At 44.0% G+C, this 57,671-nt stretch carries 54 protein-coding genes and 1 riboswitch (2 of these 55 only partly in view); of the genes, 15 read left to right on the top strand and 39 right to left on the bottom strand.

The window, feature by feature from the left end; genetic code table 11:
• On the bottom strand, positions 1-99 hold the 5' end (the start) of the coding sequence (locus ICE93_RS04170) for a heavy metal translocating P-type ATPase (protein ID WP_216185860.1). 2,082 nt of this gene lie to the left of the window's left edge; the window shows 99 of its 2,181 coding nt (coding positions 1-99); it begins with the start codon at positions 97-99; its stop codon lies off the left edge, out of view.
• A 98-nt stretch (positions 100-197) separates the two neighbouring features.
• Between ICE93_RS04170 and cadR the strand changes: the two genes are divergently transcribed.
• Positions 198-596, top strand: a complete 399-nt coding sequence (cadR, locus tag ICE93_RS04165) for a Cd(II)/Pb(II)-responsive transcriptional regulator (protein WP_015421828.1) — start codon at positions 198-200, stop codon at positions 594-596.
• A gap of 362 nt (positions 597-958) precedes the next feature.
• Here the strand turns inward: cadR and ICE93_RS04160 are convergent, their stop codons facing one another.
• From ICE93_RS04160 to ICE93_RS04075, 18 genes are all read right to left on the bottom strand, one after another.
• Positions 959-1,327, bottom strand: a complete 369-nt coding sequence (locus ICE93_RS04160; RefSeq protein WP_015421829.1) for a hypothetical protein — start codon at positions 1,325-1,327, stop codon at positions 959-961.
• A gap of 15 nt (positions 1,328-1,342) precedes the next feature.
• Complete coding sequence (locus ICE93_RS04155) at positions 1,343-4,465, bottom strand: efflux RND transporter permease subunit (protein ID WP_015421830.1); 3,123 nt, start codon at positions 4,463-4,465, stop codon at positions 1,343-1,345.
• 10 nt (positions 4,466-4,475) lie between these two features.
• The gene (locus ICE93_RS04150) at positions 4,476-5,516 is read right to left on the bottom strand and encodes an efflux RND transporter periplasmic adaptor subunit (protein WP_216185858.1); all 1,041 of its coding nucleotides are present in this window, start codon (positions 5,514-5,516) and stop codon (positions 4,476-4,478) included.
• A complete protein-coding gene (locus ICE93_RS04145) occupies positions 5,513-6,085 on the bottom strand; it encodes a hypothetical protein (protein ID WP_216185856.1) in 573 nt (190 codons plus the stop codon). The genes ICE93_RS04150 and ICE93_RS04145 overlap by 4 nt, the downstream gene beginning before the upstream one ends.
• Before the next feature lie 13 nt (positions 6,086-6,098).
• Positions 6,099-7,382: a TolC family protein gene (locus ICE93_RS04140; protein ID WP_015421833.1), complete on the bottom strand. Its 1,284-nt coding sequence runs from the start codon at positions 7,380-7,382 to the stop codon at positions 6,099-6,101.
• 70 nt (positions 7,383-7,452) lie between these two features.
• Positions 7,453-7,788: a hypothetical protein gene (locus ICE93_RS04135; RefSeq protein WP_015421834.1), complete on the bottom strand. Its 336-nt coding sequence runs from the start codon at positions 7,786-7,788 to the stop codon at positions 7,453-7,455.
• Positions 7,789-8,216: 428 nt separating this feature from the next.
• Positions 8,217-9,569: a hypothetical protein gene (locus ICE93_RS04130; protein ID WP_216185854.1), complete on the bottom strand. Its 1,353-nt coding sequence runs from the start codon at positions 9,567-9,569 to the stop codon at positions 8,217-8,219.
• A 168-nt stretch (positions 9,570-9,737) separates the two neighbouring features.
• Complete coding sequence (locus ICE93_RS04125) at positions 9,738-9,980, bottom strand: hypothetical protein (protein WP_062310554.1); 243 nt, start codon at positions 9,978-9,980, stop codon at positions 9,738-9,740.
• Positions 9,981-10,231: 251 nt separating this feature from the next.
• On the bottom strand, positions 10,232-11,389 hold the full coding sequence (locus tag ICE93_RS04120) for a DUF4238 domain-containing protein (protein WP_216185852.1): 1,158 nt from the start codon (positions 11,387-11,389) through the stop codon (positions 10,232-10,234).
• A gap of 837 nt (positions 11,390-12,226) precedes the next feature.
• Positions 12,227-13,207 (bottom strand): tripartite tricarboxylate transporter substrate binding protein, encoded by a 981-nt coding sequence (locus ICE93_RS04115; RefSeq protein WP_216185850.1) that lies wholly within the window; start codon positions 13,205-13,207, stop codon positions 12,227-12,229.
• Between the two features lie 26 nt (positions 13,208-13,233).
• Complete coding sequence (locus ICE93_RS04110; protein ID WP_216185848.1) at positions 13,234-14,838, bottom strand: AMP-binding protein; 1,605 nt, start codon at positions 14,836-14,838, stop codon at positions 13,234-13,236.
• A gap of 1 nt (position 14,839) precedes the next feature.
• Positions 14,840-15,808, bottom strand: a complete 969-nt coding sequence (locus ICE93_RS04105) for a tripartite tricarboxylate transporter substrate binding protein (protein WP_216185846.1) — start codon at positions 15,806-15,808, stop codon at positions 14,840-14,842.
• A gap of 35 nt (positions 15,809-15,843) precedes the next feature.
• Positions 15,844-17,040: an acyl-CoA dehydrogenase family protein gene (locus ICE93_RS04100; protein ID WP_216185844.1), complete on the bottom strand. Its 1,197-nt coding sequence runs from the start codon at positions 17,038-17,040 to the stop codon at positions 15,844-15,846.
• A 13-nt stretch (positions 17,041-17,053) separates the two neighbouring features.
• Positions 17,054-17,845, bottom strand: coding sequence for an enoyl-CoA hydratase (locus ICE93_RS04095; protein WP_216185842.1), 792 nt, complete (start codon positions 17,843-17,845; stop codon positions 17,054-17,056).
• A gap of 42 nt (positions 17,846-17,887) precedes the next feature.
• Positions 17,888-18,340, bottom strand: a complete 453-nt coding sequence (locus tag ICE93_RS04090) for a PaaI family thioesterase (protein ID WP_216185840.1) — start codon at positions 18,338-18,340, stop codon at positions 17,888-17,890.
• A 107-nt stretch (positions 18,341-18,447) separates the two neighbouring features.
• A complete protein-coding gene (locus tag ICE93_RS04085) occupies positions 18,448-19,026 on the bottom strand; it encodes a peroxidase-related enzyme (RefSeq protein ID WP_216185838.1) in 579 nt (192 codons plus the stop codon).
• 46 nt (positions 19,027-19,072) lie between these two features.
• A complete protein-coding gene (locus tag ICE93_RS04080) occupies positions 19,073-20,056 on the bottom strand; it encodes an MDR family oxidoreductase (RefSeq protein WP_216185836.1) in 984 nt (327 codons plus the stop codon).
• Between the two features lie 52 nt (positions 20,057-20,108).
• Complete coding sequence (locus tag ICE93_RS04075; protein ID WP_216185834.1) at positions 20,109-20,747, bottom strand: TetR/AcrR family transcriptional regulator; 639 nt, start codon at positions 20,745-20,747, stop codon at positions 20,109-20,111.
• Positions 20,748-20,819: 72 nt separating this feature from the next.
• Between ICE93_RS04075 and ICE93_RS04070 the strand changes: the two genes are divergently transcribed.
• The 3 genes from ICE93_RS04070 to gorA are packed head-to-tail and all read left to right on the top strand — an operon-like array spanning position 20,820 to position 23,852.
• Positions 20,820-21,800, top strand: a complete 981-nt coding sequence (locus ICE93_RS04070) for a tripartite tricarboxylate transporter substrate binding protein (RefSeq protein ID WP_216185832.1) — start codon at positions 20,820-20,822, stop codon at positions 21,798-21,800.
• A 49-nt stretch (positions 21,801-21,849) separates the two neighbouring features.
• A complete protein-coding gene (locus ICE93_RS04065) occupies positions 21,850-22,494 on the top strand; it encodes a glutathione S-transferase family protein (protein WP_216185830.1) in 645 nt (214 codons plus the stop codon).
• Positions 22,491-23,852, top strand: coding sequence for a glutathione-disulfide reductase (gorA, locus tag ICE93_RS04060; RefSeq protein WP_216185828.1), 1,362 nt, complete (start codon positions 22,491-22,493; stop codon positions 23,850-23,852). Before ICE93_RS04065 ends, gorA begins: the two co-directional genes overlap by 4 nt.
• Positions 23,853-23,912: 60 nt before the next feature.
• Here gorA and ICE93_RS04055 read toward each other — a convergent pair whose 3' ends face one another.
• Genes ICE93_RS04055 through ICE93_RS04045 form a run of 3 tightly spaced genes read right to left on the bottom strand, consistent with a single transcriptional unit; the run spans position 23,913 to position 26,660 of the window.
• Entirely contained in the window at positions 23,913-25,103 is a 1,191-nt protein-coding gene (locus ICE93_RS04055; protein ID WP_216185826.1) for a CaiB/BaiF CoA-transferase family protein, read from the bottom strand.
• A complete protein-coding gene (locus ICE93_RS04050; protein WP_255554485.1) occupies positions 25,093-25,851 on the bottom strand; it encodes a CoA-transferase in 759 nt (252 codons plus the stop codon). The genes ICE93_RS04055 and ICE93_RS04050 overlap by 11 nt, the downstream gene beginning before the upstream one ends.
• Positions 25,848-26,660, bottom strand: a complete 813-nt coding sequence (locus tag ICE93_RS04045) for a CoA transferase subunit A (RefSeq protein WP_255554484.1) — start codon at positions 26,658-26,660, stop codon at positions 25,848-25,850. Before ICE93_RS04045 ends, ICE93_RS04050 begins: the two co-directional genes overlap by 4 nt.
• A 328-nt stretch (positions 26,661-26,988) precedes the next feature.
• On the opposite strand from ICE93_RS04045, the gene ICE93_RS04040 reads away from it, so the two are divergent.
• Together ICE93_RS04040 and ICE93_RS04035 are read left to right on the top strand one after the other, a co-directional pair.
• Complete coding sequence (locus ICE93_RS04040; RefSeq protein WP_216861303.1) at positions 26,989-27,633, top strand: response regulator transcription factor; 645 nt, start codon at positions 26,989-26,991, stop codon at positions 27,631-27,633.
• Between the two features lie 77 nt (positions 27,634-27,710).
• Positions 27,711-28,952 carry an FAD/NAD(P)-binding oxidoreductase gene (locus ICE93_RS04035; RefSeq protein ID WP_216185822.1) on the top strand — a complete coding sequence of 414 codons (1,242 nt, stop codon included), beginning with the start codon at positions 27,711-27,713 and terminating at the stop codon, positions 28,950-28,952.
• 544 nt (positions 28,953-29,496) lie between these two features.
• On the opposite strand, the gene ICE93_RS04030 is transcribed toward ICE93_RS04035, so the two are convergent.
• The 3 genes from ICE93_RS04030 to ICE93_RS04020 all read right to left on the bottom strand — a co-directional run bounded on the left by ICE93_RS04030 (position 29,497) and on the right by ICE93_RS04020 (position 33,425).
• Positions 29,497-30,756, bottom strand: a complete 1,260-nt coding sequence (locus ICE93_RS04030; protein ID WP_216185820.1) for a D-amino acid dehydrogenase — start codon at positions 30,754-30,756, stop codon at positions 29,497-29,499.
• 151 nt (positions 30,757-30,907) lie between these two features.
• Positions 30,908-30,996, bottom strand: a riboswitch (glycine riboswitch).
• 226 nt (positions 30,997-31,222) lie between these two features.
• Positions 31,223-32,227: a tripartite tricarboxylate transporter substrate binding protein gene (locus ICE93_RS04025; protein ID WP_255554483.1), complete on the bottom strand. Its 1,005-nt coding sequence runs from the start codon at positions 32,225-32,227 to the stop codon at positions 31,223-31,225.
• 34 nt (positions 32,228-32,261) lie between these two features.
• Positions 32,262-33,425 (bottom strand): M20 family metallopeptidase, encoded by a 1,164-nt coding sequence (locus ICE93_RS04020; protein WP_255554482.1) that lies wholly within the window; start codon positions 33,423-33,425, stop codon positions 32,262-32,264.
• Positions 33,426-33,453: 28 nt separating this feature from the next.
• Here ICE93_RS04020 and ICE93_RS04015 point away from each other — a divergent pair, with 28 nt between their 5' ends.
• Both ICE93_RS04015 and ICE93_RS04010 read left to right on the top strand, forming a co-directional pair.
• Positions 33,454-34,287, top strand: a complete 834-nt coding sequence (locus tag ICE93_RS04015; protein WP_255554481.1) for an IclR family transcriptional regulator — start codon at positions 33,454-33,456, stop codon at positions 34,285-34,287.
• A gap of 15 nt (positions 34,288-34,302) precedes the next feature.
• Entirely contained in the window at positions 34,303-34,572 is a 270-nt protein-coding gene (locus ICE93_RS04010; RefSeq protein WP_216185818.1) for a LuxR C-terminal-related transcriptional regulator, read from the top strand.
• Positions 34,573-34,689: 117 nt separating this feature from the next.
• Here ICE93_RS04010 and ICE93_RS04005 read toward each other — a convergent pair whose 3' ends face one another.
• Genes ICE93_RS04005 through ICE93_RS03995 form a run of 3 tightly spaced genes read right to left on the bottom strand, consistent with a single transcriptional unit; the run spans position 34,690 to position 37,617 of the window.
• A complete protein-coding gene (locus ICE93_RS04005) occupies positions 34,690-35,856 on the bottom strand; it encodes a CaiB/BaiF CoA-transferase family protein (RefSeq protein WP_216185816.1) in 1,167 nt (388 codons plus the stop codon).
• Positions 35,853-36,818 carry a tripartite tricarboxylate transporter substrate binding protein gene (locus ICE93_RS04000; RefSeq protein ID WP_216185814.1) on the bottom strand — a complete coding sequence of 322 codons (966 nt, stop codon included), beginning with the start codon at positions 36,816-36,818 and terminating at the stop codon, positions 35,853-35,855. Before ICE93_RS04000 ends, ICE93_RS04005 begins: the two co-directional genes overlap by 4 nt.
• Before the next feature lie 16 nt (positions 36,819-36,834).
• Positions 36,835-37,617, bottom strand: a complete 783-nt coding sequence (locus ICE93_RS03995) for an enoyl-CoA hydratase/isomerase family protein (RefSeq protein ID WP_216188258.1) — start codon at positions 37,615-37,617, stop codon at positions 36,835-36,837.
• Between the two features lie 58 nt (positions 37,618-37,675).
• Here ICE93_RS03995 and ICE93_RS03990 point away from each other — a divergent pair, with 58 nt between their 5' ends.
• A complete protein-coding gene (locus ICE93_RS03990) occupies positions 37,676-38,317 on the top strand; it encodes a GntR family transcriptional regulator (RefSeq protein ID WP_216185812.1) in 642 nt (213 codons plus the stop codon).
• Between the two features lie 569 nt (positions 38,318-38,886).
• On the opposite strand, the gene rpoD is transcribed toward ICE93_RS03990, so the two are convergent.
• The 4 genes from rpoD to rpsU form a co-directional block, all read right to left on the bottom strand.
• Entirely contained in the window at positions 38,887-41,346 is a 2,460-nt protein-coding gene (rpoD, locus tag ICE93_RS03985) for an RNA polymerase sigma factor RpoD (RefSeq protein ID WP_216185810.1), read from the bottom strand.
• A gap of 232 nt (positions 41,347-41,578) precedes the next feature.
• Positions 41,579-43,546, bottom strand: coding sequence for a DNA primase (dnaG, locus tag ICE93_RS03980; protein WP_216185808.1), 1,968 nt, complete (start codon positions 43,544-43,546; stop codon positions 41,579-41,581).
• A gap of 36 nt (positions 43,547-43,582) precedes the next feature.
• A complete protein-coding gene (locus ICE93_RS03975; protein WP_216185806.1) occupies positions 43,583-44,029 on the bottom strand; it encodes a GatB/YqeY domain-containing protein in 447 nt (148 codons plus the stop codon).
• A 121-nt stretch (positions 44,030-44,150) separates the two neighbouring features.
• Positions 44,151-44,363, bottom strand: coding sequence for a 30S ribosomal protein S21 (gene rpsU / locus ICE93_RS03970; RefSeq protein ID WP_011903537.1), 213 nt, complete (start codon positions 44,361-44,363; stop codon positions 44,151-44,153).
• Positions 44,364-44,440: 77 nt separating this feature from the next.
• Between rpsU and tsaD the strand changes: the two genes are divergently transcribed.
• Positions 44,441-45,514, top strand: a complete 1,074-nt coding sequence (gene tsaD / locus ICE93_RS03965; RefSeq protein ID WP_216185804.1) for a tRNA (adenosine(37)-N6)-threonylcarbamoyltransferase complex transferase subunit TsaD — start codon at positions 44,441-44,443, stop codon at positions 45,512-45,514.
• 24 nt (positions 45,515-45,538) lie between these two features.
• Here tsaD and folE2 read toward each other — a convergent pair whose 3' ends face one another.
• The 4 genes from folE2 to xseB are packed head-to-tail and all read right to left on the bottom strand — an operon-like array spanning position 45,539 to position 49,473.
• Positions 45,539-46,366 carry a GTP cyclohydrolase FolE2 gene (gene folE2, locus ICE93_RS03960; RefSeq protein WP_216185802.1) on the bottom strand — a complete coding sequence of 276 codons (828 nt, stop codon included), beginning with the start codon at positions 46,364-46,366 and terminating at the stop codon, positions 45,539-45,541.
• Positions 46,367-46,391: 25 nt separating this feature from the next.
• On the bottom strand, positions 46,392-48,293 hold the full coding sequence (gene dxs, locus ICE93_RS03955) for a 1-deoxy-D-xylulose-5-phosphate synthase (protein WP_216185800.1): 1,902 nt from the start codon (positions 48,291-48,293) through the stop codon (positions 46,392-46,394).
• 44 nt (positions 48,294-48,337) lie between these two features.
• Entirely contained in the window at positions 48,338-49,240 is a 903-nt protein-coding gene (locus ICE93_RS03950; RefSeq protein ID WP_216185797.1) for a polyprenyl synthetase family protein, read from the bottom strand.
• Entirely contained in the window at positions 49,240-49,473 is a 234-nt protein-coding gene (gene xseB / locus ICE93_RS03945) for an exodeoxyribonuclease VII small subunit (RefSeq protein WP_216185795.1), read from the bottom strand. The genes ICE93_RS03950 and xseB overlap by 1 nt, the downstream gene beginning before the upstream one ends.
• 162 nt (positions 49,474-49,635) lie before the next feature.
• Here xseB and ICE93_RS03940 point away from each other — a divergent pair, with 162 nt between their 5' ends.
• Positions 49,636-50,742 carry an SRPBCC family protein gene (locus tag ICE93_RS03940; protein WP_216185793.1) on the top strand — a complete coding sequence of 369 codons (1,107 nt, stop codon included), beginning with the start codon at positions 49,636-49,638 and terminating at the stop codon, positions 50,740-50,742.
• A gap of 57 nt (positions 50,743-50,799) precedes the next feature.
• The gene (locus tag ICE93_RS03935; RefSeq protein WP_216185791.1) at positions 50,800-51,630 is read left to right on the top strand and encodes a sulfurtransferase; all 831 of its coding nucleotides are present in this window, start codon (positions 50,800-50,802) and stop codon (positions 51,628-51,630) included.
• Between the two features lie 13 nt (positions 51,631-51,643).
• Here the strand turns inward: ICE93_RS03935 and ICE93_RS03930 are convergent, their stop codons facing one another.
• The 3 genes from ICE93_RS03930 to polA are packed head-to-tail and all read right to left on the bottom strand — an operon-like array spanning position 51,644 to position 56,171.
• Entirely contained in the window at positions 51,644-52,417 is a 774-nt protein-coding gene (locus ICE93_RS03930) for a ZIP family metal transporter (protein ID WP_216185790.1), read from the bottom strand.
• Between the two features lie 5 nt (positions 52,418-52,422).
• Entirely contained in the window at positions 52,423-53,298 is an 876-nt protein-coding gene (locus ICE93_RS03925) for a dienelactone hydrolase family protein (protein ID WP_216185788.1), read from the bottom strand.
• 47 nt (positions 53,299-53,345) lie between these two features.
• Positions 53,346-56,171 carry a DNA polymerase I gene (gene polA / locus ICE93_RS03920; RefSeq protein WP_216185786.1) on the bottom strand — a complete coding sequence of 942 codons (2,826 nt, stop codon included), beginning with the start codon at positions 56,169-56,171 and terminating at the stop codon, positions 53,346-53,348.
• A gap of 116 nt (positions 56,172-56,287) precedes the next feature.
• On the opposite strand from polA, the gene ICE93_RS03915 reads away from it, so the two are divergent.
• The 3 genes in view from ICE93_RS03915 to ICE93_RS03905 are tightly spaced (at most 32 nt apart) and all read left to right on the top strand, a layout consistent with a single transcriptional unit that may run on beyond the window.
• Positions 56,288-56,662 carry a hypothetical protein gene (locus tag ICE93_RS03915; protein ID WP_255554479.1) on the top strand — a complete coding sequence of 125 codons (375 nt, stop codon included), beginning with the start codon at positions 56,288-56,290 and terminating at the stop codon, positions 56,660-56,662.
• Positions 56,663-56,694: 32 nt separating this feature from the next.
• On the top strand, positions 56,695-57,669 hold the full coding sequence (locus ICE93_RS03910; RefSeq protein WP_216185784.1) for a homoserine kinase: 975 nt from the start codon (positions 56,695-56,697) through the stop codon (positions 57,667-57,669).
• On the top strand, positions 57,666-57,671 hold the start of the coding sequence (locus ICE93_RS03905; RefSeq protein WP_216185783.1) for a BPSS1780 family membrane protein. The gene runs 774 nt beyond the window's last position; only the first 6 of its 780 coding nucleotides appear in the window; it begins with the start codon at positions 57,666-57,668; its stop codon lies off the right edge, out of view. Before ICE93_RS03910 ends, ICE93_RS03905 begins: the two co-directional genes overlap by 4 nt.

Here is a 57,671-nt window from a genome sequence, read left to right as displayed (position 1 = left end):
TTCAATGCGATAGATGGCCTTATTCTTGCTCGGCATCTCAGAAGCCTTTGTCACAGGAGTTGATGCAGAACAGCTACAGGAGGTATTGCATTCGCTCATAGCGGAAACCTAAATGATGAAGACATAAAACATTTAACACCCTATAGTAACTATAGAGTCAAGGGATTAGAATAAAAATGTAAAAACTTGGAGGTCAAATGAGAATTGGTGAACTAGCAACAGCCACAAGCACTCAAGTGGAAACTATTCGGTTTTATGAACAAGAGGGTTTGTTAGCAAAACCGGCTCGATCTGAGGGTAACTTCCGAATCTACGGGGATCAGCACCTGCAACGCCTTACATTTATTCGCCACTGCCGCTCGCTGGACATGACCTTAAGTGAAATTCGTCAATTACTTCGCTTAAAAGATTTGCCCGATGAAAACTGTGATGCAGTAAATGAATTGCTTGATGCCCATATTGAAGGTGTAAGCAATCGAATTAATGAGCTACGCCAACTTGAACGACAATTAAAGCTGCTCAGAAAACAATGCCATGCGAATCAGGACTCAGCACACTGCGGGATCTTAAATAAATTATCGCTACCCGTGAAGTAAAAAAGAGGTGACACTACCGCCTCTTATTAGCCGAAAGCAGTCATCGGCCTTTTGCCGATTTACCAATAACCAATCGTTAACACCCAAGGAACCCTGTCTAAAGCCAATTCGACATTTTTAAGCCCGTTGGGAACAATAGACAATATTGGGTCGTTGTGAGTGGGAATGTTAAGCACTGATTAGCCGTGAGCGTCTCGAAACACGACGGTTGTCGGGTTAACCAACATAGTAGGATGCCGTTAGCAATGGACCGATAACGACCCAAAACCAACTATAGATGGGCGCTGTCTTTACTATTCAGCGAGGTTAATCCAGATCATTTAGGGCGACCCAGAGTACAGACTAGATTGAGCTGATTTAGGCTATAAATTAAATCCTGCTGTAATCACTTTCGCTTTTATCTTGATAACTGCTATAGCCTTAGCTCCCTTGGGAATAGCGAAATTACCTTTCACTTCCAATTTGCCTCCATTAGGCAGTAGCTCATAATCTTTTTTATCTGATCCAATTAAGACTGTCAGCTTTGCGGTCCCACCATCTATAGGTATCGGTTTACCGTGGTCCGTCAAATACAGCGATAGGCTATCAGGCTTTGCAACCAATTCAACATCAATGTCCTTAGCCTCTACTATGACACCGCCATGCATTGGCTTTAAATCATGGCCGGCTCCAGCATGGGCTGGACCAATAAAACTGATTAGCAAGGTTGCAATCACCATCATTGATTTCATATAAACCCCTTTAAATTAAAATACTTCGTTAGTTTTCATATTGCTCAAGGCTATTTCAGATGCTTTTTTCCCGTAAAGCCAAAACATGGCTGGCGTTAAAAAGGTATCCAATAAGGTAGAGCTGATGAGCCCGGAGAAAATAACAACTGCTACTGGATGCAATATCTCTGTACCAGGACGCTCTGCTTCAAATAACAATGGTGCCAAGGCAAAAGCTGTGACCAAAGCTGTCATTAGTACAGGACTTAAGCGCTCAATTGATCCGCGAATAATCATTGCCAGACTAAACGATTCACCTTCTGACTGCATCAAATTTAAGTAATGGCTAATTTTTAAGATTCCGTTACGCACAGATATTCCTGCTAGCGTGATAAATCCTATTAATGCAGCAATCGAGAGTGGCTGGCCTGAAATCCACAAACCAATCACTGCTCCGACCATAGCTAAGGGAATGTTAGACATAATCATTAAAGATAGGCGCATGGACTTATAGCGGTTATTTAAAACCGCAAACATCAAAAGAAATGATCCAATCGATAGCAAACCAATTACTTTAGATGCCTCTTCTTGCGCTTTAAATTGACCATCTAAAGTAATAAAGTAACCCTCTGGAAGAGTCTGATTAGAGATCACAGTTCTAATATCAGCCACGATATCTGACAGGGCACGCTTGGAGGCATTAGCCGATAAGACAATTCTTCGCTTACCGCCGTCTCTGCTAATTTGATTTGGGCCATCCCCATCCTCAATGCTAGCAATTTTGGAGAGTGGAATTTTTCCATTTGGCGTATCAATCAAGATATCAGCAAGCCCTTCTAAATTTCTTGCTGAGTCTGGTAACTTGATCACTAAGGCAAACCGTCGATTACCCTCAATAATTTGCGAGAGCCTCTCCCCTTCAACCATGCCCTGCAAGGTGGCCATAATCTGAGATGTTGAAACTCCATATTGCGCCGCCTTATCGTAATCAATTCGGACCTTAATTTGTGGTGCTAAAACCTGCTTTTCTATTTCTAGATCAACTAAGCCTTCAATGCCTGCCAATTTCGATCTTAGAAGGTCGGCTTGGCTACGCAGCACGTCCAAATCATCGCCAAAGATCTTAATAGCAATTTGCGATCGCACTCCTGAAAGCATGTGATCTATTCGATGTGAGATTGGCTGACCGATCGCAATTGCAGCGGGTAAGTTAACTAATCTTGACCTGATATCTGCCTGTATCTCAGCCATGGAGCGATCTAAATCTCCCGCAGGCTTTAAACCAACATCTAACTCGCTCACATGTACACCTTCCGCATGCTCGTCCAATTCTGCGCGGCCACTCCTGCGTCCAACATAAGTCACTTCTGGAACCTGCCTGACTAACTTTTCTGCTTGGCTAGCTACGCCCGCCGATTCAGAGAGAGAGACACCAGGATTTAAACGCAATCCGATCAGTAAAGTCCCTTCGTTAAAGGGCGGTAAAAATGCGCTCGCCATAAAGGGAACACTGGCAGCAGCGACTATGACGGATGCAAAAGCATACATCAGAGGCTTTTTAGGCGCCGCCAATAACCTTGATAACTGAACCTCATAATGGCTTTTAAGCCAAGTGACAATCTTTGTATCGTGATCCCTCAGGGACTGCATTGAGGGCAGCAAGTAAAAGCAGAGTACTGGCGTGATAGTGACTGAAACTAAAAGCGATGCAAGAGTAGAGACTATAAATGCAATACCCAAAGGCACAAATAGTCGCCCCTCTATACCTGGTAATGCAAATAATGGGATGAATACCAAAACGATGATGGCTGTAGCATAGATAATTCCGGTTCTTACCTCAAGCGATGCGGCTCTCACAATCGCTAGTGGACTTAATTGGTCTAAAGATGCTTTATCTAGATTTACTCTAAGGCGACGAATTACGTTTTCCACATCAACTACTGCATCATCAACCAGGCCGCCGATTCCAATGGCTAAGCCTCCTAAGGTCATCGTATTAATTGATAAACCAAAGTACTTAAAAACTAGGGCAGTTAAGAGAATTGAAACTGGAATTGCTGTTAATGAGATGAGGACCGGGCGAATTGTTCCTAAAAAGAAATACAGCACTACAGCAACAAAGATTGATGCGCCAATCAGCTTACCCTCTAAAGTGCTAATGGATGCATCAATAAAGCTCGCCTGCCTAAATGTTACTTTTGGAGCTTCCATGCCAGTTGGCAAGCCCTGCTTTAATTCTGCAATAGCCGATTCAATCTTTTTTGTTAGCGCTACCGTATCTGCTGAAGGTTGTTTTTGTACACCTAGAATGACTGCTGGCCCACCTTCATAACCGGCATCGCCTCGCTTAACTGCTGGTGCAAAAGTAATATCTGCAACTTGTCTTAAAAGTATTGTTTGTCCATTGCGGTTCGATACGGCAATGTTCTTTAAATCTTCAAGGCTAGAGGTTCGCCCTATATGACGAATAAGATACTCACGATTATTGGACTCAAGAAATCCACCAGACGTATTTGCAGAGTAGCCCCGCAATGCATCTTCAATCTGCAATATGCTAAGGCCTAGCTCCGCCATACGGCGAGTATTGGGTTGCACTTGAAACTGCCTGACTTGCCCACCTATAGGAATGACTTGCGCTACCCCGGGGATAGCCATCAATCTGGGTCGCAAAACCCAATCAGCATACTCGCGAACCTGCATGGATGAAATCTTAGATTCATCAATCGGAATGGCAATTTGCATAATCTCACCCATGATCGAACTAATGGGCCCCATGCGCGAAACAATGCCATCCGGAATTGCTCCCTCCATAGATGACAGTCTTTCTGAAACCATTTGTCTGGCGCGATAGATGTCTACAGTCCAGTCAAAAGTAACGTATATGAAAGAGAGGCCGGCGCTAGATACTGAGCGAATAGCCTCTACTCCCGGTAAACCATTCATAGCCGTTTCGAGTGGGAATGTAATGAGTTGTTCAACTTCTTCTGAAGCCATTCCGCCAGCCTCGGTCATGATGGTGACAGTAGGCTTATTCAGATCGGGAAAGACATCCACAGGCATCTTGCTTAAGGTGTAGGCACCATAGAACATAGATATAGCACCGAGCAAAATCACTATCATGCGATTTTTTAAGCTGAAATCTAATAACCAAGTAAACATGTCTTAATCCTTAACGAATTTGATTGATGAGGGATGCCCCATCAGTAATGACTCGTTCACCATCTTTAATACCACTAGTAATAACAATGCTCTGACCATCTAAAGGCTCATATACAACTGTTCTTGGCTCAAATATTTCTGGGGACTTTTTAATCCAGACAATTGTTTGGTTCGAGCTGCTTTTGACTAATGATTTTGAAGGCGCCTTTACTCCAGTGATCTTGCTATCGGTATTTACAAATACTCGAATGGGCTGACCTATGGGTAAAAATTGGAGATCGTCCGATTTAGCAGAAAAAGTTAGAGGTAAGGCTTGCTCTCTGAGGGTCTGTCCACCACCAAGATACTTGAGCTCAATCACTTTGCCATTGGCATCCACCTTGCCATCAGCAATGTTCTTACTCAGACTTGAATCGTAGGCAAGCGCTTCTATTAATAGCTTGGATGGATTAACGACCTCAAAGATTAGATCTCTTGCTTGCACTACTTGGCCAGATACGACACCCGTAGTAGAAATAATTCCGCTGACTGGGGCTCTTAATTCTTCATTAGCAACAGCGGCTTCTGCCTCTTCAATAGTCTTACGAGGGACCGTATCGCTCAGATCTCGCAAACGCTTTAGTCGACTTTCCGCAAGTGATCTTGATTTTCCTGGGCCAGCCTCTGGCGTTACATACGCCAAGACATCGCCTTTACTAACCTTCTGTCCGGGCAATGGAAAACCAGCTGGTCCCGGCGTAATACGGCCAGCAACAATCGCTTGCACCTTACCGCCAAAGTTAGGATCCATAATGACTTTTCCAGCTAAATCATAGGTTTTGGCATATTCGCCGAACTGGCCAGGAGCTGTCATCACGTGTAACTGGCGTTGCGCAGGCTTGGGAATAAAAAGACTGCCGTCCGACTGTCTTTTAGGGGCGTCACCTTGAACTTGGGATACTTCCGACTCGCCATGACCCGGCCCAGCATAAACCTTAAAAGCAAATAGCGCCACAGATAAACTAATGAGGACAATGGGGCGAAATACAAAATCTCTCTGTTTGCGATTCATACCCGCTCCTTAATTTGTTTGATTAGTTTTTTTGTATTCGTCATCAACACCTCTTTCTTGCGATAAGACAAATAGGCAATTGCCATCAAGAGGCTGAAATAAAGCAAGATCTTTATTGCTGATTTCCAAGTGATCAATGAGGAGCGCTCAAAGGAACTTAGATCTATAGTGGCTGCTAGTATGTCGGTAACATCATCATCATTAATCGTGATGGTGATCGCAGTAGGCTGATCTTTAATTTTATTTTTTAGGCGAAAGAGATACTCTCCATCGCCATGAGGCTCTGAACTAATTTTAGAGCCCTCAAGCTCAATTTCAACCTTGGCTCCTTTGACCAATTCATTGGAGGAGTAGCGATCTAGGTAGAGCGTGATTTCCTTGCCGTTAATCACTCCTACCGCCTCATAGAGATCAGATTCAGCATAAAAGCGAGGTAGTGATTGAGTTTGTGCAGTGGTGGGTTTTTCCTCCCCATGACCAGGACCTGCATAAGTTGCCGATGCGATCGTCAGAAATAGCGCAATTAATAGTTTTGACGCCCACTGACTATATTTGTTCAATAAATTCATAGTTAAAGTGACCTTACTCTGGTAACAGGCCAAGGGCCTGTCGTAAATTTGAAACTGAAACTGCGTAATTGATTTTTGCAATTGCAGCCTGCCTATTTGCATCCACTGCTTCTAGCTCAATACGTAGTCTTGTGGGCAAATCGGTTTCACCAAAGCGAAATGATTTGTCAAAAAATTGACGTGTTTCATTGGCTAAGTTAGACCTCTTATCTGCAGCGCCAAGCTTCATTTTTGCCGACTTCACTAAAGCCACATTTGACTCCACATTACTTAATGCAGACTCTCGCTCATAGGACAATCGAACCTCTGAATCGACCATCTCAGCAGTAGCACTGGCCAATCTATTGGTATTGCGAGCATCAGAGCCAAAAGGAATTCTTAACCCAACAGCAACTGATTGCTGATACGGAACGCCATAGACTTCACGGCCCTTAGTAGTCCATATTTGCAATTGTGGGGAAGCCCGAGTTTGAGACTTTGCTAGGTCAACTGCTTTTTTAGCAACCTCTAACTGATCTACAAGGGCTGCAACGATTGGCAAACTAGAATCTAGTCCTGACAGGTTTTCAGGAACCTTAGGTAGCGGTTCAATATTTTTAGCAATGTCACCGAATTGAATTTTCTTGAGATACTCACTTCCTAATAAAGTACGCACCCTTTGCTCAGCATTAATTACGTTGGCCTGCGCTTCGACCAAAAAAGCTTCTGATGATGCGAGGGCACCATTGGCCTGATGAAGATCAGCGCGAGATAAGTCTCCAGCCTTAAATCTCTTTTCAACATCAAGAGCTAAGCTCTTTGCATTCTCATTTCTGCGTAGCGCTAAATCAGACTCAATTTTTGATTTCTGGTAATTCCAATAGGCATCCCTTACTTCAGCTGCAATTCTCAATTGGGATAGATAGTATTGAGACAAAAGCTTTTTATATTCAGCATCCGCTAAATTAATTGAGCTTGACCGCTCATTCCATAACCACAGGGGGATATCTAAACCCAGTATGGTTTCACTAGCGCCTTGATTGCTGTTAGTTCTATCGGTCTTTTGCGACACTTCAACCGAAGCTGGGCTTACCAAAAGGCTGCTAGCAATTTTTTGCTTAGCAAGCGCGGCCTCTACTCGATACTGATAGGACTTGTAGTCAGGTTGGCGCTCCCATGAAGATTCATAGAAGGACTTTAAGGTCGATCCACCTTTGAGCTCGGCATTAGCCAGCGCTATTGGCGATCCCAATATAAATACCAATCCAGTAAATTGAATGACGCAGCGACGAACTACGCCCGAATACTCTCGCAACATAAAAACTCCATTTGTTTGTTCAAAACAGAGTTAGCGAGAGGAGAAGAATTAGGTTAAGGCTCTCGCTAACTTAGGCGAGAGCGAGCCAATTGGGTTTTTCGGGGCGGTGAGGAGAAATATCGACTAAAAACTCTACTCGTGCATCTTCATAATGAAAGATGGTAGAGGTAACTGAAATGCTAAAAGTGGAATGCAATGCTGGAGAATGCGCCAAATGACAGACCCCACAATCAGAATCGTAGCTTGCAGAATCGCTAGCAGAGGCAATGCTGACTGGCTTCTCATGCTCGTGATGTGAAACATGAGAAGCTGCTGCCTGCTCTTCTTGGCAGTAAGCAGAAACCGTAGCATAGGATGTTTGTATCGATAAAGCTAGCAGGGCCAGAATTATCAGGATTTTTCTCATTAGCTAATTACAGCATATTTCTTCGTATTTTGCATTTAGAGCTTTTCCATACAAGTCAAATGGATTAATCACTCACATAGCTGCTGTAATGCCACAACCCCCTGAATACCCAATGACTTGGTGGAAGAGGCGGCTCAACAACTTCAGAAGGTCTCTTAGTGGCCGATAGCTCCCATTCCAAGTGTCGGTTAACCCGACAACATAAGCGTCCGGAAACGCGACACTCCAACAAGACGCTGTCGAAACCAATTGATCTCCACCTTACGCCAACCAAACCCGCTAGACCAACCGCCGATATCACATCACTTTCTAAGCAGGTTTAAGCTAATGTTTTGATTACTGTTCAGCACAATTCTTAAGTCTTTTAATCCGTTGGTCGCGAGAGTTCTCGATCGTAAGCGTTACTTAAAGTAACGCTTGCATCTGACCTATGCCGCACGTAGCTCTCGTTCAGCCCGCTTCTTACTTTGATAGCTCGCACTAACTTTAGCGTCAGCCTCAATTAACCGCCTAGTTTCCGCACCACGGAGCTGTTCTGCTGCTTGGATAACCTTTAAGTGACTATAGTGGCGCTCAATCATTACAACACTGGTACCCATTTGCTTGGCTAGGGTATGAATAGGTACTCGGTCATGGGTTAACGCTAAAGTAGCATACGTATGACGTAAGCTATAAAACACTCGCTTTTGATCTGTCTTTGGATCCTTTAACAAGTTGTGATCATCTAAGAAACACATAAACATCTTCTGAAAGGATTCACTGACATCCTCCTTTTGATCCTTAGTCCTAAATACATAATCTTCATTGGTAGGAACAATTAAATCCTTAAGGGGCTCAGTTAAAGAGCTATCAACCCCATAGTTTCTCTGGGCTATACGCTCCAGCACCTTTACTGTGGGCTGCCTACCAATAATTTGCCTGGTGCCTGTTTTTCCAGTAACAGTAAGCTCACAACTACGGTTTAGGTTATGCACTTCTATGCGATTACCATGCTCGTCGATTTGATCTGTTAATGTCGATACTGGGCTCATCATGAAGCGAATTTGCTTCCACTTAATATCCAGTAGCTCAATACCAGGTCTTGCGCCAGTATCGATTAGCATCTCAATATAGTCGCGCATAATTAATCTACGTTCACGACTTGCTTGATTACGAGCAGCATCAATCCAAGGCTCTAGATTAGCTAATAAGGCTTTTAGTTCATGCAATTCAAATGCAGGTCTGCGGTCACTCTTCTTGCCGTTACTGGCTACAAGCTTGGGACGATTGGCTTCGGTTAAGAATCCCCGAATCACCGCTTCATCAAATACCCTGTTCATCGCAGCATTTTGCGTATGTAAGGTACTAGACGTAGGCTCTTTACCCATCAGCTCAATCCGATCTCGATCAAACTGCTCTAGTGCTTCATAGTCAATATTAGTAATCATGCGATTACCTAGCGAGGGAATGATGTAATCCTTGATCACCCGAACGTAGTCTCTATAGATGACTTTGCCTTTGCCAGCAGATAACTCTTGCTCCATACGCTCAATAGCTAGCTTGGCAATATCTTTAAAGCGACGAGTAACAACAGGCAAATTAGAGCGATTACGAATCTGTGCTTCAAAGAAGATTTCTTTAGCCTTATCTTTAGCCAGCTCGATCTTTCGCTCCTTAGTAGAAGCTCTTTGCCAAACTCCAGCAACCTTATAGCGACATTGCCAGATGCCACTGCGCTCACGGCGATAGATCACCAGCTCTCTAGGTAGCAGCTCATGGGTAGTTTCAACGATTTGCGGCATATAGTAACTTTAGTTTCTGTTGGGGGCTTAGGACAACCGGTATCAGGCAAATCGCCAGATCAAGATATCCAAAGAGCAATGGCAATCTCATGGCATCTCTTGGCATTTGATGGGGCCCTCTTGGCAATTTCAGCGTTACTTGAAGTAACGCTTGATAGTTACCCAAGCTCATTGCGCCTCCAGATACATAATCCCGTGCTTTTCTAGTGCATCGCCAATTGCTGCCATTTCAATGCTAGAAAACACTGAATGCCCCAGTCTTTGCTGAAAATAGTCATTCACCGCAAATAACGCACCCAAATCGTCCATATCCAATTCATCGCCAAGATTGATCTTGGCGCTGGCATATGCTGACGTTTTTAAAGTGTCAAAAGAGATCACTTGATTAACTGCAAGATTGCTTTGATTCATTTGCTTCTCCCGTAAATATGGAGCTATCAATATCGATAACTCATATACGTACGATAGGCGTTTTGACCTACTTTTCGGATAAACAATCAATTCAAATCGAGTTTGTTAATGGCTCGCGGAGCCAGGTTAGGACAACCTAATTGGATGAATTACTGGGGGCAATTTAGCTAAAAGAACTTGTGGCTAAGAGTGGGGATTATTGGAGTGGTTTTTGGGGATGAATGGGCGAGCGTTACTTTAAGTAACGCTTGTTACCAGTATTTTCTCAGCTCATGAATATCGAGCTTTCCAAAGCAACTATCCCATAAAGCTTTATGTTTCTCAAAAGTTCTGAATTCAATACGGCGCAAAGCTTCTGCCGCCTTACCATTTTGAGTACTTCTTCTTCCATATTCATCCATTCCCCAAGCTGAACCATCCTTATAGCCAACAACAGTATCAGTAGAAAAACTTACCTTTCTTGGATCTGGCATCAAGAAAAACTTATCACCCAACTTATCCCACATCCTTGATGGCATATATTTTTCTGGAAAGAGCCATTCTTTCTCACTTGAGGCAATATATTTTCGGGATCTTGATTTCAGTATGTAATTAATTGCTATTACATCCTCTTCTTTTAACGCCCGACCTGTTTGTATTTTTCTTAAATCAAATAGAGTCTGTGCGAATTGCCTAGGATTTTCTCTTTCTTTTAGGCGATTAACATCTGGGTTTCTCACATATCCCAAATTTGTAATAACAAGTAACTTAGTTGGCCCCAACGGAAAAATTGTATGCGTTCCTAACATCCCAATCGGAGCATCAAATGGATATTGGCATTGAGAAGATAGCGGAAATAGACTCTTGTTATATGTTGTAAGAGGGTTATCAGAAACTATAAAATGTGTTGGAGAATCTCTGCAATCCAATATTTCCCATATACCCTCCATCCATATCGTGCAGTTAATTTGCCATAACCTAGCCATCCAGAATAAAAGGTCTCGTTTTAATTCAACGCCAACAGTCTTTTTTAGGAAATCAAGTCCCTTAGGCGTCCGCATCTTTTGAGCATCTAAATATCGGACTAAATCCTGAAGCATCTGACCTGACCCTGACGCCATTTCCCAGTTGTTAAAAAATTGGACAGCCTTACTTCCCCTACGATCTATATCGCCGAAAAAATTTCTCTCAAGAATATCATCAGCATCTTTTCCAAAAAATAACGTATACAAATTATCTTCTTGAAAACAACTTACTGGGCCTAATAACTTAATAGAGTTGTGAGTAAAGAATCTCTTTTTATCTATCCAGATTTTTTCAGGATTAAGATCTAATCGGTGATACCTTTTATCTTGAGTTGATTGCGGAATAAAAAGATGCTGATACCACTGAGGCACGTAATGATGAACCGTGGAATTATTTTTACTCATTTAATTAAGATAATGCATATCAGCATATTTAAAAAGGCAAAACCCTCACCATTACTGATGAGGGTTTGCTTTTCTGGTGGGCCCACCAGGACTTGAACCTGGGACCAAAGGATTCCGGTTTGTGTAGCTTTCGCTACTCCCTGGACTATGCCTTCATCATATCGATTGCTCGACTTAGATGGGTGCCGTCTAGTCTCTACACGTTCAAAGTATTTCTACTAAGCTTCGCTCGGCGTTAGCTTGTGCAGCTTTTGGCTGCATTTAGCTTTCTCCGAATTTGACACCATCCCTTATGCAGTTTCCACGCATAAGGCACAACTTTCGCTATGAGTCCTCTGCTCTAACCAACTGAGCTATGGGCCCTAAAACTGTTTTTACTACACACCTTACTGCTGGTGCTTACCACTTCAAAACCACACTAAAACCGCATTTACTACACACCTCGGTTTTTGCTCCGGTGTGTAAGCGGTGTGTAAGCAATTTTGACTACCTAATCGACCACTAACCTCTTGAATCTATTGAGGTCTTTGTCACAAGACCCCTAGGGCTTCTTTCTTATGAGAGCAGAAGCCCAAAGAAAACCACTAGAATTTCAAGAGGTTACAGCGCCTGATTATCGGTGTGTAGCGTTTTGTGTAGTGAAATAACTCATCTTTTAAGAAATAGTCTCTCACTCTTTGGTTTTCGAAACCAGAGGGTTTTTACAGCAACCATTTAGTACTTCGTTGCTCCAAAGCGGCTTTAGCGGATGTTGAGTAGCGTTACTTTAAGTAACGCTCAGAACCTCGTAATCCAGCCCACACACAAACTTTTATGGATCATTAAAATGGTTCAACACTAGTCTGCCCTAGCCCCGGAAATTTCAACTGCCTGCTTCCAAAATGCTAATTCCTTCTTTAAAAATAAACCGAAATCAGCAGGATTCCCCACTAGGTTAGTTGGACTTCCATTATCTTCTAACCAATCTTTTACCTCCGGCGATTGAGAAGCTTTAAGTATTGCAGCATTTAATTTATTAATTATGGATACAGGGGTATTTGCGGGGGCAACAAACCCCGTCCATGCAACAACTTCAAAGCCTGGGTAACCAGATTCGGCAATGGTGGGTATATTTGGTAAAGATTTAACCCGGTTAAGCGAGGATACTGCAACCCCCTTTACCTTTCCACTGGTAATAAAAGGAATTGCTGAAGGTGCATTATCAAACATTACCTGAATACGACCTGAAATTAAATCTGGATAAGCAGCTGACATACCTTTATATGGTATGTGAGTCATATCCATCTTTGCTTGAGCATTTAGCAAAGCACCTGCCAAATGTTGAGTTCCCCCATTTCCTGCTGAACCATAAGAATATTTACCAGGCGACTTATTAATCAGCACCACTAATTCTCGTAAATTATTTGCTGGCACTTCATTGCTTATTAACAATGCTTGAGGATATTTGGCAACCAATGCAATTGGAGAAAAATCTTTAATTGGATCCCACGATAAATTTGGATATACATTTGGGCTGATACCATGAATAGAGCTACTTGTATATAAAAGCGTATACCCATCTGCTGGACTTTTAGCAACTTGTTCTGCGGCAATAGTCCCTGCCGCCCCGAGTTTATTTTCGACTGTAACTGGTTGACCAAGTATTTCGCTCATACGCTTTGCAAATAGGCGGGCAGATACATCAGTAGCGCCACCAGCAGAGAATCCCACTAAAAGCTTTATTGGTTTAGTTGGGTATTCACTTGTTTGCGCAAGTAAATTATTTGCCCATAGGACTACTGAAACTATAAAAATTTTGAATATAGTTTTGCTATCCATAAAAAGCCTCTCAGTAAAAATGTTCTTTACTTCAACAATCTACGCATTACTTTCCCTGTATTGTTCTTTGGTAATGAATCACGGAACTCAATAAGTTTGGGAACTTTGTATGAAGACATATTCTCACGACTCCAAGCGGTGATTTCATCTACACTAATTTGGTTAATAAACTCTGGTTTAAGAACAAAAACCGCTTTTATGACTTCACCTTTATTCGCATCAGGAATCCCAACTACAGCTACCTGATCAACTTTTGGATGCTTTAAGAGAATTGACTCGACGTCAGCAGGAAATACGCTATATCCAGATACCTTGATCAATTCTTTTATTCTTCCCAAAAGAATTAAGTAGCCATCAGAAGTTAGCTTGCCTATATCACCCGTGTAAACCCAACCATTCTTCAGGGTTTCGGCTGTCTTATCATCCTCATGCCAGTACCCCAAAAAATTACCCGGACTTTTCAACACAATCTCACCTTCTTCATCCAACGGCATATCTTTGCCGTCTTGAAGGTTCACAATACGACAAGAAACGCCTGGAAGTATTTTTCCGTTGGTACCAAAACGAATATCTCCTGGGGGCATCATCGAATCCATGGTGTGCGTCTCGGATAAACCATAACCAGATTCACTTGATGGGCACCCACCTGTAATAGATTTCCATTTCCTTGATAGGTCTTCAGACATTGGTATTCCAAAGCTAGATGCAGTTGTCATTCGTAGCGATGAAAAGTCATACTGCTCCACAGTATCCAAGCAAATAATTGCGGCTAGCATTGGAGCAACCCCTTTCCAGTAAGTCACCTTATGCGCTTGAATTGATTGAGCAGTTGATTTGGCATCGAATCGAAAATGCAATACAACTGTACTACCCAGCAGTATTGGAATATTTATTCCAAATAGCATCCCTGAAATATGATAGAGGGGGGGTATTGCCAAAAAAATATCTTCTGAAACCATTTCTCCGAACTTTGCAGTTTCATAACTCTTAAAGAAAATATTAGCTAAAGTCAGCATTGCCCCCTTGGGTCGCCCAGTCGTCCCTGATGTATAAACCAATAAAGCCAAAGCTTGTGGATCTAAATTCTTATCAATCTCACCCGCCGACTCTAAATTAACGGCGGCCATCAGATCAACTGCCTCAGGCGGCATATTTCTGTCGCACCTAACATCCTCTGGCACCCAATAAGTTGGATTTCTAGGAATTAAATCCTGATAATGCACAAGGAACACTTGTCGAATCTGAGTTTGCGGCAAAACTTCTTTTACAAGTGGATATAAATTATCTGCAGCAATTATTAAGTGGGCACCTAAATCATTCAACTGATACGCTAACTCAATAGATTTAAATAGTGGGCTACAAGGACTAACAACTGCTCCAATTTTTTGTATTGCCAAGTGAGCTATTACGTATTGTGGACAATTTTGCATGAATAGAGCAATAGGCTCACCCTTTTTTGCCCCATAACTTCTTAGTACTTTCGCACATTGATCACTTAGGCGATCAAGCTCCGAATAGGTAATTTTATGTCCATACCAAATAATAGCGGGCTTATTTGGCAATTCCTTTGCAAAGAATTGCAATGCATCTGGTATGGACTGAATCCACTCCGGGAGGACTGGAAAACCCATATTACTCAACCTTAATTTGCTTTGAGATAATTAGCTTACCAATCGTCTCAGACTCAGATCGCACTTTAGATAAAAATGCTGCTGGAGTACTAGCAATTACTTGGAATCCATCTGCGGTTAAACGGCTTTTGATCTCAGGGGACTCTAAAGTATTTTTCATGGCAGTAAAGACTTTATTTTGCACATCTTTTGGCAAGCCCGCAGGTCCCACTAAACCTATCCAAGAGCTCGCCTCATATCCAGGTAACGATTCACCAATTGTCGGCAAGTTTGGAAATTGAGATACTCTAGTCTTACTACTTACTGCCAACGCCTTTAGTTTTCCCCCATCTTTTATTTGACTCATGATTACAGGCATTGTTGTAACTACATAATCCACCTCACCAGCCATTGCCGCAGTCAACATTGGGCCACCACCTTTATAGGGCACATGCAAAGCATTAATTCCGGCTTTATCAGCGACCCCTAATGCATTTAAATGATTAGAGCCACCCGTACCCGACGACCCATACGTAACACCATTTGGGCGAGATTTTGCATAAGCTATGAGTTCTGGTGTCGTATTAAATGGGGCTGATTTGGCCGTTGCTAACAACATCGGAGCAGACACCATCTCAGTTATATAGTCAAAAGATGTAAATGTGTCATAGGGCAGCTTATATAAATACTGATTTACTGCTTGTGAATCAAACACCATTAGCAGGGTATATCCATCAGGCTTTGCCTTAGCAACTTCTGCGGCACCAATTGATCCACTAGCGCCACCCTTATTTTCTAACACAACTGATTGACCCATTTGTTCTGAAAATTTTTGACCTATTATTCTCGCTACATAATCCACTGAACCCCCTGGAGGGAACGGAATGATTAATTTCACAGGGCGATTAGGATAATCGTTTGCAAGCGCCAATTTAGGCAAAAATAAATTTGTAATAGCAACCACAAAAATAAGCAAGTATTTGTAAGTCATTTTTCTCTCTCCCACCAACACATCGTTAAGCAAAATTAAAGTACATATCTTTTTTTAACAGCGCCACTTATTCTTTCATTCATCATCTCCACAGTTCCATCGGTATAACTTAATAGTTTCGCTGCGGCTAAATGTCGCGCCAATGGATATTCAGCCCTTAATCCATTTGCTCCCATGGCCTGCATACACGCAGCAACGCCACTAAGCGTTTGCTCATTGCCAAATTTTTTGGCAATCGCCGCTGAGTCAAGCGCATCCTCTCCACGCATAATTTGCCGCGCACCTCGATAGGCCAAAGATCTCATTGCCTCTAAACTTGTCGCAACATTTGCTAAAGACCAAGCCAATCCTTGAAATTCCAAAATAGATTTTCCAAATGCCCGCCTATTTTCTCCGTATTGAGTTGCGATTGATAATGATGATTCAAGCATCCCCGCATTCATGGCGGTGACGTGAATTCGAGCCCTATTTACACCTTGTAAAGCTGTTTTGAATGCTAGTCCTGGTGCATATAGCACTAATGCATCTGGCACAAAATAATCGACTAAACCATAACCCCCTACTCCTGCCGCATGAGCGCCATGCAATTCATATCCCGCTTGGCGAATAAATCCTTCTTTGTCGCCAAGAACTACAAAACAGGCAATACCTTTTGAGCCCAAAGACGTGTCAGTTTGAGCATAGGTTAGACAAACATTAGCGTCTGTGGCATTTGTAATCCATCCTTTTTTACCATTAAGAATCCAACCGCCAGCAACCTTCTTAGCGACGGTTTTTAATGAAGAAAAATCGCTACCAGCCTCCGGCTCACTCATTGCAGTGCAACCAATAAGATCTCCCGTTAGCATGCTGGCGATAAGCTCCCTGGAATGATCTGAGGGTGACAGTTCGGCCACCCGAACCAATGCATTGTGATGCTGTATTAAAGCGAAAGTGAATGCTAAGTCAAATTTACTCAATTCTTCGGCAATGCGCATTTTTGTGCCAAATGAAAATCCTGGGCCCCCAAAAATTTGTGGCAACTCAATAGATCCAAATCCCCTTTGAATTGCTTGACGCAACTCATCGATAGGAAATTTTCGCGTGTACTCCCACTGCTTTGCATTCGGTGAAATATTGGTCGCACCGAACAGCTTTGCAGATTCCAATAGAATCAGCTCGCCAGGCAAAAGAGATTGATCAAATTCTTCAGTAAGCGTCATGTCATTAGCAGCCTTTAACCGTTCAAACAACTAAAATTTAATTTTAATTACTACTACTTTTCCATATAGGCGGCCGTTTTTCAATAAATGCACTAATCCCTTCGCGAGCGTCATGCATTTCAAGATTTTTTTTCATAACATCACTCGCATAAGAATAGGCATCATCTATTGATAACTCTGACTGGCGATAAAAAGCCTCTTTACCTAAGGAAATTATGGGGTAGGATTTTTCTGCAATTTTTTTTGCCATTGATAAGGTGTAATCTTCCAATTCGTCTGGCTCAACAACTTCATTAATAAGGCCAAACCGATAGGCCGTATTTGCATCTATCAGATCACCTAAAAGTAACATCTGCATGGCGTGCTTATTAGATATATTTCTGGAAACCGCAACCATTGGTGTTGAACAAAATAGACCAATATTGACACCAGGGGTTGCAAATTGTGAATTGGTCGTAGCAACTGCTAAATCAGCGCTAGCAACAAGTTGTACGCCTGCTGCTGTAGCGTAACCATGAACTTGAGCAATTACGGGCTGAGGAAGTCGTAACATTTTTTGCATCAATACCGTGCAATTAGCAAACAGCTTTTCTGAATAACTTAAATCAAAATTTTGGCACTTCATTTCCTTTAGATCATGGCCGGCACAAAATGCAGTTCCGGAACCAGAAAGAATAACCACCTTGATTGATTTATCTTGCGCAATTAATTCAAACTGACATTGAAGTGCAGAAATCATCCCCAATGACAAAGCATTTCGAGACTCCGGTCGATTCATGGTGAGAATTGCAATTCCATCCCAATCACGTCGAAAAACATACTCTTTTTCGCCCATCAAAACATCTCCCCAAAGGATTACTAGCCAAGGCTTTTATATTTATATTTGTATTGCTAACATTTCAGCGCTTGCGCACTCAATACTATTTGCAAACAAGGTCATAACAACCTCTATTTTTCGCCCAACAATACTTTTGAGACTACCATTTATAGTGAGTTCAACACCTATTGGAGTTGGGCGCAAAAACTTTACAGCCAAGGATCCAGTTACAAATCTTATTAACTCCTTACTTTCACCCACCCCTTCCTTTATGAGTCGATTGGAAAATGCTGCAGCGGATGCGGTACCATGGCAATCAAAAAGAGATGCGATCATTCCGCCATATACATGATCGGGAACGCCTCCACTATATTTCCGTTCAACGGTAAATTTTGCAATCGTATCCACCCCATTCCAATAACTTTTAAGCTTATGGCCAGCTGGATTATTTTTACCACAACCATAGCAATGACTATACTCATCGGCATATTTATCTTGAAATGGTTCATTCATACTGAGCCTTAATCGAGCTCAACTCAAAATGCACTACAAAGTATGTGTATCAACATTTTCCTGCTAGCCTTAGGATTGCCATCAACATAGACATGGTTAGATTTTAATCATCGCCCCATTGAATAAAACTCATTATTTGGACGCATCGAAGTGAAATTAGCCATTCGATTAGACAGACCAAAGAATGAAGAAATGCCCGCGATATCCCAGATATCATCTTCGTCAAACCCGTGTCCTTTTAAAACTTCAAAATCCGCATCCCCAACGAGATGCGCAGTGGCTGAAACTTTCATCGCAAAGTCCAGCATTGCTTTTTGACGGGGGGTGATATCTGCCTTGCGATAATTTGTGGCAACTTGATCGGCAATAAGAGGGTTTTTGCCTCGAATACGAAGAATTGCGCCATGAGCAATGACGCAGTATTGGCACTGATTCACATTACTAGTGGCAACTACTATCATTTCTTTTTCGGCGATAGTTAGATTGCCTTTTCTTTCCATTAATGCATCGTGATAAGCGAAAAATGCACGGAATTCATCAGGACGGTATGCCAACACAAGAAATACATTTGGAACAAATCCAGCTTTCTCTTGAACAGCAATAATGCGCTCTCTAATGTCCTCCGGCATATCTTTTAATTCAGGAACTGGAAAACGGCTAACTGCAGGAGTTGATTGTTGGCTCATAGTATTTCCTTATAAATATGATGATTAAGTAAATTAAATTTGAGGATTAACGATTCACATCTACAACTACGCGACCGCGCACCTTGCCTTCTAGCAATTGAGGGCCTACTGCAATTGCTTCTTCCAAGCCGACCTCTGTTGTGTTGGACTCTAATTTTGAAATATCAAGCAATTCGGCGAGCCGTCCCCAAGCTTCGATTCTGCGCTCTAAAGGAGCCATCACGCTATCAATTCCATAGAGGGTGATACCGCGCAAAATGAATGGCATGACAGTTACTGGCAAATCCGCCCCTCCAGCAAGGCCACAAGCTGCAATGGCACCAGCATACTTTGTAGTGCTGCATGCATTTGCAAGCGTAGTGCTTCCCACAGAATCAACTACCCCGGCCCAGCGCTCTTTTCCTAAAGGTCTCCCTGGCTCCGAGAGCTCTTTTCGATCAATAATTCCCGCGGCTCCCAGAGACTTTAGGTGAGCCTCCTCTTCCAATCGACCTGTCGATGCGATGACTGTATATCCCATTTTCTTAAGCAATATAATCGCAATGCTACCAACCCCACCATTTGCGCCAGTAACTAAAATTTCGCCATCGGTTGGTTTTATCCCATGCTTCTCTAGCGCCATCACGCAGAGCATTGCCGTATAACCAGCAGTTCCGATTGACATTGCCTGACGTTCCGAAAATTTATCTGGTAGCGGCACCAGCCAATCACCTTTTACGCGAGCTTTCTGTGCCAAGCATCCACTGTGGCTTTCGCCTACTCCCCATCCATTCAATAGAACCTTGTCGCCCTCTTTCCAGCGTGAATGAGAGCTTTCAATAACGGTTCCCGCCATATCTATGCCTGGCGTTAGAGGGAATTTACGAACTACAGGGCCTTTTCCAGTAATGGCTAAACCATCTTTATAGTTCAATGTGCTCCATGAAACCTGAATAGTTACATCCCCTTCCGGTAACTGAGCTTCATCAATAGACTGCAGACTTGTTCTGTAACCTGAGTCATCTTTTTCAACCACAAGCGCTTTAAACAATTCATTCTCCTTTTAAATTTAGACCGACTGTCTAGTTCAAGACAAAAAAATATTAACTCGCTGCCAACACCTCAAAAAAGTATTGGGTAAAAGTATCAAGTGCCATTTCACTATGCTCCAACTTCGCCCTCAGCACGGCCCCCTCCCAGCCAATCCAGAAAAAAGCTGAAAGTTGTTTTACATCAGCCTTTTTAGACAGCTCACCAATTGCCTGAGCCTCTAACAAGCAACCAGCTAGATGGTCCTGCCAATTGTTGAAAGTCCCAATTAATTTTGACCTAAAGCTTTCAGGCAATGAGCCCATCTCTTGACCAAGATTTCCTATTAAACATCCACGACTGAAATTAAAACGAGCCATACCTTCTTTTGCATCACGTATGAAGGCTTTAATGCGACCGAGCGGCGAGAGCGCCTTATTTTCAAAATTTCGCTCAAGCTTACGCGCAAAAAATTCTCCATAAAGGCTAATTAACTCCAATCCAAATGCTTCCTTGCTTTCAAAGTAGTGGTAGAACGAACCTTTTGGAACGTCAACTTTTTTTAATATCTCATCAATTCCCACAGCTGAAAAACCCTTTTCCGTGAGGACTTCAAGTCCCGTGCGCAAAATCAATTCCCTCGTATCGATCGCATCGTTACGAATCTTGGGGGGTCTGCCCCTGCGGGTTTGCGAGATGTTTACATGTGCCATTTTTAATGTATATTAGACTGGTCGTCTAGAAAATGCAACAATCAAATAAAATTAACTATTAAGGAGATAGAAATGTATTTGAGAAAAGCGTTCCTTTCCGTTCTAACCGCCACAGTGGGCATTCTCGCTGCCAGCACCGCTGTAGGTCAAGAATACCCAAAAAACGATAAGCCAATCAACATCATTGTTCCATTCGCTCCGGGCGGAGCATCAGACATTCTCGCTCGCTTAATCGGCCAAAAGCTAAGTGAAGCTTGGGGCACTAACGTGATCGTACAAAACAAACCTGGAGGCGACATGGTAATTGCCTTGCAGCAAGTTGCCCGCTCAGATAAAGATGGGTACACGATTGGCCTGACAACTAGTAGCTTCGCACTAAACAAAGTTGCTAAAAAAGATTTTCCAATGGACCCTGTGACTGACTTCGCATTCATCGGTCTAATTGGGCAATCTCCATACTTGCTGTCTGTCAATGCAGACTCAAAATATAAGACCTTTAAAGAACTCGAAAATGCGTCACGAGAGAAAAATAGTAATTTTAGTTATGCATCTTGCTGCTTTGGCACCTATTTTTCCGCGGAGATGATCAAAAGCGTCACTAAGCTCGATGGAGTACACATACCCTATAAAGGCAGCACTCCCGCCCTCAATGCAATACTTGGCAAAGATGTGGAATACATAATTGATACGACCACAGCAAGCAAGTCCTTTATCAACTCAGGCAAAATCCGTCCATTGATGGTTACGACGCGTAAGCGTTCCAATGCATTGCCCGATGTGCCAAGCCTGAACGACGCAGGAATACCCGGGGATTTCGACATTGGCGTTTGGTATGGGTTTACTTTTCCGGCAGGTACACCCACAGAAATTGTCAAGAAAGCCAACTCAACCCTGAATAAAATTCTTGCCATGCCAGATGTTAAGGCAAAGATTGAAGGCTTTGATATCGAAGTTACTCCGAGCACTCCAGAAAAAATGAGTGAAAGAGTATCAAAAGACCTCCAGATGTATACGTCTGCAACAAAATCTGCAAAGCTTAATTTTGGACAATAACAATGAAGCGCCCTTGTGGGCGCTTTATACATCAATAATTCAGTAAAAAATGTTAGAGCTATACACTTGGGGTACGCCCAATGGACACAAAGTCCACATCATGTTGGAAGAATGTAATGCAGAATTCAACATTATTCCCGTTGATATCAATAATAAAAGCAGCATTGAGATGAAAATCTCGCTGATTAATGTTAATAAGAAAATTCCGGTTTTAGTCGACAACCACGGATCAGATGAAGGTAAGAGGGTGATTATTTCTGAATCTGGTGCGATTCTTATTTACCTAGCCAATAAATACCAAAAATTTCTTTCGCAAGCAGTCATAGAGCGATATCAATCCCTACAATGGTTGATGTTTCAGATGAGCGCTGTAGGCCCAATTATGGGCCAATGCAATCACTTCAGAGGCAGAACGAATCTTGATAATACCTACCCGCTTGAGCGATTTGAAACTGAAGTTAAACGTCTACACTCAGTAATGAATTCGCACTTAAGTAATCATAGTTACTTTAGTGGCTCTCAATACACCATCGCTGACATGGCAATATTTCCCTGGCTTCGTTTGTCAGAGAAACTAGGCATCGCATGGAGTGAGTATCCACACTTACATAAGTGGTTCGAAGAAATAATAAAACGCCCCGCCGTGCAGCGAGCACTTAAGCTTCCCGATGTCACTATACCCACCAAAATATGAAGAAAATTAAAAAGTATGACCTCATCACAATCGGCGCGGGTTCTGGAGGTATAGCGGCATCCCGCCGAGCTGCCTCCTACGGAGCCAAAGTACTACTCATCGAAAGCAACCGTATTGGTGGAACATGTGTATTACGCGGATGTATTCCCAAGAAATTATTAATGTACGCATCGGACATGCGAAGCTTGTTTGATGAAGCGAGCGCATTTGGCTGGACTGAAGTGCCGTCAATCTTTGATGTGGCTCGGTGGACGCAATCAAAAGATAGCGAACTCTCACGTCTGGAGAAAATTTATCGTGAAATGCTTGAAAAGTCCGAGGTTCAACTGATTTCAGGTCACGCAAAGCTTGTGGATCAAAATACTGTGGAAGTGGATGGCCGGCAATATCAAACCGAGAGAATTTTAATTGCTACCGGTGGATCGCCCTCAACTACAGCTATTCCAGGCTTGGAGCAAGCATGGACATCAGATGATGTTCTTCAGCTAGGAGAGCTACCTTCATCGCTACTGATACTTGGTGCTGGTTATATTGCCGTAGAGTTTGCCTCCATACTTTCAGGACTTGGGATCCAGATTTCCATGGTCTATCGTGGCGATCTACCGCTACGTGGTTTTGATGAGGATCTACGCCACAATGCAATTCAAAATTTAGAGGCTCATGGAGTTAAGCTTTATCCTAACTCCTCCATGAGATCTCTTGAAAGAACAGTAAATGGTTTTAGCTTAAATCTTACAAATAGCTCTACACTGCATGCCCAAAATGTACTAAATGCAACTGGTCGCTCTCCCAATATCTGGAATCTTAACCTTGAATCTGTTGGCTTAAAAACTGATGAGTACGGCGCAATTTCTGTGGATGCTTATAGCCATACCAATATTGAGAATATTTGGGCGATTGGCGATGTCACGAACCGAGTAAATCTCACTCCAGTAGCTATTGCTGAAGGTCGTGCCTTTGCGGATACGGAGTTTGGAAACAACCCTAGCCAAGTCAACCATACAAATGTTTCAAGCGCCGTGTTTTGCTCGCCCCCACTCGCAAGTATTGGTCTAACAGAGTCACAAGCGCAAAAAATTGGACCAACTGACATCTTCACGAGTCAGTTTAGACCTATGAAAAAGTCCTTCACTAAAAGTGAAGAGCGGACTTATATGAAGCTGGTGGTAGATCGCAAATCCAATCGTGTACTTGGCGCTCACATGTCGGGCGCAGATGCGCCGGAAATAATACAAAGTCTGGCTATTGCTATTACCGCAGGCGCCACGAAGCAAGACTTTGATAAGACCATGGCACTTCATCCAACTTCAGCTGAAGAATTCGTACTAATGCGCGAGCCTACACGAACATATGGTTAATACATTCTCGAGTGCTAGAATATTAACTCACTTTAGAGCACTGCTAATGTAGCTTAACATTTAGAGTAGAGGTTTCCTTGGGAGAACGCTGGCATAAATACCAGGATCAATGCCCCGCTCTTCCAGGACTTCATCAGTATGTTGCGCAAATGATGGTGGACGCATGCGATAGGTTGCCGGAGTTCGTGAAAGCTTTACGGGGCTTCCTGTTCCACGATAACCATCTAAGTCAACAATCATACCTCGGTGATGTGTATGCGGATCATCAACAACCTGATCAATAGTACGCACTGGACCACAAGGAACGCCCGCCGCAACTAATTCTTGAGAAACTTGCAAACCGTCTCGAATTGAAAGCAGTGCCACTAAATCTTTGCGCAATTCATCGCGATTTTTATTGCGCAATGCATTAGTTAAATAGCGCTCATCAGTTCCAAGATCTGGACGTCCCAATACCTTACATAAAGTAACAAATTGACGATTATTTCCAACTGCCAGGAATAATGGAACAGTACTCGTTTTAAATGCGTCGTATGGACAAATATTAGGATGCCTATTACCGCTACGCTGAGGTGCCTTGCCATTTAAATAATAGTTAGGCAAATGGGGATGCAACATTGATATTCCAGAGTCGTAGAGTGTAGCTTCAACAAATTGCCCTTGACCACTTTTGTTGCGCTCTTGCAATGCAAGCAGGATGCCAATCACGCCATTCATACCTGTGACCATGTCAATGATGGGTACGCCCATACGCAATGGCTCCCCTTGGGGCTCACCATTTACGCTCATCAAACCTGTCATAGCTTGTACAGCGGCGTCATAACCTGGCTGACCACCGTATGGGCCATCAGCACCGAAGCCAGATATACGGCAATGTATTAAGCGAGGAAATCTACTCCTTAATTCTTCAGCACCCAAACCCCACTTCTCCAAGGTTCCAATCTTGAAGTTTTCTATGAAGATGTCCGCATCCTCAAGCATCTGCAAGAGCAACTCCTGCCCAAGAGACTGAGTGATATCGATAGAGATATCTCGTTTATTCCGATTGACTCCAATAAAATAACTTGCCGCATCGCCAACGAATGGAGGGCCCCATCCACGGGTTTCATCACCCATTGGAGGCTCAACCTTGATGACATCCGCACCATGATCAGCCAAAATCTGTCCGCAGAAAGGGCCACCCAATACTCTGCTGGCATCAATAACGCGTATGCCTGAAAGTGAACCTAATGTTGCGTTTTTACTCTGCATTTGCGGCTATCTCCTCAGTAAGTTGTTGCGCAAAATCTGGATAAGTCTCTTTAAGCTCATTAAGCACTCGCCCGCGTAATAGCATGAGAGTATCTTCATCAGGCAAAGGCGTTGTGGTTAACTGGGGGTCAATATCAAAACTAAAACCTGTAGCCGTCTTGACATCTTCAAGAGTGTGCCCTGGGTGCGTGTACACAAGACGAAAACGCGCACACTTAGGATCAAACATAAATAATGCCATTCCAGTTAGCAAAGCATAAGGCCCCCCTTTGCGGTAGACCTCGGGAGCACTTGTGCCTGGCGCACTGATGAAGTCAACCTTCTCCACAAACACACGTGGCGAATGCTCTTCTCTAAAAAGAATTACCTTAGGAACCGTAAAATACAGATATGCTGAGCCAAATGACCCTGGCCAGCGTATACGCATCTCTGGATACTCTCCTACTCCAACTAGATTGATATTGCCTTGACCATCTATCTGTCCACCACCAAGGAAAAATGCATCTATGCGACCTTGACCGGCGCAATCAAAAAGCTCTGCCGACCCATTTGTGAAAAGATTATGTTTTACCGATCCTAAAATCGATAATCGCACCGCGGGTTCATTTTTTAACTTTTTTTGCGCCCTCAATAGCATTGCCGCTGCCGCGGGGATTGGGGATGATGCGCCAACCGCCACATGACGAGCGCCTTCCAGGAGTGATGCAATCGTAACAATTAGGCACTCTCTCAAGGTTGCCTTGCTCATGCGTATACCTCCGAAATCCATTGTTTAAAGCCTTCTTCCGTTTTCGCATGTTGGGCGTAGCGCTGAAGCGCCACGGTATCCGGACTATATTCCCCCCAAAGGCCATATGGCCATGCACCTTTTTCAACTTTGGCTATACCGTCTACATATAAAGCAGGTAACACACCAGCAGCCGTTAACTCATCATCCAGAAAGCGAGAATCGACAATCCGCTCCACTGTTACATAGGTTTTCTTACTTGCATATGCCATGGCAGCTAATTCTCGACGGCGACCTATCCATACATTTCCTTCGCGGTCAGCCATCGGGGCATGAAAAACTGAAACATCAGGATGTAGCGCGGGGACTATAACCACCGGGTCAGTATTTGATGCAAATGGGTTTTGCATCACCTTCCAGTCTGACCGCTGTAGCAACACATCGGTACCAATCAGTCCACGCATGGTCATAAATGGAGACCCTTTTTGCGCTGCCGTCAATCCCGCATGTATTGCTGGGCAGGTACTATCCTTCATTTGAATTGATGTATTGGCAATCGCTCTCATAAAGCATGGCGCACCGCCAGCCTCACCGAGAGTGACCGCACTCGTTTCTAGACTTCGCACCAAACCTGATCCTATAAGAATGTCGTGCAACAGCCCAGCGGTGGGAACTCCCAATAAGTCCAATTTACGCGGGGAACGCCTTAACAATGCAGCAACAATACCCATGGGTACGCCGGCATAATCCACGGGTATTGCCAATCGGCATTCGTCATGAATTTCTGCGACTATCTCTTCAACAGTAATTGGCGCCATAGTTTGCGACATTTCATCCCCTTTTATACAGCCAGCTTTCATTAAATTTTTTAATAAAGCCGATACTTTTGGTATATTAGACCGATCGTCTAATTAATGCAATTACTAAATGCACTCTTTGATATGTCATTCAAACACCGCCCCCTTTAACCAAAAGAGAATTTTGCTATGTCGAATAGGAGCTGTGTTTTTCAAAATCTGAGTAGCTGGTCAAGAATCGCAACCCATGGGTACGCCAAATACTTACTAATCCAAGGAATCATGCATCACCAAAGGGGCTTGGGGGATCTAGAATCAGCCTCTTCCAGACCCATTACCAAAACTTAAACGGAAATCAATCTTGGATACGAATGATGTAGTGTATGTCGTAGATGATGATCTGGCGATTCTAGACTCCCTAAAATGGCTATTAGAAAGCAATGGTTATACAGTTCTTTGCCACCACAGTGCAGAGTATTTTTTAAAATTCTTAGAAATTACAGATCAATCAACACCTTCATGCGCACTTATAGATGTGAGAATGAAAGGAATGTCAGGATTAGATTTACAGGAAAAACTATTGAGCCTTGGGTTTGACTTTCCTGTTTCTTTTATGACTGGTTATGCAGATATTCCAATGGTGTCAAAAGCATTTCAGCATGGGGCCATTGACTTCATTCAAAAGCCCATTAAAAAATATGCGCTTCTTGAGCTCATTGATAGGATGCTAGTGAAATCACATAGTATGAAAAAAGAGTTATTGGAAATTACTCGTATCAGAGAAAAGCTTGAGACTTTAACCCGACGAGAAAAAGATGTAGTGAAACACATCATTTCGGGAAAGTTAAATAAAGAAATTGCTAAAGTAATGGGCATTGAGGTGAAGACGGTGGAGGCGCACCGAGCAAATCTAATGGATAAGCTTCAAGTAAATCGCCCTACCACCTTGCTACTACTTCTATTTAGAATTGAACAAGCAGAAGTCACTGCGATCAATCAGCAATAAAGACATTACTTAGCACAACCCAACACAATCAAACACTTGCTCTTAATCCAATAGAATCCCCAGTCCCGGAAAAATAAATGTCAAACACAGTCAGAGAAAATCATTTTGATGTAGTCATCGCTGGTGGAGGTGCTGCAGGAATAGGACTGGCAGCTAGCCTAAGATCACGTGATGAATCACTAAAAATTGCAATTATCGAGCCTTCTGATCACCATTTCTATCAACCCTCATGGACACTAGTGGGCGGCGGAGCATTTAATGTGAAATCCAGCAAGCGTCTCACAAAAACTGTCATCCCACATGGTGTCACGTGGTTACAAGATGCAATTATTAACTTCAATCCAGAAGCAAACAATCTGATACTCAAACAAGGTAAGACGGTTGCATATGAATTTTTGGCTGTGGCTACGGGGATAAAAACAGACTGGGACGCAATACCTGGCCTGAAAGAAACCATTGGGAAAAATGGGGTCACCTCAAACTATAGCTATGAATATGCGCCATACACTTGGGAGTTAGTAAGGAACCTAAAGTCTGGAGTAGCACTTTTTACTCAGCCGCCACTACCATTCAAATGTCCAGGCGCTCCACAAAAAGCTATGTATCTATCTTGCTTTGAGTGGGAGAAACAGGGCAGGCTAAAAAACATAAAGATTGAATTAAATAATGCTGGCAGTACGCTTTTTGCAGTTGCTGATTTTGTTCCTGCATTAATGGACTATGTCAAAAGATACAATGCCACACTAAACTTTAATTGCAACCTTATTTCCATCAACGGGGAAAAGAAAACCGCGAATTTTGAAGTTAAAGATGGGGAAGGAAAAATTTCTCAAATTGAAAAATCTTTTGATATGTTGCATGTTGTGCCGCCACAAAGCCCTCAAGAATGCTTAAAAAATAGTCCAATTTCAAACGCTGGAGGTTGGGTTGATGTCAATCAATCAACCTTGCAACACCTGAAGTATTGCAATATATTTGCGCTAGGAGATTGCTGCTCCTCGCCTAACTCTAAAACTGTCGCTGCAGCGAGAAAACAAATTGTGGTTGTAGCGGAAAATTTACTTGCTGTTAGAGTCAATAAACCGATGCCATTAAATTATGATGGTTATGGCTCATGTCCGCTCACGGTAGAGCGTGGAAAAATTGTTTTAGCTGAATTTGGTTTTGGCGGAAAAATAATTCCCACTTTTCCATGGCTAATAAATCCACTAAAGGCTACCAAACTCGCATGGATTCTTAAGAAAAATATACTGCCCTGGCTTTATTGGAATGCAATGTTAAAAGGTAAGGAGTGGCTAGCTCGCCCCTCCGGTAATTGACAGCCCAGAAAAACGGCAAAAAAATTGAGTAATGAAGCTAGCATTTGATACAAGAAACCACCAAACCCTTATAGTCATTCTCCTGCAGAGACAATTAATTTAAAAACTTAATTGAGATATGTGCATTTGGGGCCCAACCGTCACTTTAAGTAACGCTCAAAAATACCCGACTGTGTAAGCGGGTGTACATTTGAAAATAGCTGGCGACTTGGGCTTATCTCTATTCCAACCATCCCAGAAATACAAAAACCAATCAATTCCCTAATAACCTAACCTTACTGTGAGTTTTAGGATAACTTTAGGTTCTCTGGTTATGAGAGCAGAAGCCCAAGTTAGACCCTTATAAACAGAGGGTCTGCGGGTGGTCAGTGTCGGTGTGTGAGCAAATGTGTAAGCATATTCGTAGATTTAAAAGAAGTGGTCTATCGGTCTTTGGTTTTCGAAACCAAAGGATATTTGGAATAACCATTTCACACTTCGTTGTTCCAAAGTACTTTTTGAGGGATTAATAAGCGTTACTTTAAGTAACGCTTATTAGACTCAATTAAGAAAACTTTAAGCTTGGCTCAGTCCCAGTCTTTAGGGTTTGCTCTCCGTACTGAATAACATCACCGATCATTTCAGCGGTACACGCAGACAAGGTCCAACCCAAATGGCCATGGCCGGTGTTGTAATACACATTAGGCTTACTACCCCTACCAACTTTTGGCATCATAGTTGGCATCATCGGACGTAAGCCTGCCCATGGAACAACCGAGCGTGTACTGACTTCTGGGAAGCACTGATTAACCCAATCCACCAAGGGCTTGATACGATCAGAACGGATATCACGATTGATGCCATTGAACTCTGCCGTACCAGCAACGCGGAATCGATCTACACCAAGACGACTGGTAACTAGCTTGGTTTCATCATCTAAAAGGCTGACATTAGGAGCGCCCTCTTGGCTCGCTTTGTCGTTCAAATTGACAGTAATTGAATAGCCTTTAACTGGGTAGACATTAACGCGATCACCCAACTGAGAAGCAAGGTCACGACTACCAACACCAGCACAAACTACGACATTATCAAAAACGAGCTGGCTAGCTTGCCCATCTTTGCTTAGCGTTAAGTTCACACGATTTCCATCAGACTGAACGGAAAGAACTTCATGCTCATAAATGGTTTTAACACCCAAATTAGCTGCAGCTTCAGATAAGCCAAAAGTAAATTTATGAATATCTCCAGTCGAATCACTCTCAGTGTAATAACCACCATAATATTTACCGGCTAGAGTAGGTTCGATTTCTTTCATTTCTTGAGGTGTAACGGCAGTACGCCCTAGCCCGCCTTCAGCAAGCATCTTAGAGACTTTGCCTGCATGCTCAAAGCCCGCCTGATCACGATAGATATGCAAGATACCTTCACGCTTTAAATCAAAATCAATACCCTCTTGCTTTGCCCAAGCAAATAGATGCTTTCTGGCTTCAATTGCCATATGCGCAGTTTTAACGGTATTACTCTTGTAATTCGGAATGGATGCAATGAACTCTGCAAACCATGAAAGCTTATGCCAGTCAGGCTTTAAGTTAATCAATAAAGGAGCATCCTTTTTAAATACCCACTTCATGCCCTTCATGATTGTTGACCAATGATTCCAGACCTCTGCATTTGATGCGGAAAGCTGACCACCATTGGCAAAGGATGTTTCCATTCCAGCATAACGATGACGCTCAATGAGAGTGACATCATAGCCACGCTTAGCCAAAACATAAGCAGTAGTCACACCAGTGATGCCGCCACCAATAATTACAAATGATTTCATTTTTAAAGTCCAAAAAACGTCAAGGGTTACCCATTGCAAATGCTCAAGGGGCCCCCTCTGTTCTGGACCTGAGAGATTCGCAAATATTCAATATTTGCTTGCTCCTTCGGTGTTATCGGGTGACGAATACCCAATATCTCTTCAGAGTTTAAAAATCATTTCGGTTCTTTTGCCTGAGAGTTTCCGGGGCGGTTGCTCCTTCGGCGTTGCTGTAAAAGCAATCTCTCCCGAGAATGATTTAATTACTTTTTGTTACTTACAATACTATACCTTCAAATGCTATGTCTTTAAGGTTTGCTTATCGCTTTTTAGTAATTGCTATGACTTACCACCAGTCTTTGATGCGTAAATTTGAAAACTCACTCAGTCTGACCATAGCAACTAATTGCATTATCAGGATACACAGGGTCGTCTTACACACCCCTTGCACCACAGATATGAATTTTTATGACTCAATGAAAGAGCATTAGTCGCTTTGTACATAACCAGTTATACGAATCATTTCTCTATATTTCGCAATTTCAGTCTCATATACAGCGGCTGCCTCTGCAAGGCTCATACGCTTTGGAATATTACGTCCGTCTGCCTCAAGTTTTGATATCACAGCTGGATCTTGTAGCGCCTTACCTATTGCCTGATTTAGGGCGGCCTTAATTTCAAGGGGTGTGCCTTTTTTAACATAATAGCCAGCTGAACTAACATATTCAAATTTTGCTAACTCTGGAATTTCTGTGATGCTAGGTATTTGCGCCAACAAAGGTGGCCTATTCTTAGTAAAAACTGCTAATGCTCTATAACGACCTGACTTAATCATATCCAGCATGGATGACTGAAAGGGCATAATTGCAAAGTCAATCTGTCCACCGGAGAGGTCTTGCACCACTGGTGTAGCGCCTTTATAAGGAATATGTGAAAACGGTATTTTCATAATTTTCCCCATATATTCAGTCATGAGATGGTAAAGTGAACCGACTCCTACCGTTCCATACGTCAATGGTGTTGACGTACTTTTTCTTGCGAGCTTAAAAAAATCTTGAATTGTTTTTGCTGGTAAATCATTGCGTACTAATAACACAAGCTGCGTAATTGTTGAAGGCTGAGTAAGCTCAAATGCATCGGGCTGATAAGTTACTGCTCGATTAGTTAGAGGCGGAATGATTAACTCATTTTGCGTACCTTGAAAAATAATGCTTCCATCTGCTTTAGCATTAAGAACTTTTGATGCAGCTATGGTGCCTGTTGCACCCCCTAGATTTTCGACAATGACCGTTGCGCCTAACTCTTTACCAATTGGATTACTCAAAATACGGGCACTGACATCACTTGCTCCACCAGCAGGGTACGGAACCATCATAGTAATTGGGCCGGATGGGTAACCTGCAGCATGCGCTAAGTCCATCCATGGAATTAAAGTTATTGCCAGACCTGCCAAAATAAAAGATCTGCGTGATTTAATTAATGAGTTTTTCATTGGATACCCTTAAGTAATGTATTTTTGTCACACGTTACCAATCTTGATTTCCAAGATTTTGGATCGTGCCTATTAATCCCTGCGCTCTCGGTACGATAGTATCGATTTCACAATATTCTTCTACAGTATGAAATTTGCCACCTACAGGCCCAGTCGCGCAAAGAGTAATGGCGCCAATATTCGAGGTGACGCCAGAATCTGCACAGCCACCACTAAACTCCTCGCCTGTTGTGTATCCCATATCTGCAAGCGTTGATTGATACAACTCAAATAGCTTTTTTGATTGTAGAGTGGGTATAAATGGCTGAAATTCACCGATGACATCCATTTTTGCTAACGCTCCCGAAATAAATGATTTATTGCAGATACAGCGAATTTTGTTCACCATTGATTCACGCTGCTCTAGATCACGGATTCTGAGATCGATTGAGGCTTTAGATGATGGGGCTGATGTGTTTACCGACATTCCCCCAGAAACCAGACCTACGTTAACCGTGACGCCCGCATCGATATCGGTTAACTTATCGAGTTCGATTACTTTGTGGGCCAATTCAGAAATGGCGCTAATTCCATCTGCAAAATTTGCGCCAGAATGAGCCGCTTTACCCTGAATATCCATCTCAATGAATACGCCGCCTTTTCTGCCCGTCACAACATTACCATTTGGGCGCCCAGGCTCGGAATTAAATACAAATTGCTTATCCCTCGCAACCCTCGCAATAATCTCTTTACTCAAGGGAGATCCAATTTCTTCGTCACAAGTAAAAAGTCCCGCAACCTCGGGAAAGGGCTCTTTGCTTTGAGCGATTGCTACCAATATGAATGCATTCATCACAATTCCCGCCTTCATATCAGCTACTCCAGGACCATAGGCACGGTTATCTTGGATTTTGAATGGGCGACGAGCTGCTTCACCCAACGGGAATACCGTGTCACAGTGCCCCATGAGTAGAACTGAACCAGATATTTTGCTCTTTGGCTCTACCTCAACCGTAATCGCAACCTCAACATCCTTTAAACAATGTGATTTAGTCACCAACCCGTGATGATTAAAAAACACTTCTAGGCAACGAAATACACGTGAAACGCCCTGCTTATCGTAGCTGTTCGAATCGATATTTACGATTTCTTCAAGCAACTTCAACATATTGTCATGTTGATTTTTAAGCCACTGACTTGCTGGTAATTGAGTACTCAAAGAAAAACCCTTTTCTAAACTAAAAGTATTGAAATACAATACTTTATATTATATAGAAATATTTTATACGGAAAAAATGAAAAATACAATAAAACACAATGCGCTTTACGTCGGCTCAGTAGGCAAGGTTTTTACAGTCCTCAATTGCTTTAAAGCGGGCGGGGAAGAGCTCAGCCTCAAAGAGGTTGTAGAGCATAGTGATTTTGATAAAAGCACTGCACAGAGATACCTATTTACGCTTTGTGCTGAGGGGTATATAGAACAAAACCAGACTACAAGACGCTACAAGCTTGGCAAACAGGTGCTGGACTTAACATTTCATTTTTTACGCAGCAATACTTTAGTCGAGTCGCTCAATCCGATTATGTTGGATCTATCGCGTACTACCGGCGAAAAAATCAGCCTATCACTACTTGACGACAATCATTTAGTTCATGTTATGCGCCATCAAACAAATAACAATCAATACCATGCATCTTTAATTGGTCGACGTGTACCATTATTTTGCACCGCAGGTGGAAGAGCTGTGCTGTCACACTTTGATGAAGATGAGTGGGCAAGCTATATGTCTACAGCAATTATTAAGCCATGGACAACTTTCACTATGACCTCCCCTTCAAAAATTCAAAGTGAAATCAAATTAACCCGCAAAAGAGGGTATGGGCTTGTCTATAATGAATTCATATTTGACGAAGTTGCATTAGGCGCAGCCGTTCTTAGCGCGGATGGTCGAGCATTGGGCGCATTACATGTCTCTGGCGTAGCTACAGAATGGAGTGGTGCAGAGTATGCTGAACGGTTTGCCCCTTATCTGCTTAATGCCATTAGACAATTTGAGCAACGAAATGGATCTGAGAATTAATTTTAAAAATAGAACATGGGAACCACCATCCTCAATCAGATCAATCAACACAATCAACTTTTAATCCGCAGAGAGATCGATGTTTTAAATCATATTTGTGCCGACAGAATTAATAAAGTGATTGGCTCAGACTTCGGCATTTCCGTTAAGGCCCTAGAAGCGCATAGAGCGAACCTCATGGATAAGTTGAAAGTTAACAGGACGGCAACTTTACTTCAGTTAGCACTAAGGTATCAGGAGGCAAAAATCAAGGACTTATTTGATGAATGCCGCTACTTTAAGTAACGCTTAAAAGACAAAAACCCCACCATTGCTGATGAGGGTTTGTTATTCTGGTGGGCCCACTAGGACTTGAGTATGTCTCTAGGATACCCAATTGAGGCTCACCCATCCAAATGCACATCAGTCCAAATTCAATTCCTTCATTATTTCATGTCTATCTTGATCCAATGCCGGGGGATTTCTATCTACCTTAGAAACAAATGACCCAATATGAATAGGGTTACCCGCCACTGTTAACTTACTGCCATTTGCAGAAAAAACATCCAATAACATCTCACGCTCGTGTATTTGGGGACTTTCCAAAACTTGGGCCAAATTATTATATTCACCCGTTGGAATATTATTTTCCATTAATAAGTCAATCCAGTGCTTACAAGCTTCCTCTTGGAGGCGTTTTTCAAGTTCTACTTTTAACTGATCATGATGCTCGCATCGCAATGGGTTTGTAGAAAATCTCTCATCTGTTTTTAAGTTAGGTAGATTCAAAATATTGCACAAGCGTTGAAACAACATGTCATTGCCTGCTGCCACCACCATCCAGCCATCTTTTGCCTTAAAAACATCAAAGGGGGTAATTGAAGGATGACGTGAACCAATGGGCTCAGGAATACGCTTATCTACTTCATAACGAGCAATGGAGTTTTCAAGCAATGCGACTTGGCAATCGAGCATAGCCACGTCAACTTGCTCACCCATGCCCGTTCGCTCTCTTTGTAATAGTGCAGCCTGTGTACCAATCATGGCATATAAACCAGCTCCAAGATCTCCAATTGAAACACCCACTCGGGTTGGAGGACCGCCAGGTTGTCCTGTCAAACTCATAATGCCGCCCATGGCTTGTACCACCATATCATATGCAGGCCTTTTGCTATATGGGCCAGTTTGCCCAAAGCCTGAGACTGAAGTAAAGACCAATTTGGGGTAACGTTGATGCAATACCTCCCAGCTATAGCCCAACTTCTCCATAGTGCCTGGACGAAAGTTTTCTACCAATACGTCAGCAGTCTCCAATAGAGATTCAAATATCTTCTTATCAGCCTCAGCTTTTAAATCTAATGCGATGGATTCTTTATTGCGATTAATCGACATGAAATAGGCAGACTCACCATCTATGAATGGTCCTATTTGACGCGAGTCATCGCCAATATTAGGCTGCTCCACCTTAATGACGCGAGCGCCAAGATCTGCCATTAGCAATGTGCAATAAGGTCCCGCCAATACCCTAGTTAAATCAACTACAGTGATTCCACTTAAAGGACCAAGTTTTGCCACATTTGAATTACTCATTCGACTTTAGCCCCCGTCTGCTCTAATAAATCTTTGCTCTTTCTGCCCTCACCAATCGATAACATCAAAAAGTCGTTCTGTGATTTTGATGGGGCCGCATTGTTACCGGATTTCTCAAGCCTTGCCTTAACCTCAGGGTCATTTAATGCAACTAAACTCGCATCGAACAACTTCTTTGATACATCAGTAGGTAATCCAGCTGGACCGTACAAGCCAAACCAGAATGTGAAATCCAAATCTTTGACCCCAGCATCCTTCATCGATGGAATATCTGCAAAAAGTGGTGAGCGCTGTTGCGTAGTCACTGATAGTATTTTTAATCTACCAGACTGCGCTAAAGGCATTACTGAGGGCGGTGTGCCAAAGCTAATCTGCACATCGCCCGCTGCAAGTGCTTGCAACGAAGGTGCGCCTCCCTTGTAGGGGATATGCATGAGTTTTGTATTGGTTGCCTTTTCAAACTCCAGGGCTGCTAGGTGGGTCACTACCCCCACCCCAGATGATGAATACGTCACCTTGTCAGGATTTTTCTTGGCATAGGCAATTAATTCTTGAGTATTTTTTACCGGAACATCTTTATTAGCAGCGAGCATCATAGGCGCCAAAGACCAACGGGTAATTGCTGTAAAGTTTTTAACGCCATCATATTTTGCGCTTTTATAGAGATACTGGTCAGCACCATATAGTCCCGGGCCTGCCAAAAGCAATGTGTAACCATCTGGCGCAGCTTTAGCCACATAAGCGGATGCAATGGTAGTTCCAGCTCCAGGCATGTTATTAATGATGATGGGCTGCTCTAAAACCCTTGAAAGCTTATCGCTCACTATACGAGCTACGGCATCCGCCCCACCCCCAGGAGGAAAGCCCACAACTAAAGTAATGGGTTTTTGCGGATACTCCTGCGCAAAGACTAGCTGTGCGCTGCTAATAATGAAAGCTATTGTTATAAGCAATTTTTTCATTGTCTCCTCCTAATTTTTATTTACCTGTGAACTTTGGTGATCTTTTTTGTTGCCATGCCAAAGCCCCTTCTTGAATATCGCCAGATTGAACAGATTGCTGAACTAGAGCATCAATAGCTTTAGCATCTGCCCTATTTCTAGCAATCGCATTAATTGAATTTTTCATTCCCAACAGAGCGATTGGCGCCTTGTCAACTAGTGATATGGTCAATTTATGGAGCCCTTCATCTAAGCTCTTTTGATCTGAATATAGTGAGGTTAAAAACCCAATATCCAGCATTTGTTTTGCGTCTAACTTTTCACTTGTTAGAAATAATCTTTTAGTCGTATCAATCCCAAGTCGGGTTACATAGCGCTCTAATCCGCTTTGATAGAAATGCAATCCTAGGCGAGCTGCTGGCATAAACATCTCAGTCGCCTCACTACCCAATCGAAAATCGCAAGCTAGAGCCATATCGGTAGCGCCGCCATAAACACCGCCTTGGACTACAGCGATCGTTACGGCTCTACACGCTTCAAGCACGTCTACCATTTCACCAAAACTCACTCCCTTTATTTGGCTACTCTTAATCACCTCTGCAATATCAAATCCGCTACAGAAATACTTACCTTCGGCCCGCAGCACCAATACCAACACTTCAGCATTCGTGTTGACAGCCTGAATATGACTACGCAAAACCCCTAAATCTTCAGGGGTGAGCTTATTAGCCGAGGCAGCTCTATTTAAGGTAATCGTAGCCAATGAGCCATTGATACTAAGGCATGGTGCATAAGATTCTTTAGGGTGTATATTTTGCATATCAACGGATATTGTTGATATATCAACTACATCACAACCAGTAGAAACCCTAGAATCCATGAACACCCAGCAAAGCATACGTAAGCGAATCGAAAATGAGTTTCGTGAAGGAAAATTAGCACCAGGCACAGCCTTAGATGAGCGTGCCTTAGCTACAAAATTTAAGACTTCGAGAACTCCCGTAAGAGAGGCGCTACTACTCTTAAGTGCCCAGGGATTAATTGACATCATTCCTAGAACAGGAATTTATGTCAAAAAACTTACCGCCCATGAATTAATTGCCATGATGGAAGGGCTGGGCGAGCTAGAGGGCGTCCTAGCCAGGCTCGCTGCGCAACGCATTAATACCAAGTACTCAAAAGAAATTAAAGAAGCCATTAAGCAAACTGAGAAATTTGCCAACGCACAAGATATCAACAATTACCAGTTAGCAAACGTGCAATTCCACGAGGTAATTTATAGAGCCAGTGGCAACCCTTATATTGTTGAACAAACGAAAGCAGCGAGATTACAGATCTCTGGATATCGCGGGCATTTGTTTGAAAAACCTGGGCGCCTCAAAAAATCGCAGCTTGAACATAAAGCAGTTGCTGAGTGGATTTTGAAAGGGGAGGCAGATAAAGCAGCAGATGCGATGAGAGACCATATTTCTTCTGGCGGTAAGGCATTTGCTGACTTGATATTGACTAACAAAATCTAAGCAACTTTACCGTTACTTAAAGTAACGCTCAAAAGACAAAACCCCCACCATTTCTGATGAGGGTTTGCTTTTCTGGTGGGCCCACCAGGACTTGAACCTGGGACCAAAGGATTCCGGTTTGTGTTAGTTTCCTAACTCCCTGGACTATGCCTTCACCATATCGATTACTCGACTTAGGTGGGTGCCGTCTAGTCTCTACACCTTCAACAGCACTTTCATACTGAAGCTTGGCTCGGCGTTAGCTTGGATATTTCTACCTTTAGCTTTCTCCGAATTTGACACCATCCCTTATGCAGTTTCCACGCATAAGGCACAACTTTCGCTATGAGTCCTCTGCTCTAACCAACTGAGCTATGGGCCCTAAAACTACTCTTTTTAACCCGATAAAACTGGGCTAAAACTACTGCTTTACAACTTGCCTCGGTGTGTAAGCGGTGTGTAAGCAAACTTATCCACCCTTACCACGCTAAGACCCTTATGTTTATTAGGTTCTTAGCAAAATACAACGAGGTTATCTCTCTTATGAGTCCTCTGCTCTAACCAACTGAGCTATGGGCCCGTTAGTCTTATCAGTCTTCTTCTAAGAAGGTTTTGAGCTTGTCGCTACGGCTTGGGTGGCGCATCTTACGCAAAGCCTTAGCTTCAATCTGACGAATACGCTCACGAGTAACGTCAAACTGCTTTCCTACTTCTTCGAGAGTGTGATCTGTACTCATCTCAACACCAAAGCGCATACGCAATACTTTTGCTTCGCGCGGCGTCAATGAATCGAGAACGTCTTTCACTACATCGCGCATAGAGTCATGCAAAGCTGCTTCTGCTGGCGCCAATGTATTTCCGTCTTCAATAAAGTCGCCTAAATGAGAATCTTCATCGTCACCGATTGGCGTCTCCATGGAGATAGGTTCTTTAGCAATCTTCATGATCTTGCGAATCTTGTCTTCTGGGATCTCCATCTTCAGTGCCAAGGTTGCAGCATCAGGCTCATGACCAGTTTCTTGCAAGATCTGACGGCTGATACGGTTCATCTTGTTGATCGTCTCGATCATATGAACAGGGATACGGATCGTACGTGCCTGGTCAGCGATGGAACGAGTGATCGCCTGACGAATCCACCAAGTTGCATAGGTAGAGAACTTATAACCACGACGGTATTCAAACTTATCTACCGCCTTCATCAGGCCGATATTGCCTTCTTGGATCAAATCCAAGAACTGCAAACCGCGGTTGGTGTATTTCTTAGCGATTGAGATAACCAAACGTAAGTTGGCCACAGTCATCTCACGTTTAGCTTCACGGGCACGCTTCTCGCCAGCGATCATTTGCTTGTTAACTTCTTTTAATTCTGGAAGTGGAATAACGACATTCTTCTGAATATCAATCAACTTCTGTTGCAACTCTTGAATAGCTGGAACATTACGTTGCAAGAGTGCGCTATATGGCTTGTTCTCTTTGAGCAACTTGTCAGTCCAAGCGAGGTTCATTGACATCTTAGGGAAGTCTTTTAATACTTCACCACGATTAACGCCCACTTTGTCTACCAACAAGCTCACAATGCCACGCTCAAGCTTCCATACTTGGTCTACTTGTGAACGCATGGTGTCACATAACTTCTCAACACTCTTCGCTGTTAAGCGGAAACCAAGCAATTCAGCACGAATGGCATCTTGTGCTTTTACGTATGCAGGGCAGTTATATCCGTCTTTATCAAACGCACGGCGCATCTTGTCAGCTTGTGTGCGAACGATTGCAAACTTCTCTAAGGAGATTTGCTTTAACTCTTCTAATTGCTTAGCGTTTGCTGTTGCAGCACCACCGCCACTGCCACCAGCATCATCTTCATCACCCTCTTCGCCCTCTTCAGCATCTGGGTCAATCTCCGGCTCTTCAGGTCCGAGCTTAATATCTTCTGCATTTGGATCAACCAAACCATCCACAAACTGGTCTATTTCCATCTCGCCACTAGCGATCTTATCAACGTTACTCAGAATCTCGGCAATCGTTACAGGGCAAGCAGCCAAAGCCATCACCATGTCTTTGAGGCCAGCTTCGATCTTCTTCGCAATGACGATCTCGCCTTCGCGAGTCAACAAGTCAACCGTACCCATTTCACGCATATACATACGTACTGGGTCAGTAGTGCGTCCAAATTCTGAATCAACAGTAGATAAAGCTGCTTCAGCCTCTTCTTCAGCCTCTTCTTCGGAAGCTGCAGCAGCTGTATTGTCAGAAAGGATTAATGTTTCTGCATCAGGTGCTTGCTCGTAAACAGTAATGCCAATGTCATTAAGCAAGCTAATCAAAGTTTCCAATGCATCGGCATCGGACAACTCGTCAGACATCACGTCATTCATCTCACCATGGGTTAAGTAACCCTTGGACATACCCATCTTAATCAACGTCTTCAAGCGAGCACGGCGTAACTCTTGTTGTTCTTCAGTTCCCAACTGTTGCGCTGCAAATTCTTTTAAAAGCGCCTTCTCTTTCGCCTTACGCTCACGCGCTTTTTGACGATCGGTTAATACCGGTTCAGCAGCTTCAGCAGGCGCATCAGCCTTCGCCTTGCGACCGCGCTTCTTTTCTTCCTCAACTGCTACAGGAGCCTCTGGCTCTGCAGCCTTAGCTTTTTTACCCTTAACTTCTTTTGTTTCTTTAGCTGCTTTAGTTTCTTTAACCGACTCAACCTTAGGTGCAGCTACTGCTTTACCTTTTTTGACTGACTCAACTTTGACTTCTGCTTTAGCAGATTTCGCAGGAGCTTTTGCAGCTGGCTTAGCCGTAACTTTTACTGGCTTAACAGGTGCTTTTGCAAGAGCCTTAACAGGTTTAGCTGACACCTTTGCTTTAGCTACAGGTTTGGCAGAAGATTTCGCTTTTGGAGCTGGCTTAGCTGCAGGCTTTACTGGCTTAGCTGTCGTTTTCGCTTTTGGAGCTGGCTTAGCTGACGACTTTGCTTTAGCTGCAGGCTTTACTGGCTTAGCTGGCGTTTTCGCTTTTGGAGCTGGTTTTTTGGTCTTGGTATTCGGCATTTATTAGCACTTACTCACATTACTGTTGTTGATATCGACTGATGAAAAACAGCCCCGCGTTACTCACTTACCCACTTACCCCAAATTTCATCAAAATAAAGCGCAAGTGGCTGAATTAAATCGGTTTTTTCTTGGGAACAGAGGATTATAGTCGATTGAGACTTTTTGACCCCCTTCTTACTTAAAAATATGGGGTAATTTCAGGGGATTTCTAGGGGTCTTTCAGAAATTCTTAGGAGAATTTCAGCTTTTCGCCCAATTCCCGATATCGAGCCCGGTCCTGCTCAGTGGCAGTACTTCCGGCGATCTTTTGGGCAATTTCTGTCATTTCTTGCTTGAGGTGGGTTAATTCCAGTTTTTTGAATGCCCCATCTAGATCTGCAGCAGCGCCATCGAGCTCCAAATCAGAACCCATCACTCGATTTCTGAGAACTTCATACAGGGGCGCCAACTCACTACGAGAGAGTTGATCTTGGAACATCGCAAAAGCTCCGGCACCTGCGGTAGCTGGTTTATTCCCTTCACCAGGGATCAACTCAACCAAGTCACACTGAGCCAAAAGATCTTTCATCAAGGCATGCGCTTTTTCAGATCTTTGTTCTGCAGCTTTTAATGCAAGCGCTCGCTTATTCTCATCTAGCGCCTTTCCTAAATGTGGAAACTGAATGATGACTCGCAACATCTGCTCCGCCAAATCGGTTGGCGCTTTAGGCGGTTCAATATTTTGACTCGCAACGCGTTTTGCAGATCCTTTGGATGCTTGCCAAGGTGCGCCTTGACGATTGCCGTTACCTGAAAACGTATTCTGATTATTTTGATTGCCTTGAGTGCCCGCAGTTCTGGCTTGCATCGGTTGATAAGTAGTTTGACGCACAGGTGCAGGCGCTACTGTCAAACCACAAAATGCTTCAAGCTCAGCCGGGGTGGTATTCGTGCGAATGGCTAACTCACGCAAGATTTGTGTGCGCAGTGCAATCGGCGGCATTGAAAGCAAAAGAGGTTTAGCGGCATGATGGGTATGAGCCCTACCCTCCGGGGTAGTTAACTCATGATCTTCGCTGACAACTTTGAAGAAGAAGCTAGAGATGGACATAGCCTCTTTAATCACTTTTTCAAATGCCGGTGCGCCATAAGCCCGTACATAGCTATCTGGATCATGCTCAGTCGGTAAAAATAAGAAACGAATTTCTTTATCGTCTGACATTAAAGGCAAGCATGCTTCCAGTGCGCGCCGCGCAGCGCGTTGTCCAGCAGAGTCGCCATCAAATGAGAACACCACTTTATCCGTTTGACGCAATAGCATGCGCACGTGATTAGCAGTACATGCAGTACCTAAAGTGGCAACTGCATTTGAAAATCCCAATTGCGCCAATGCCACTACATCCATATAACCTTCACACACCAAGACATATTCTTGCGAGCGAATCGCCTGTCTCGCTTCAAACAAACCATAGAGCGTATTACCTTTTGAGAACAATGGCGTCTCTGGAGAATTTAAATACTTGGGCTCGCCCTGATCCAAAATGCGCCCACCAAAGCCAATCGTTTGGCCTTTTGGATTGCGAATTGGGAACATGATGCGATCACGGAAACGGTCATAACGCTTTACATTTGCACCTTCGGATTGCTCACCCTGAATCAGTAAACCACCCTCTAACAATGTCTTGGCAACCTCATCATTGGAATAAGTTCCAAAAACTGCCTCTAGACCCTGCCAGCCATCAGGCGCATAGCCTAAGGCGTAGCGTTTAGCAATCTCACCAGTAAGTCCACGACCTTTGAGATATTCAACTGCTCGGGTGTTACCCTTGAGTTGCTGGCGATACCAATCTGCCGCAGTACTCATTACTTCGCTCAGTGCCATAGCCTGCTGCTGACGCGCAACATCATTTGCCGTGCGCTCTTCACGCGGCACATCTAAACCAGCAGAGCGCGCCAAGTCTTCAATTGCATCAACGTAACCTAGACCGGAATACTCCATTAAAAAGCTAATGGCAGATCCGTGCGCACCACAACCAAAGCAGTGATAAAACTGTTTGGTGGGCGATACTGAAAACGAAGGAGATTTCTCGGAATGAAAGGGGCACAAACCCTGAAAGTTTGCACCCGCTTTTTTTAACTTTACGTGCTGCCCAACCACATCAACGATGTCTACCCGATTTAATAGATCGGCAATAAAGGATTGTGGGATGAGTGCCATAAGGCGAGTATGAAACTGTTTCGCTTATTTGGATACTTACTTGGCGAGTGCTGCTTTTACCAAACCAGAAACTTTACCCATATCTGCTTTGCCTGCGAGCTGGCCTTTAAGAAGGCCAATCACCTTACCCATATCCTGCGGGCCAGCAGCGCCAGTAGAAGCAACGGCAGCCGCTACAGCAGCTTCCACTTCAGCATCAGATAGCTGCGCTGGCAAGTACGTCTGCAAGATCACCATCTCGGCAGCTTCGACCGCAACCAAATCATCGCGCCCAGCTTTTTCAAATTGAGAGATGGAGTCTTTACGTTGCTTAATCATTTTCTCAACAGTTGCAATGACGCCAGCATCATCGACCACGATGCGCTCATCAACTTCACGTTGCTTAATCGCTGCCAACAAGAGACGAATAGTTCCTAAGCGCTCACTTTCTTTTGCGCGCATAGCAATTTTCATATCTTCAGTAATTTGATCTTTTAGACTCATGGCTTGATTCCTAGTGTTGAATATATCTAGCTTTGTTTGGCGATTCAAAAAGCAAAAACCCGCTGCGTTTCACCGTCAGCGGGTTTCAAAGCTTCTCGGTGAAGAGAGCTTTTAAATTCTATTAGTAAAGCTTCTTAGGCAACATTTGGCTGCGAATGCGCTTGTAATGGCGCTTAGCAGCTGCAGCCTTCTTACGCTTACGCTCAGCCGTTGGCTTCTCGTAGAACTCGCGTGCACGCAAGTCTGTCAAAAGGCCATTCTTTTCAATGGTGCGCTTGAAACGGCGCAATGCCACTTCAAATGGTTCGTTTTCGCGGAGGCGGACTGTAGTCATACTTGTTTAACTCGTATATGCTCGAAAAATATCGAAAAATTAACTGAATTGCGATTCTAGCACGACCAAGCGAAAAAATGATTGTTTTAGGAATAGAAACTTCTTGTGACGAGACTGGGGTGGCTTTATACAACACCGCCCCTTGGGAAAAGGGTAAACCGGCCTTCGAGGGCATACTGGGCCAGGGTTTGCACTCCCAGATCGCCATGCACCGGGACTATGGGGGCGTAGTCCCAGAATTAGCCTCCCGCGACCACATTCGCCGTGTTTTACCCCTTTTAGACCAATCTTTAGCCCAATCTGGGCTCAAATTGACCGATATTGATGCCGTCGCCTTCACCCAAGGCCCGGGACTGGCAGGCGCCCTTCTGGTGGGCAGTGCTTTTGCCAAATCCCTTGCTCAAGGCCTTAATTTGCCCTCAATTGGGGTCCATCACCTGGAGGGACATCTACTTTCACCGCTTTTGGGTCAAACAGCCCCTCAATTTCCATTTATTGCCCTTCTGGTATCGGGCGGCCATACCCAGCTCATGAAAGTCTCCGGCATTGGGCAGTATGAACTTCTGGGCGAAACCTTAGATGACGCAGCAGGCGAAGCTTTTGATAAGACCGCGAAATTACTCGGACTCGATTACCCCGGTGGTGCTGCAATTTCTAAACTAGCCGAACAAGGACGCTCCGGTATTTTTGACTTACCAAAGCCGATGTTGCATTCAGGTGATTTGGATTTTTCTTTTTCAGGATTAAAAACTGCCGTTCTCAATCAAGTTAAGAAGTTTGAGGATAAAAAGATTACCGATACATCTGAAGTAACGCAGTTTCATGCGGACCTCGCCAGATCTTTTGTCGATGCGATTGTTGCAGTGTTGGTGAATAAGTCTGAAAAAGCGCTCAAGCAAACTGGTTGTAAACATCTAGTACTTGCTGGTGGAGTCGGTGCCAATTTGCAGCTGCGTAGCGCATTAAATGAAAAAGCTGCGCGTAATGGTTTTGAAGTGCACTACCCACCACTAGAACTATGTACTGATAACGGTGTGATGATTGCTTTTGCTGGAGCGCTAAGAATGCTAGCCAAAAATAATGGCTCCACAACATCTGGGGCCTTTGATATCAAACCCCGCTGGGATTTGCAAAGCAATAACTTGGTCTAAGAGACTGACTTATAGAGTTACAGCTTATTTCTTATGACTGATGCGGGCAAATGCACTGTGATTGTGAATAGACTCAAAGTTCTCAGCCTCTACTACAAAAGACTGGATACGCTGATCCGCCTTAAGGTTGCCAGCCACATCACGTACTAAATCTTCTACGAATTTGGGATTACTGTAAGAGCGCTCTGTTACCCACTTCTCGTCAGGGCGCTTGAGTAAACCCCACAATTCGCTAGATGCTTCGCTCTCTGCAGCGGTGACCAAATCCTCTACCGTCATTTTTGTTTCAGTGTCGAGCACGACAGACATCGTTACATGCGAACGCTGATTATGAGCACCAAAATCAGAGATCTCTTTTGAACAAGGACACAAACTCATGACTGGAACTTGCGCACGCAAGCCTAATTTCACATCAGCACTGCCATTGTCATTTTGTTTAGCAGTGGCCATCCAGGTCACTTCGTAATCCATTAAGCTTTCCACGCCAGATACTGGCGCTGCTTTTTTTACAAAGTGAGTATATGTAAATTGCACATGTCCTTCTTTGGCATCTAGCAATGGCAGCATTTCACGAACCATTGCTACCACTGAAGTGCTATCAACTGCGATATCTTGCTTTTGTAATAAAGCCATGAAGCGCGACATGTGCGTGCCCTTCACATGCGCAGGCAAAGCAACATCCATCTCAAAAGTACCAACAGATGGAAAGTTGCCGGTCTTGCTACGTATCGTCAGCGGATGACGCACGCCACGAATTCCTACCTGCTCAATTGGCAAAGCGCGCTCATCCAAAGTGGATTGCACATCAGGCATTGCGCTAGGCTTTAAAAAAGCAGGGTTCATGTCATTCATAGCTCTATTTTCAGGCAAAACAGGCTTATTTGCCTGAAAGCACAGAATTTTGGCTCAATACCGCTGGAAAACGTTGTTTGATGGAGTTGGCAATGCCCTCCACATCCAAGCCACACCTGGTCATTAGCAGGCTATAGTCGCCATGCTCAATAAATTCATCAGGAAGACCTAATTGCAGGAGGGGCTTATTGATTCCGAGTTTGGATAGTGCCTCCAAACAAGCACTACCAGCACCACCAGCAATTGCACCATCTTCAACAGTCACAAAATAGTCGTGATCGGCTGCCAAGGATTGAATCAAATCTACATCCAGTGGTTTCACAAAACGCATATTGGCAACGGTGGCATTAATGCCCTCAGCTACTTCTAGAGCAGAATAAAGCAAGGTACCAAACGCCAAAATCGCTACACGTTGACCAGAAGGTGCAGTAGATTTACGACAAACCTCACCCTTACCTAATGGCAAAGTGCGCAATTCTTTTGAAGGTGCTGTGCCAATACCTGCGCCACGTGGGTAGCGAACTGCACTTGGATGCGGCTGATGGAATGCAGTAGTTAATAAATCACGGCACTCCGCTTCATCAGCTGGAGTCAAAACCAACATATTAGGAATGCAACGCAAGAATGGGATATCGTATGCACCAGCATGAGTGGCGCCATCAGCACCCACTAAGCCTGCACGATCTAATGCAAACAGTACTGGCAAATCTTGCAATGCGACATCATGAATAAGTTGATCGTAGGCACGCTGCAGGAAAGTGGAATATATTGCCACCACTGGCTTCATACCTTCACAAGCCATACCAGCCGCAAAGGTCACAGCATGTTGCTCAGCAATACCGACGTCGTAGTAACGCTTGGGAAAATTCTTTTCAAATTCAACTAAGCCAGAACCTTCGCGCATCGCTGGAGTAATGCCAACCAATAATGGATCAGCGTGCGCCATATCGCATAACCACTCACCAAATATTTGAGTAAAGGTTTTCTTGCTGGCAGCAGACTTCTTGACACCCTCCTCTGGATTGAATTTACTTGGACCGTGATACAGCACTGGATCCGCCTCAGCCAACTCATAACCCTGACCTTTTTTAGTCACTACATGCAAAAACTGTGGGCCTCGCCCTTCAAGCGCCAAACGACGAACGTTTTGCAGCATTGGAATCAAGGCATCTAAATCATGGCCGTCAATAGGACCAAAATAATTGAATCCAAACTCTTGAAAAATAGTGGATGGAGACACCATGCCTTTGGCATGATCCTCAAGGCGTTTAGCGAACTCACGTAGAGGTGGTGCAATAGATAAAACGCTATCAATACCTTTTTTAGTTGCCGAGTAAATATTGCCACTCAGTAGTCTTGCTAGATGACGATTGAGTGCACCCACTGCTGGGGAGATCGACATATCGTTGTCGTTCAAAATCACCACAAGCGGTAAATCGTCATACACACCAGCATTGTTCATCGCTTCGAAAGCCATGCCACCGGTCATCGCGCTATCGCCAATGACAGCTACAGCAACATGTCGCTCGCCTTTAGTTTGAAATGCACGAGCCATACCCATCGCTGCAGAGATGCTGGTGGATGAGTGCCCAGTACCAAATGCATCAAACTCACTTTCAGCGCGGTGTGGAAATCCAGAAAGCCCCTTGTACTGACGTAAGGTATTCATACGCTCACGACGACCCGTCAAGATTTTGTGCGGATAACTTTGATGACCTACATCCCAAACAATACGATCTTCAGGCGTATCGAAGACGTAATGCAAGGCAATCGACAACTCTACCGTACCCAAATTAGAGGATAGATGCCCGCCGGTTTTAGAAACAGAATCCAATACAAACTCGCGCAACTCATCCGCCAAGGCAGGAAGCTCTTCGCGTGAGAGTTTTTTGAGATCGTCAGGTGAGTTAATGGAATGTAAAGTCATTGAATCTAAATAATCCGTACCAATGTATTTCTTTTGTCGCTCTCTTATTTACCGCGATTGACAACCAAGAGAGCCAAATCTTTTAATGCCTGCGCTGATGCGCCAAAACTATCTAAGCTGGTGATCGCTACCTCTTGTAGCTCTTTAGCCTGCTTCTGCGCATAGTCTAAACCCATCAAGGTCACATAGGTGGGCTTATTAGCGGCTGCGTCTTTGCCAGCGGTTTTGCCCAATGTCTGACTATCCGCAGTGACATCCAACACATCATCCACAATCTGAAATGCCAATCCAAGGGCTTTTGCATAACTTGCGAGATGAGCCATTTGTGCGGGGCTTAGGTGCGCACAAATACCCCCCAATTCCACTGCACAGGACAACAAAGCACCCGTCTTCATGGCATGCATTTGCTTTAAACCTGGAAGATCTAACTTTTTACCAACGCTCTCCAAATCAATTGCTTGGCCACCAGCCATACCGCGCGATCCCGAGGCAGACGCTAAAGCAGCAATCATTTTTAAGCGCACCTGCGCATCGCAGTTTGCATTGGCAAGAATTTCAAAAGCACGGGTTTGTAATGCATCTCCAACCAATAGAGCGGTTGCCTCATCAAAAGCTTTGTGAACTGTTGGACGACCACGACGTAAATCATCGTCATCCATACAAGGCAAATCATCATGCACCAATGAGTAAGCATGAATACATTCAATCGCAACAGCAGCCGCATCCAAAGACTCGGCCTGCGCTACATCTGACTGATCGGCCAGTTGACCCGCCGCATAAACCAGTAGTGGTCGTATACGTTTGCCACCACCCTGTGCTGCATAGCGCATCGCCTCATGCAAACGATGAGGGATGGTTTGAGCAGAATCAAGCAAGTGGTCTAAGGCGAACTCTGTTCGCTTAGATTGCGAACTAACCCACTGTTGAAATTGAAAAGCAGTATTCATCAAGCCTCAAACACGCGAACCTGCTGCTCAACTTGAGCCAACATGCCCTGACAGTGTTTTAACAAAGCTGCACCACGTTGATATGCCAGCAAAGTTTCTTCTAGTGAAAATTTTCCAGATTCCATGTCAGAAATGAGCTTTTCCAACTCCTTAACAGCTTGTTCATAGCGCAAATCTGGGTCAATTTGAATCTCTAGACCGGATTTTGAACTCTCTGACTTCTTGGTTGCCATAAGCTTATTTCCCTAGTATTTCCCACATGGATAGCCCTACATATTAAAGCGAGAAGCCCTTTGGATGGGTATAATCCATCCCTTCCTTTCCAATATCGATCCGTCGATGGTTGGATTGGTTATTCCGCTTAGCTTCGGCTGACGTTTTCGGGGGTGGGGAGAATGACTAATCTGGCTACCGCGCAGCAGCTTGCGCCGTCCAATTTACAACTGCCGGTTTCGGCATATTTTGACGCTGACTTGTATCAGCGGGAAATTGAACTGCTTTTTAAGCGGGGTCCTGGCTATGTTGGCCACGAACTCATGGTGCCTGAAGTTGGCTCCTATCAAACCTTAAGCGCAGAAAACGAAGGTCGCATCCTCGTTCGCAATGAATCTGGTGTTGAACTACTTTCCAATGTTTGCCGTCATCGCCAGGCACTCATGCTCAATGGTCGCGGCAAAGCAGACAATATTGTGTGTCCATTACATCGCTGGACCTATGATTTGGGTGGCAATCTATTGGGCGCCCCACACTTTGAAGATAAGCCTTGTCTGAATCTTGGTAAATCTCCTTTACAAAATTGGCAAGGTTTATTGTTTGAAGGTCCACGCAATGTTCGCACTGATCTTACAAAACTTGGTGTAGCTGACGATCTCAAATTTGATGGTTATATTTTGGATCATGTAGAAGTGCATGAGTGCAATTACAACTGGAAAACATTCATTGAAGTGTATCTCGAGGACTATCACGTCGTGCCATTTCATCCAGGCTTAGGCAAGTTTGTTTCTTGCGAAGATCTACGTTGGGAATTTGGCGATTGGCATAGCGTACAAACAGTTGGTATTCACAAAGATCTACAGAACCCAGGCTCACCAACCTATCGCAATTGGCACGAAGCGGTGCTGCGTCAATTTGACGGTAAAACCCCGCGCCATGGCGCTATCTGGCTTACCTACTATCCCAATGTGATGGTGGAGTGGTATCCAGGAGTCCTCTGCGTGTCAACATTACATCCAATGGGTCCAGGCAAAACTCGCAACATTGTCGAGTTTTACTATCCCGAAGAAATTGCTCTTTTCGAGCGCGAGTTTGTTGAAGCGGAACGTGCCGCCTACATGGAAACATGCATCGAGGATGATGAAATCGCAGAGCGCATGGATCAAGGACGCGCCGCTCTTTTAGCTCGCGGCATTAATGAGGTGGGCCCATATCAAAGTCCAATGGAAGATGGTATGCAACATTTTCATGAATGGTATCGCCGCGTCATGAATTTCAAGGGCGCATAATCAAATAAGGTATTACGGCTTTATCTAATTCTCTCGTCACTAAAGATAGGAAGCATCATGACTCCTCTGATCTCAGCTAACCAGTTAGAAGAAATCATTAACAGTGGCGAGAACGTCTTGCTCTGTGATTGCCGTTTTGATTTAGTCGATCCTTTGATTGGCAGAAAATCTTACGGAGAAAGTCATATCCCGGGCGCGATTTATATCGATTTAGATAAAGATTTATCAGGCGATAAAACTGGCGCCAACGGTCGTCACCCCCTTCCAAGCCCAGAAGCTTGGGCCAAAACAAAAGCCCGACTAGGCATCAGCCCAAACACATTAGTGGTTGCCTATGACAAACAAGGCTCCGTATACGCAAGCCGCCTATGGTGGATGCTTAAATCAACCGGTCATGCCAATGTTCGCGTTTTAGATGGTGGCTTAGATGCCTGGAATGGTCCTATGGGATCCATACCCAGAGCACCAACCCCCTGTAATCAAGCCATTGCACCAATGCCTTATGCAGGATTGGTTTTAGTCGATGAGGTTGAAGCCAATCTAGAAACAAAGAAAAATAAAATTATTGATGCGAGATCTGAAGATCGCTTCCATGGTCAAAACGAAACACTAGATCCCGTAGGTGGGCATATACCGGGAGCAATGAATCGCTTCTTTAAAAATAATCTCAATGCCACTGCTTTTAAAACCCCGGAGCAATTGTTTAAAGAATTTTCAGAAAGTCTTGGTACAACAAAAGCATCTGAAATCATTCACCAGTGTGGATCCGGAGTGACTGCTTGCCATAATCTTCTGGCTATGGAACTGGCTGGATTTAAAGGTTCACGTCTTTACGCGGGCAGCTGGAGTGAATGGTGTGCTGACCCCAAAAGGCCGGTTGAGCTCTAAATGTATTTTTGTATTAATGCAGCAGAGAGAGCAGGACAACAAACCCTACGCCGCAAGCAATCAAAATTGTTTGGCGCAATGACTCAACCCAATGTGGGCGACGGTGCATTTGCGGAATCAGATCACTCACTGCAATATAAATAAAGCTGCTAGATGCAATGACGAGCAAATACGGCATTGCTGCATGCGCTCGCTCCAAAAAGAAATATGCCAAAACCCCACCAAAAACCGCTGCTAAGCCACAGATGAAGTTGTAGAGCAGGGCTCGTGCGCGTGAGAATCCCGCATTGAGCAACACAATGAAATCGCCGATCTCCTGAGGAATCTCATGGGCAATGATCGCAATAGCAGTAAAGATTCCTACTTGATAATCCGCCATAAAAGCCGCTGCAATCAAGATACCATCGACAAAATTGTGAATACCATCGCCAACCAATATCATCCAGCCACTACGTCCTGCATTTTCTGCATCATGCCCATGGTGGTGATGGTGACCATCACCTTCGTGGTGATGGTCATGACGCAATAATGCAATTTTTTCAAGCAAGAAGAAGCCCAACAATCCTGCAAGCAAGGTAGCAAACAAGAGCTGAGGGTTTACGCCTTCCATGCTAAATGCCTCTGGTAAGGAATGAAGCAATGCAGTTGCCAGCAAAATTCCTACTGACAAACTCACCATGTTGTTGACCATCTTTGCGAGCACAGCCAACGAGCAGCTTGCAGCAACCAGGGCGCTTGCAGTACCTGCTAATGCAGTCACCAGAAGAATGGTTTGTAAAACTGACATGCTAATTAAGCTACTCCGTTTTTCTTAAACCAAGCCAGGCACTTTTCCCAGCCATCTTTTGCAGGGCCTTCACGGTAAGTAGCGCGATAGTCTGCATGGAAGGCGTGCGGAGCATCTGGATACACTTCAATCATCGATACTTTGGCAGCAGGATTTTTGGGGGCTGCTTGTGCCAATGCGGCGCGCATTTGCTCAACACTCTCCAAAGAAATACCGGTATCTGCGGCGCCATATAAACCAAGCACTGGCGCCTTTAAATCAGCAGCAATATCGACAGGATGACGTGGGCTATTTTCAGTCTTCTCACCAATCACGCGACCATACCAGGCTACACCAGCACGAACTTGCGGCAAAGTTGCGGATAACCAGGTGATACGGCCACCCCAGCAGAAACCAGTCACACCAACTTTTTTCAGATCACCGCCATTTTTGCCTGCCCAAACCAAGGCAGCCTGCAAGTCATTCAAAACCTGAGAGTCAGGCGTTTTAGCAACAATATTCTGCTGAATTTCCGCTACTGTTCCGTAGGTATTAGGATCTCCGGCACGGGTAAAAAATTCTGGGGCAATCGCAAGGTAGCCCATTTTTGCAAAACGTCTTGTGACATCAGCAATATATTCATGAACACCAAAAATCTCACTCACTACGATCACAATAGGTAAGGCACCTTTTGCTTTTTCAGGACGAGATACATAGGCCGGCATCTGAAAGCTTCCCACCGGAATCATCTGCTCGCCGACTTTGAGGCCCTTGAAATCCGTTTCAATGGCTGCAGCCATAACCGGCTCAGATGCCGCTACAAATCCTACGCCAAGAGCGGTTGCGCCAATGGCTGATGTCTTCATAAAATTGCGTCGACTATTTTGAATTTCTTTACTCATTTTTTGTCTCCTCACTTGCATGTTTATCACTATTCTTGATGCGATTCTTAATGCGCTTCTTCCCAATTATCGCCAATCCCGATGCTAACTACTAAAGGCACCCTCAGTTGAGCCACATGGCACATTAAATCCGGCAACTTGGCCTGTAGCAGGTCAATCTCATCCAAAGGCACGTCAAATACCAACTCATCGTGTACCTGAAGCAGCATTTTCGTTTTTAACCGCTCTTTTTCAAGCCAATCTTCTACAGCAATCATGGCTAATTTGATGAGGTCTGCAGCAGTACCTTGCATTGGTGCATTAATAGCCGCACGTTCGGCTCCCTGGCGACGAGGTCCATTGGAGCCCTTAATCTCAGGCAACCAAAGGCGACGCCCAAAAACAGTTTCAACATAACCATTCTCTCTAGCTTCGAGACGAGTGCGCTCCATATATTGAGCAACCCCTGGATAGCGATCGAAGTATTTGGCAATATAGTTTTGCGCGGCTGATCGCTCGATACCCAAGTTACCCGCCAAGCCAAATGCACTCATGCCATAGATCAAACCAAAGTTAATCACTTTGGCGTAGCGGCGTTGCTCAGAATTCACATCATCCAAAGGAACGCCAAAGATTTCTGCAGCAGTCGCCTGGTGAACATCCTTACCATCCCTAAAAGCGGCCAAGAGATTTTCATCCTCAGCAATATGTGCCATGATGCGAAGCTCAATTTGAGAGTAATCGGCTGACAATAACTTGCAACCTTCCGCCGGAATAAATGCCTCGCGTATACGCCTGCCCTCTTCAGTACGCACGGGAATATTTTGTAAGTTTGGATCGCTTGAGGCTAATCTACCGGTAACAGCGGTAGCCTGAGAAAAATTCGTATGCACACGACCCGTCTTGGGATCGGCCATGCGTGGCAGTTTCTCAATGTAGGTCGACATCAACTTTGCCAAACTGCGATAGTCCAATATGCGCGCCGGCAGCGGGTAATCCTCTGCAAGCTTTTGCAAGACCTCTTCATCGGTAGATGGTGCGCCAGATGGGGTCTTTTTAATCACCGGCAACTCAAGCTGTCCAAACAGAATTTCAGCAATTTGCTTCGGTGACTGAATATTAAAAGGTTGGCCTGCAAGCTTGTGGATTTCTCCTTCGAGCTCTAAAAGGCGCTTGCCGACCTGCTGGCCCTGTTTCGCGAGCAATGCTGAATCAATCCGAATGCCATTGCGCTCCATGACCCCGAGCACACGCATGGCAGGCATTTCTACTTTCTCATAAATGTAGAGTAAACCTTCGCTCTCCTGAATTTGGGGCCAGAGCTCTAGATGGAGGCGCAATGTAATGTCGGCATCTTCAGCCGCGTAATCGGTTGCAATCTTCAGATCTACCTGGTCAAAGCCAATCTGATGAACGCCTTTGCCACAAACCTCTTCATAGCGAATGGTTTTCATCCCTAGATGACGCTCTGCCAAGCTATCCATATTGTGTGGCAGATGTGACTCGAGAACATATGACTCCAATAAGGTGTCGAAAGCAACGCCATTTAAAGTGATGCCGTAATTAGCAAAGATGTGAGCGTCGTACTTTAAGTTTTGCCCCACCTTCAAATGCGCTGGACTTTCTAGCCAAGTTTTCATACGCGCTAATACCAAATCACGATCGAGTTGCACCTCACCGTTGCGATGTGCAACAGGAATGTAACAAGCCTCGCCCGGCTGCACCGATAAAGAAATACCCACAAGCTCTGCTGCAAGCGCATCGAGACTAGTAGTTTCTGTATCTACCGCAGTCAATCTAGAAGACTCAATCTTTTTTAACCACTTCTCTAATCCAGCCTCATCGACAACACACTCATAGCTTCGCTCTATCGCGTCTTGGCAGTCGCGAGTTTCTTGTGACAAATCTTTGGTTGGTGTACTTGCAATCACGCGAGTCTTTTTTTCTTCACTCGCAGTATTTTCAGAAGGGGTAATTGGGCTTCCCGCCAAATCAAAAGAAGGTATCTCACCCTTATCCTCTGCTCTTGTTAGCTGCTTCTCTACATCACGCAGCCAGGTCTTAAACGCATAACGCTCAAATAATTCACGTAGCAAAGTCGCATCTTCAGACTTAGCATGCAAATCGTCTAGCCCAGGCAAGTGTGGGGATAAATCGCAATCTGTTTTTACCGTAATAAGTTGACGAGCTTGCGGCAACCAATCGAGTGAAGCGCGTAAATTTTCACCAACAACACCTTTAACTTGATCGGCATTAGCCATTAAGTTATCGAGGTTTCCAAATTCTGCTAGCCATTTATTTGCCGTCTTCGGCCCTGCTTTTGGAACGCCAGGCACGTTATCAACGGCATCGCCGATGATTGATAAATAATCAACAATCAATTCGGGGGGCACGCCAAACTTTTCTTTTACACCATCAATATCTAACTTCTCATTCGTCATCGTATTGATCAGAGTGACTGAAGGATTTACCAATTGCGCTAAATCTTTATCGCCGGTGGAAATAATGGTTTCCCATCCAGCTTGAGTGGCTTGGCAAGCCAAAGTGCCAATGACGTCATCCGCCTCGACACCGCTCACCATAAGAACGGGCCAACCCAAGGCCTTCACAATGGCATGAATAGGCTCAATCTGCTTGATCAAGTCTTCCGGCATTGGCGAGCGATGGGCCTTGTACTCAGAGTACATTTCATCACGAAAAGTTTTGCCTTTTGCATCAAAAACACAGGCAATATGGTCAGCCTTAAGCTCAGAACGTGCCCTGCGCATCATATTAACCATGCCGTAGATGGCTCCGGTGGGCTCTCCAGCCCCATTTCTGAGGTCTGGCATGGCGTGGAAGGCGCGATAGAGGTAGCTTGAGCCGTCCACCAACAAGAGTCTATGTTTAGTCATACCGCAATCGTACAATCTAGTTGTGAATTGCCTACAGGTCTGGTTAAGGAACCGCCCGAGAGTAGGCTTAAAAAGGTGAAAAAATGCATTATTTAACGAACTTAATTACTCACTCCATGAGTCAAATCCTAGCTTTAACTAGCTTTTTAGTGGTTTTTGGATTTTTGAGCAGCACTTCTGCTCAAGCCCAGAATAACAGCCAGGCACTAAGCCAATCGGAATTGAATCGCATTAATAATCAACCGCTGGCACCTACAGTGAGCGCAACTGGTGCCATGAATGCTCCAGAGCAACGCAAACCCAATTTTCAGTACAAAGATAAAAACGGAACCACTGTTACCGAATACAAAGATGTAAACGCTCCAACACAGGTAGATGTCAAAACGCCTTATACCAGCTATGAAATGGCGCCACCTACATCAGTAATGCCAGGACCGCCAAAAGAAACCGATTTAATTAGCGTTCCAAGCATCAGCATCCCCCTCAGATAAAAATCATTTCTCTCATTTAGTTAATTTCGTTTATGGCCGTATTTACTCCGATCGAGCTTGAGGACATTGCTCAATGGATTGATCAAGACTTTAATATTGGTCAGGCTAGTGAGATACGCGGTATTCATGGTGGTATTGAAAACTCAAATTTTTTCTTAGACACCACCAAGGATAGTAAGAAGCAGGAATATGTTTTAACCATCTTTGAAAGGTTGACGGCTCAGCAGCTCCCTTTCTACTTGGAGCTGATGCACCACCTTGCAAACAAAGGCGTTCCAGTTCCTAAGCCAATTGAAAATAAACAGGGCGATATTCTTTTCACCCTTAAAGGTAAGCCTGCAGCCATTGTTACCAAGCTTCCAGGCCTTTCTAGATTGCAACCCGAATCCAATCACTGCGCACTAGTTGGCGAGATGCTAGCAAAGATGCATTTGGCTGGAAAAGATTTTTCAAAGTACCAGGAGAATCTTCGCAGCCTTGATTGGTGGCAAAAAACGATTCCTTCACTATTGCCGCACTTAAATACTTCGCAAAAAGAACTCATTACTCATGAGCTTAAAACTCAAGAAGAATTCTTTTCATCAGGCACGTATGATAGTTTGCCGCAAGGCGCTAGTCATTGTGATTTGTTTCGTGACAATGTTTTATTTGATCCAAAGGGGGCGGATGTATCTCAAGATCAATTAGGCGGCTTCTTTGACTTTTACTTTGCAGGCACTGATAAATGGTTGTTCGATATTGCCGTAACCGCTAACGATTGGTGTCTTGCTGATAACAAACAAGATCTAGATCCCGCACGCTTAGATTCATTTATGAAGGCCTACCAATCGGTTCGCCCACTCACCAAAGAAGAACTGGCGAGCTGGCCTTTAATGTTGCGTGCAGCGGCTTTGCGCTTCTGGGTTTCTAGATTGTGGGATTTTTATTTACCCCGTGATGCACAAATGCTGACACCCCATGATCCCACACACTTCGAACGTATTCTCTTAAGTCGTCGCTCACTATGAAA

It is taken from the genome of Polynucleobacter sp. MWH-HuK1 (assembly GCF_018881815.1).
Lineage (GTDB): Bacteria > Pseudomonadota > Gammaproteobacteria > Burkholderiales > Burkholderiaceae > Polynucleobacter.
Note: the sequence above shows the minus strand (reverse complement) of the source record. Positions and strands in the feature narration are given on the sequence as shown.

What these genes read in the sequence shown, in the direction of transcription:
- cadR (WP_015421828.1), top strand. Translation starts at nt 198, where the DNA reads ATGAGAATTGGTGAACTAGCAACAGCCACAAGCACTCAAGTGGAAACT.
- ICE93_RS04160 (WP_015421829.1), bottom strand. Translation starts at nt 1,327, where the DNA reads ATGAAATCAATGATGGTGATTGCAACCTTGCTAATCAGTTTTATTGGT.
- ICE93_RS04155 (WP_015421830.1), bottom strand. Translation starts at nt 4,465, where the DNA reads ATGTTTACTTGGTTATTAGATTTCAGCTTAAAAAATCGCATGATAGTG.
- ICE93_RS04150 (WP_216185858.1), bottom strand. Translation starts at nt 5,516, where the DNA reads ATGAATCGCAAACAGAGAGATTTTGTATTTCGCCCCATTGTCCTCATT.
- ICE93_RS04145 (WP_216185856.1), bottom strand. Translation starts at nt 6,085, where the DNA reads ATGAATTTATTGAACAAATATAGTCAGTGGGCGTCAAAACTATTAATT.
- ICE93_RS04140 (WP_015421833.1), bottom strand. Translation starts at nt 7,382, where the DNA reads ATGTTGCGAGAGTATTCGGGCGTAGTTCGTCGCTGCGTCATTCAATTT.
- ICE93_RS04135 (WP_015421834.1), bottom strand. Translation starts at nt 7,788, where the DNA reads ATGAGAAAAATCCTGATAATTCTGGCCCTGCTAGCTTTATCGATACAA.
- ICE93_RS04130 (WP_216185854.1), bottom strand. Translation starts at nt 9,569, where the DNA reads ATGCCGCAAATCGTTGAAACTACCCATGAGCTGCTACCTAGAGAGCTG.
- ICE93_RS04125 (WP_062310554.1), bottom strand. Translation starts at nt 9,980, where the DNA reads ATGAATCAAAGCAATCTTGCAGTTAATCAAGTGATCTCTTTTGACACT.
- ICE93_RS04120 (WP_216185852.1), bottom strand. Translation starts at nt 11,389, where the DNA reads ATGAGTAAAAATAATTCCACGGTTCATCATTACGTGCCTCAGTGGTAT.
- ICE93_RS04115 (WP_216185850.1), bottom strand. Translation starts at nt 13,207, where the DNA reads ATGGATAGCAAAACTATATTCAAAATTTTTATAGTTTCAGTAGTCCTA.
- ICE93_RS04110 (WP_216185848.1), bottom strand. Translation starts at nt 14,838, where the DNA reads ATGGGTTTTCCAGTCCTCCCGGAGTGGATTCAGTCCATACCAGATGCA.
- ICE93_RS04105 (WP_216185846.1), bottom strand. Translation starts at nt 15,808, where the DNA reads ATGACTTACAAATACTTGCTTATTTTTGTGGTTGCTATTACAAATTTA.
- ICE93_RS04095 (WP_216185842.1), bottom strand. Translation starts at nt 17,845, where the DNA reads ATGGGCGAAAAAGAGTATGTTTTTCGACGTGATTGGGATGGAATTGCA.
- ICE93_RS04090 (WP_216185840.1), bottom strand. Translation starts at nt 18,340, where the DNA reads ATGAATGAACCATTTCAAGATAAATATGCCGATGAGTATAGTCATTGC.
- ICE93_RS04085 (WP_216185838.1), bottom strand. Translation starts at nt 19,026, where the DNA reads ATGAGCCAACAATCAACTCCTGCAGTTAGCCGTTTTCCAGTTCCTGAA.
- ICE93_RS04075 (WP_216185834.1), bottom strand. Translation starts at nt 20,747, where the DNA reads ATGGCACATGTAAACATCTCGCAAACCCGCAGGGGCAGACCCCCCAAG.
- ICE93_RS04070 (WP_216185832.1), top strand. Translation starts at nt 20,820, where the DNA reads ATGTATTTGAGAAAAGCGTTCCTTTCCGTTCTAACCGCCACAGTGGGC.
- ICE93_RS04065 (WP_216185830.1), top strand. Translation starts at nt 21,850, where the DNA reads ATGTTAGAGCTATACACTTGGGGTACGCCCAATGGACACAAAGTCCAC.
- gorA (WP_216185828.1), top strand. Translation starts at nt 22,491, where the DNA reads ATGAAGAAAATTAAAAAGTATGACCTCATCACAATCGGCGCGGGTTCT.
- ICE93_RS04055 (WP_216185826.1), bottom strand. Translation starts at nt 25,103, where the DNA reads ATGCAGAGTAAAAACGCAACATTAGGTTCACTTTCAGGCATACGCGTT.
- ICE93_RS04050 (WP_255554485.1), bottom strand. Translation starts at nt 25,851, where the DNA reads ATGAGCAAGGCAACCTTGAGAGAGTGCCTAATTGTTACGATTGCATCA.
- ICE93_RS04045 (WP_255554484.1), bottom strand. Translation starts at nt 26,660, where the DNA reads ATGTCGCAAACTATGGCGCCAATTACTGTTGAAGAGATAGTCGCAGAA.
- ICE93_RS04035 (WP_216185822.1), top strand. Translation starts at nt 27,711, where the DNA reads ATGTCAAACACAGTCAGAGAAAATCATTTTGATGTAGTCATCGCTGGT.
- ICE93_RS04030 (WP_216185820.1), bottom strand. Translation starts at nt 30,756, where the DNA reads ATGAAATCATTTGTAATTATTGGTGGCGGCATCACTGGTGTGACTACT.
- ICE93_RS04025 (WP_255554483.1), bottom strand. Translation starts at nt 32,227, where the DNA reads ATGAAAAACTCATTAATTAAATCACGCAGATCTTTTATTTTGGCAGGT.
- ICE93_RS04010 (WP_216185818.1), top strand. Translation starts at nt 34,303, where the DNA reads ATGGGAACCACCATCCTCAATCAGATCAATCAACACAATCAACTTTTA.
- ICE93_RS04005 (WP_216185816.1), bottom strand. Translation starts at nt 35,856, where the DNA reads ATGAGTAATTCAAATGTGGCAAAACTTGGTCCTTTAAGTGGAATCACT.
- ICE93_RS04000 (WP_216185814.1), bottom strand. Translation starts at nt 36,818, where the DNA reads ATGAAAAAATTGCTTATAACAATAGCTTTCATTATTAGCAGCGCACAG.
- ICE93_RS03995 (WP_216188258.1), bottom strand. Translation starts at nt 37,617, where the DNA reads ATGCAAAATATACACCCTAAAGAATCTTATGCACCATGCCTTAGTATC.
- ICE93_RS03990 (WP_216185812.1), top strand. Translation starts at nt 37,676, where the DNA reads ATGAACACCCAGCAAAGCATACGTAAGCGAATCGAAAATGAGTTTCGT.
- rpoD (WP_216185810.1), bottom strand. Translation starts at nt 41,346, where the DNA reads ATGCCGAATACCAAGACCAAAAAACCAGCTCCAAAAGCGAAAACGCCA.
- dnaG (WP_216185808.1), bottom strand. Translation starts at nt 43,546, where the DNA reads ATGGCACTCATCCCACAATCCTTTATTGCCGATCTATTAAATCGGGTA.
- ICE93_RS03975 (WP_216185806.1), bottom strand. Translation starts at nt 44,029, where the DNA reads ATGAGTCTAAAAGATCAAATTACTGAAGATATGAAAATTGCTATGCGC.
- rpsU (WP_011903537.1), bottom strand. Translation starts at nt 44,363, where the DNA reads ATGACTACAGTCCGCCTCCGCGAAAACGAACCATTTGAAGTGGCATTG.
- tsaD (WP_216185804.1), top strand. Translation starts at nt 44,441, where the DNA reads ATGATTGTTTTAGGAATAGAAACTTCTTGTGACGAGACTGGGGTGGCT.
- folE2 (WP_216185802.1), bottom strand. Translation starts at nt 46,366, where the DNA reads ATGAATGACATGAACCCTGCTTTTTTAAAGCCTAGCGCAATGCCTGAT.
- dxs (WP_216185800.1), bottom strand. Translation starts at nt 48,293, where the DNA reads ATGACTTTACATTCCATTAACTCACCTGACGATCTCAAAAAACTCTCA.
- ICE93_RS03950 (WP_216185797.1), bottom strand. Translation starts at nt 49,240, where the DNA reads ATGAATACTGCTTTTCAATTTCAACAGTGGGTTAGTTCGCAATCTAAG.
- xseB (WP_216185795.1), bottom strand. Translation starts at nt 49,473, where the DNA reads ATGGCAACCAAGAAGTCAGAGAGTTCAAAATCCGGTCTAGAGATTCAA.
- ICE93_RS03940 (WP_216185793.1), top strand. Translation starts at nt 49,636, where the DNA reads ATGACTAATCTGGCTACCGCGCAGCAGCTTGCGCCGTCCAATTTACAA.
- ICE93_RS03935 (WP_216185791.1), top strand. Translation starts at nt 50,800, where the DNA reads ATGACTCCTCTGATCTCAGCTAACCAGTTAGAAGAAATCATTAACAGT.
- ICE93_RS03930 (WP_216185790.1), bottom strand. Translation starts at nt 52,417, where the DNA reads ATGTCAGTTTTACAAACCATTCTTCTGGTGACTGCATTAGCAGGTACT.
- ICE93_RS03925 (WP_216185788.1), bottom strand. Translation starts at nt 53,298, where the DNA reads ATGAGTAAAGAAATTCAAAATAGTCGACGCAATTTTATGAAGACATCA.
- polA (WP_216185786.1), bottom strand. Translation starts at nt 56,171, where the DNA reads ATGACTAAACATAGACTCTTGTTGGTGGACGGCTCAAGCTACCTCTAT.
- ICE93_RS03915 (WP_255554479.1), top strand. Translation starts at nt 56,288, where the DNA reads ATGAGTCAAATCCTAGCTTTAACTAGCTTTTTAGTGGTTTTTGGATTT.
- ICE93_RS03910 (WP_216185784.1), top strand. Translation starts at nt 56,695, where the DNA reads ATGGCCGTATTTACTCCGATCGAGCTTGAGGACATTGCTCAATGGATT.